Source organism: Loktanella agnita, assembly GCF_046640325.1.
GTDB lineage: Bacteria > Pseudomonadota > Alphaproteobacteria > Rhodobacterales > Rhodobacteraceae > Yoonia > Yoonia agnita.
This window is the reverse complement of record NZ_JBJMBF010000010.1, coordinates 1-57,671: the sequence shown is the minus strand read 5'-3', so window position 1 is coordinate 57,671 and position 57,671 is coordinate 1. Positions and strand designations below refer to the sequence as shown.

General features: G+C 57.7%; 52 protein-coding genes, 1 tRNA gene and 1 pseudogene (1 of these 54 running past the window's edge). 23 read left to right on the top strand and 31 right to left on the bottom strand.

Annotation, left to right across the window (positions count from 1 at the left end):
* From tssM to ACJ5NV_RS12600, 9 genes are all read right to left on the bottom strand, one after another.
* Window positions 1–1,693 carry the 5' end (the start) of a type VI secretion system membrane subunit TssM gene (tssM, locus tag ACJ5NV_RS12640; RefSeq protein WP_411644203.1) on the bottom strand. The gene continues 1,874 nt to the left of window position 1, outside the view, so 1,693 of the gene's 3,567 nt are visible here — the first part of the coding sequence; it begins with the start codon at window positions 1,691–1,693; the stop codon falls past the left edge of the window.
* A 23-nt stretch (window positions 1,694–1,716) separates the two neighbouring features.
* Window positions 1,717–3,318: a type IVB secretion system protein IcmH/DotU gene (icmH, locus tag ACJ5NV_RS12635; protein ID WP_411644201.1), complete on the bottom strand. Its 1,602-nt coding sequence runs from the start codon at window positions 3,316–3,318 to the stop codon at window positions 1,717–1,719.
* Window positions 3,318–4,649, bottom strand: a complete 1,332-nt coding sequence (tssK, locus tag ACJ5NV_RS12630) for a type VI secretion system baseplate subunit TssK (protein ID WP_411644199.1) — start codon at window positions 4,647–4,649, stop codon at window positions 3,318–3,320. Before tssK ends, icmH begins: the two co-directional genes overlap by 1 nt.
* A 104-nt stretch (window positions 4,650–4,753) precedes the next feature.
* Window positions 4,754–10,609 (bottom strand): beta strand repeat-containing protein, encoded by a 5,856-nt coding sequence (locus tag ACJ5NV_RS12625; protein ID WP_411644197.1) that lies wholly within the window; start codon window positions 10,607–10,609, stop codon window positions 4,754–4,756.
* 290 nt (window positions 10,610–10,899) lie between these two features.
* A complete protein-coding gene (dxs, locus tag ACJ5NV_RS12620) occupies window positions 10,900–12,816 on the bottom strand; it encodes a 1-deoxy-D-xylulose-5-phosphate synthase (protein ID WP_411644195.1) in 1,917 nt (638 codons plus the stop codon).
* Window positions 12,817–12,829: 13 nt separating this feature from the next.
* Window positions 12,830–13,747: a polyprenyl synthetase family protein gene (locus tag ACJ5NV_RS12615; protein WP_411644193.1), complete on the bottom strand. Its 918-nt coding sequence runs from the start codon at window positions 13,745–13,747 to the stop codon at window positions 12,830–12,832.
* Window positions 13,740–13,973 (bottom strand): exodeoxyribonuclease VII small subunit, encoded by a 234-nt coding sequence (locus tag ACJ5NV_RS12610; protein WP_411644191.1) that lies wholly within the window; start codon window positions 13,971–13,973, stop codon window positions 13,740–13,742. Before ACJ5NV_RS12610 ends, ACJ5NV_RS12615 begins: the two co-directional genes overlap by 8 nt.
* On the bottom strand, window positions 13,970–14,893 hold the full coding sequence (locus ACJ5NV_RS12605; RefSeq protein ID WP_411644189.1) for a histone deacetylase family protein: 924 nt from the start codon (window positions 14,891–14,893) through the stop codon (window positions 13,970–13,972). Before ACJ5NV_RS12605 ends, ACJ5NV_RS12610 begins: the two co-directional genes overlap by 4 nt.
* A gap of 146 nt (window positions 14,894–15,039) precedes the next feature.
* Window positions 15,040–15,429, bottom strand: a complete 390-nt coding sequence (locus ACJ5NV_RS12600; protein ID WP_411644187.1) for a hypothetical protein — start codon at window positions 15,427–15,429, stop codon at window positions 15,040–15,042.
* 47 nt (window positions 15,430–15,476) lie between these two features.
* Here ACJ5NV_RS12600 and ACJ5NV_RS12595 point away from each other — a divergent pair, with 47 nt between their 5' ends.
* Window positions 15,477–15,686 (top strand): hypothetical protein, encoded by a 210-nt coding sequence (locus tag ACJ5NV_RS12595; RefSeq protein ID WP_411644186.1) that lies wholly within the window; start codon window positions 15,477–15,479, stop codon window positions 15,684–15,686.
* Window positions 15,687–15,763: 77 nt separating this feature from the next.
* Here ACJ5NV_RS12595 and ACJ5NV_RS12590 read toward each other — a convergent pair whose 3' ends face one another.
* Both ACJ5NV_RS12590 and ACJ5NV_RS12585 read right to left on the bottom strand, forming a co-directional pair.
* Window positions 15,764–16,465 (bottom strand): response regulator, encoded by a 702-nt coding sequence (locus ACJ5NV_RS12590; protein ID WP_411644184.1) that lies wholly within the window; start codon window positions 16,463–16,465, stop codon window positions 15,764–15,766.
* Window positions 16,462–16,969, bottom strand: a pseudogene (locus ACJ5NV_RS12585) (MarR family winged helix-turn-helix transcriptional regulator). Before ACJ5NV_RS12585 ends, ACJ5NV_RS12590 begins: the two are co-directional and overlap by 4 nt.
* A gap of 147 nt (window positions 16,970–17,116) precedes the next feature.
* On the opposite strand from ACJ5NV_RS12585, the gene ACJ5NV_RS12580 reads away from it, so the two are divergent.
* Window positions 17,117–17,986, top strand: a complete 870-nt coding sequence (locus ACJ5NV_RS12580; RefSeq protein WP_411644362.1) for a branched-chain amino acid aminotransferase — start codon at window positions 17,117–17,119, stop codon at window positions 17,984–17,986.
* 54 nt (window positions 17,987–18,040) lie between these two features.
* Here ACJ5NV_RS12580 and ACJ5NV_RS12575 read toward each other — a convergent pair whose 3' ends face one another.
* Window positions 18,041–18,223, bottom strand: coding sequence for a hypothetical protein (locus tag ACJ5NV_RS12575; protein ID WP_411644182.1), 183 nt, complete (start codon window positions 18,221–18,223; stop codon window positions 18,041–18,043).
* 205 nt (window positions 18,224–18,428) lie between these two features.
* Here ACJ5NV_RS12575 and ACJ5NV_RS12570 point away from each other — a divergent pair, with 205 nt between their 5' ends.
* Window positions 18,429–19,061: a hypothetical protein gene (locus ACJ5NV_RS12570; protein WP_411644181.1), complete on the top strand. Its 633-nt coding sequence runs from the start codon at window positions 18,429–18,431 to the stop codon at window positions 19,059–19,061.
* On the opposite strand, the gene ACJ5NV_RS12565 is transcribed toward ACJ5NV_RS12570, so the two are convergent.
* On the bottom strand, window positions 19,058–19,978 hold the full coding sequence (locus ACJ5NV_RS12565) for a DMT family transporter (RefSeq protein ID WP_411644180.1): 921 nt from the start codon (window positions 19,976–19,978) through the stop codon (window positions 19,058–19,060). The genes ACJ5NV_RS12570 and ACJ5NV_RS12565 overlap by 4 nt on opposite strands.
* A gap of 115 nt (window positions 19,979–20,093) precedes the next feature.
* On the opposite strand from ACJ5NV_RS12565, the gene ACJ5NV_RS12560 reads away from it, so the two are divergent.
* Window positions 20,094–21,116, top strand: coding sequence for a fatty acid desaturase (locus tag ACJ5NV_RS12560; protein ID WP_411644179.1), 1,023 nt, complete (start codon window positions 20,094–20,096; stop codon window positions 21,114–21,116).
* On the opposite strand, the gene ACJ5NV_RS12555 is transcribed toward ACJ5NV_RS12560, so the two are convergent.
* The 5 genes from ACJ5NV_RS12555 to mtgA form a co-directional block, all read right to left on the bottom strand.
* On the bottom strand, window positions 21,084–22,067 hold the full coding sequence (locus ACJ5NV_RS12555; RefSeq protein ID WP_411644177.1) for a phosphatase domain-containing protein: 984 nt from the start codon (window positions 22,065–22,067) through the stop codon (window positions 21,084–21,086). The genes ACJ5NV_RS12560 and ACJ5NV_RS12555 overlap by 33 nt on opposite strands.
* Window positions 22,064–23,233 (bottom strand): PQQ-dependent sugar dehydrogenase, encoded by a 1,170-nt coding sequence (locus ACJ5NV_RS12550; protein WP_411644175.1) that lies wholly within the window; start codon window positions 23,231–23,233, stop codon window positions 22,064–22,066. Before ACJ5NV_RS12550 ends, ACJ5NV_RS12555 begins: the two co-directional genes overlap by 4 nt.
* Window positions 23,230–24,270 carry a tRNA epoxyqueuosine(34) reductase QueG gene (queG, locus tag ACJ5NV_RS12545; RefSeq protein ID WP_411644173.1) on the bottom strand — a complete coding sequence of 347 codons (1,041 nt, stop codon included), beginning with the start codon at window positions 24,268–24,270 and terminating at the stop codon, window positions 23,230–23,232. The genes ACJ5NV_RS12550 and queG overlap by 4 nt, the downstream gene beginning before the upstream one ends.
* 21 nt (window positions 24,271–24,291) lie before the next feature.
* Window positions 24,292–24,957, bottom strand: a complete 666-nt coding sequence (gene fzlA, locus ACJ5NV_RS12540) for an FtsZ-binding protein FzlA (RefSeq protein ID WP_411644171.1) — start codon at window positions 24,955–24,957, stop codon at window positions 24,292–24,294.
* A gap of 154 nt (window positions 24,958–25,111) precedes the next feature.
* A complete protein-coding gene (mtgA, locus tag ACJ5NV_RS12535) occupies window positions 25,112–25,729 on the bottom strand; it encodes a monofunctional biosynthetic peptidoglycan transglycosylase (RefSeq protein ID WP_411644169.1) in 618 nt (205 codons plus the stop codon).
* Between mtgA and ACJ5NV_RS12530 the strand changes: the two genes are divergently transcribed.
* From ACJ5NV_RS12530 to ACJ5NV_RS12520, 3 genes are all read left to right on the top strand, one after another.
* On the top strand, window positions 25,707–26,054 hold the full coding sequence (locus ACJ5NV_RS12530) for a hypothetical protein (protein ID WP_411644167.1): 348 nt from the start codon (window positions 25,707–25,709) through the stop codon (window positions 26,052–26,054). The genes mtgA and ACJ5NV_RS12530 overlap by 23 nt on opposite strands.
* A gap of 64 nt (window positions 26,055–26,118) precedes the next feature.
* Complete coding sequence (locus ACJ5NV_RS12525) at window positions 26,119–27,702, top strand: phosphate ABC transporter substrate-binding/OmpA family protein (protein WP_411644166.1); 1,584 nt, start codon at window positions 26,119–26,121, stop codon at window positions 27,700–27,702.
* Entirely contained in the window at window positions 27,699–28,622 is a 924-nt protein-coding gene (locus tag ACJ5NV_RS12520) for a type IV pili methyl-accepting chemotaxis transducer N-terminal domain-containing protein (protein ID WP_411644164.1), read from the top strand. The genes ACJ5NV_RS12525 and ACJ5NV_RS12520 overlap by 4 nt, the downstream gene beginning before the upstream one ends.
* 54 nt (window positions 28,623–28,676) lie before the next feature.
* Here the strand turns inward: ACJ5NV_RS12520 and gltB are convergent, their stop codons facing one another.
* The 4 genes from gltB to ACJ5NV_RS12500 form a co-directional block, all read right to left on the bottom strand.
* The gene (gltB, locus tag ACJ5NV_RS12515; RefSeq protein ID WP_411644162.1) at window positions 28,677–33,203 is read right to left on the bottom strand and encodes a glutamate synthase large subunit; all 4,527 of its coding nucleotides are present in this window, start codon (window positions 33,201–33,203) and stop codon (window positions 28,677–28,679) included.
* Window positions 33,190–33,900: a hypothetical protein gene (locus ACJ5NV_RS12510; protein WP_411644160.1), complete on the bottom strand. Its 711-nt coding sequence runs from the start codon at window positions 33,898–33,900 to the stop codon at window positions 33,190–33,192. The genes gltB and ACJ5NV_RS12510 overlap by 14 nt, the downstream gene beginning before the upstream one ends.
* Window positions 33,897–34,568 carry a hypothetical protein gene (locus tag ACJ5NV_RS12505; RefSeq protein WP_411644158.1) on the bottom strand — a complete coding sequence of 224 codons (672 nt, stop codon included), beginning with the start codon at window positions 34,566–34,568 and terminating at the stop codon, window positions 33,897–33,899. Before ACJ5NV_RS12505 ends, ACJ5NV_RS12510 begins: the two co-directional genes overlap by 4 nt.
* Before the next feature lie 98 nt (window positions 34,569–34,666).
* Window positions 34,667–36,094, bottom strand: a complete 1,428-nt coding sequence (locus ACJ5NV_RS12500; protein WP_411644156.1) for an NAD(P)-dependent oxidoreductase — start codon at window positions 36,092–36,094, stop codon at window positions 34,667–34,669.
* Window positions 36,095–36,313: 219 nt separating this feature from the next.
* Between ACJ5NV_RS12500 and ACJ5NV_RS12495 the strand changes: the two genes are divergently transcribed.
* Window positions 36,314–37,117 (top strand): undecaprenyl-diphosphate phosphatase, encoded by an 804-nt coding sequence (locus ACJ5NV_RS12495; RefSeq protein ID WP_411644154.1) that lies wholly within the window; start codon window positions 36,314–36,316, stop codon window positions 37,115–37,117.
* On the opposite strand, the gene ACJ5NV_RS12490 is transcribed toward ACJ5NV_RS12495, so the two are convergent.
* Window positions 37,114–38,097 (bottom strand): complex I NDUFA9 subunit family protein, encoded by a 984-nt coding sequence (locus ACJ5NV_RS12490; RefSeq protein WP_411644152.1) that lies wholly within the window; start codon window positions 38,095–38,097, stop codon window positions 37,114–37,116. The genes ACJ5NV_RS12495 and ACJ5NV_RS12490 overlap by 4 nt on opposite strands.
* Window positions 38,098–38,252: 155 nt before the next feature.
* Between ACJ5NV_RS12490 and ACJ5NV_RS12485 the strand changes: the two genes are divergently transcribed.
* Window positions 38,253–38,339: transfer RNA gene (locus ACJ5NV_RS12485), tRNA-Leu, on the top strand.
* A 69-nt stretch (window positions 38,340–38,408) separates the two neighbouring features.
* Here ACJ5NV_RS12485 and ACJ5NV_RS12480 read toward each other — a convergent pair.
* The 4 genes from ACJ5NV_RS12480 to ACJ5NV_RS12465 are packed head-to-tail and all read right to left on the bottom strand — an operon-like array spanning window position 38,409 to window position 42,170.
* Complete coding sequence (locus ACJ5NV_RS12480; protein ID WP_411644150.1) at window positions 38,409–39,206, bottom strand: heme ABC transporter ATP-binding protein; 798 nt, start codon at window positions 39,204–39,206, stop codon at window positions 38,409–38,411.
* Window positions 39,207–40,277 (bottom strand): FecCD family ABC transporter permease, encoded by a 1,071-nt coding sequence (locus ACJ5NV_RS12475; RefSeq protein WP_411644148.1) that lies wholly within the window; start codon window positions 40,275–40,277, stop codon window positions 39,207–39,209.
* Window positions 40,278–40,281: 4 nt separating this feature from the next.
* Complete coding sequence (locus tag ACJ5NV_RS12470) at window positions 40,282–41,121, bottom strand: heme/hemin ABC transporter substrate-binding protein (protein WP_411644146.1); 840 nt, start codon at window positions 41,119–41,121, stop codon at window positions 40,282–40,284.
* Window positions 41,121–42,170, bottom strand: coding sequence for a hemin-degrading factor (locus ACJ5NV_RS12465; protein ID WP_411644144.1), 1,050 nt, complete (start codon window positions 42,168–42,170; stop codon window positions 41,121–41,123). The genes ACJ5NV_RS12470 and ACJ5NV_RS12465 overlap by 1 nt, the downstream gene beginning before the upstream one ends.
* Window positions 42,171–42,399: 229 nt before the next feature.
* Here ACJ5NV_RS12465 and ACJ5NV_RS12460 point away from each other — a divergent pair, with 229 nt between their 5' ends.
* From ACJ5NV_RS12460 to lpxK, 12 genes are all read left to right on the top strand, one after another.
* Window positions 42,400–44,439 (top strand): TonB-dependent receptor domain-containing protein, encoded by a 2,040-nt coding sequence (locus ACJ5NV_RS12460; protein WP_411644143.1) that lies wholly within the window; start codon window positions 42,400–42,402, stop codon window positions 44,437–44,439.
* Window positions 44,439–44,864: a hypothetical protein gene (locus ACJ5NV_RS12455; RefSeq protein WP_411644141.1), complete on the top strand. Its 426-nt coding sequence runs from the start codon at window positions 44,439–44,441 to the stop codon at window positions 44,862–44,864. Before ACJ5NV_RS12460 ends, ACJ5NV_RS12455 begins: the two co-directional genes overlap by 1 nt.
* Window positions 44,864–45,499 (top strand): MotA/TolQ/ExbB proton channel family protein, encoded by a 636-nt coding sequence (locus ACJ5NV_RS12450; RefSeq protein WP_411644140.1) that lies wholly within the window; start codon window positions 44,864–44,866, stop codon window positions 45,497–45,499. The genes ACJ5NV_RS12455 and ACJ5NV_RS12450 overlap by 1 nt, the downstream gene beginning before the upstream one ends.
* 22 nt (window positions 45,500–45,521) lie before the next feature.
* Entirely contained in the window at window positions 45,522–45,860 is a 339-nt protein-coding gene (locus ACJ5NV_RS12445; protein ID WP_411644139.1) for a biopolymer transporter ExbD, read from the top strand.
* Window positions 45,857–46,243 carry an ExbD/TolR family protein gene (locus ACJ5NV_RS12440; RefSeq protein WP_411644138.1) on the top strand — a complete coding sequence of 129 codons (387 nt, stop codon included), beginning with the start codon at window positions 45,857–45,859 and terminating at the stop codon, window positions 46,241–46,243. Before ACJ5NV_RS12445 ends, ACJ5NV_RS12440 begins: the two co-directional genes overlap by 4 nt.
* Window positions 46,240–47,115 carry a cell envelope integrity protein TolA gene (locus ACJ5NV_RS12435; protein WP_411644136.1) on the top strand — a complete coding sequence of 292 codons (876 nt, stop codon included), beginning with the start codon at window positions 46,240–46,242 and terminating at the stop codon, window positions 47,113–47,115. Before ACJ5NV_RS12440 ends, ACJ5NV_RS12435 begins: the two co-directional genes overlap by 4 nt.
* A gap of 48 nt (window positions 47,116–47,163) precedes the next feature.
* Window positions 47,164–47,955 (top strand): siderophore-interacting protein, encoded by a 792-nt coding sequence (locus tag ACJ5NV_RS12430; protein ID WP_411644134.1) that lies wholly within the window; start codon window positions 47,164–47,166, stop codon window positions 47,953–47,955.
* Between the two features lie 223 nt (window positions 47,956–48,178).
* The gene (locus ACJ5NV_RS12425) at window positions 48,179–49,525 is read left to right on the top strand and encodes a TldD/PmbA family protein (RefSeq protein WP_411644133.1); all 1,347 of its coding nucleotides are present in this window, start codon (window positions 48,179–48,181) and stop codon (window positions 49,523–49,525) included.
* The gene (locus tag ACJ5NV_RS12420; RefSeq protein ID WP_411644131.1) at window positions 49,512–50,300 is read left to right on the top strand and encodes a 3'(2'),5'-bisphosphate nucleotidase CysQ; all 789 of its coding nucleotides are present in this window, start codon (window positions 49,512–49,514) and stop codon (window positions 50,298–50,300) included. The genes ACJ5NV_RS12425 and ACJ5NV_RS12420 overlap by 14 nt, the downstream gene beginning before the upstream one ends.
* A gap of 36 nt (window positions 50,301–50,336) precedes the next feature.
* On the top strand, window positions 50,337–50,582 hold the full coding sequence (locus ACJ5NV_RS12415) for a DUF4170 domain-containing protein (protein ID WP_411644130.1): 246 nt from the start codon (window positions 50,337–50,339) through the stop codon (window positions 50,580–50,582).
* Window positions 50,583–50,603: 21 nt separating this feature from the next.
* Complete coding sequence (locus tag ACJ5NV_RS12410) at window positions 50,604–51,800, top strand: 3-deoxy-D-manno-octulosonic acid transferase (protein WP_411644128.1); 1,197 nt, start codon at window positions 50,604–50,606, stop codon at window positions 51,798–51,800.
* Window positions 51,801–52,787, top strand: coding sequence for a tetraacyldisaccharide 4'-kinase (gene lpxK, locus ACJ5NV_RS12405; protein ID WP_411644126.1), 987 nt, complete (start codon window positions 51,801–51,803; stop codon window positions 52,785–52,787).
* Here the strand turns inward: lpxK and ACJ5NV_RS12400 are convergent.
* From ACJ5NV_RS12400 to ACJ5NV_RS12390, 3 genes are read right to left on the bottom strand one after another with little or no spacing between them, the layout of a single operon-like run.
* Window positions 52,784–53,908 carry a CaiB/BaiF CoA transferase family protein gene (locus tag ACJ5NV_RS12400; RefSeq protein WP_411644360.1) on the bottom strand — a complete coding sequence of 375 codons (1,125 nt, stop codon included), beginning with the start codon at window positions 53,906–53,908 and terminating at the stop codon, window positions 52,784–52,786. The two genes, lpxK and ACJ5NV_RS12400, sit on opposite strands and share 4 nt — an antisense overlap.
* The gene (locus tag ACJ5NV_RS12395) at window positions 53,905–54,570 is read right to left on the bottom strand and encodes a DsbA family protein (RefSeq protein ID WP_411644124.1); all 666 of its coding nucleotides are present in this window, start codon (window positions 54,568–54,570) and stop codon (window positions 53,905–53,907) included. Before ACJ5NV_RS12395 ends, ACJ5NV_RS12400 begins: the two co-directional genes overlap by 4 nt.
* 12 nt (window positions 54,571–54,582) lie before the next feature.
* Complete coding sequence (locus ACJ5NV_RS12390) at window positions 54,583–55,092, bottom strand: DUF721 domain-containing protein (protein WP_411644122.1); 510 nt, start codon at window positions 55,090–55,092, stop codon at window positions 54,583–54,585.
* A 68-nt stretch (window positions 55,093–55,160) separates the two neighbouring features.
* Here ACJ5NV_RS12390 and mutY point away from each other — a divergent pair, with 68 nt between their 5' ends.
* The gene (mutY, locus tag ACJ5NV_RS12385; RefSeq protein ID WP_411644120.1) at window positions 55,161–56,213 is read left to right on the top strand and encodes an A/G-specific adenine glycosylase; all 1,053 of its coding nucleotides are present in this window, start codon (window positions 55,161–55,163) and stop codon (window positions 56,211–56,213) included.
* 71 nt (window positions 56,214–56,284) lie between these two features.
* Window positions 56,285–57,427 carry an alkane 1-monooxygenase gene (locus ACJ5NV_RS12380; protein ID WP_411644119.1) on the top strand — a complete coding sequence of 381 codons (1,143 nt, stop codon included), beginning with the start codon at window positions 56,285–56,287 and terminating at the stop codon, window positions 57,425–57,427.
* Here ACJ5NV_RS12380 and ACJ5NV_RS12375 read toward each other — a convergent pair whose 3' ends face one another.
* Complete coding sequence (locus tag ACJ5NV_RS12375; protein ID WP_411644118.1) at window positions 57,428–57,580, bottom strand: hypothetical protein; 153 nt, start codon at window positions 57,578–57,580, stop codon at window positions 57,428–57,430.
* Window positions 57,581–57,671: the final 91 nt, after the last annotated feature.

Below are 57,671 nucleotides of genomic sequence, written 5' to 3'. Positions count from 1 at the left end.
AAATCTCTGACGGTTCACCATCGGCGCGCAATTGCGGCAGCCGGTTTTCAACATCCAAAATCAGACGCGGACGCAGCATGGTTTCCAGCGAATCTGCATAAGCATCAGTCGCCGATGCCTGAATGCGCCCCCGCTGACCCAAGCCAAATTTCTGCCAGCGTGTCGCCATCGCGTCATCGCCAAAACCGGCGGGCATCATCCGCATGCGCTGTAGATGGGGCAGGATCGGGGCAAGATCACGATCGTCGATCTCTGTCTTCGCAAGCTCGTCCTGCGCCTGAATTTCATAGGCACGCGCCTCTGTCTGGGCGGTCTGCACCAATGCGCGGTTCTGCCAAAAGCTGACGCCAAAAACGGTCAGCGCCGCCACCGTCGTCAGACCAATCACCGAGAGGCCAAAGGCACGTAGGATCTGCGTACGCCGCACGGCGCGCACATCGTGACTGACCCAATCACGTTCTTCAAAGATGACCTTTCGCAGCAGGTCGTATAGAAAAAAGCTCTTGCCCTGACCGGACATGAAAGCGGGAGCAAAGGCCCCAGCGGCCTGATCATTGCCCGCCATCGCCCCCAGCACCTGGTCAATCGGCGTGCCCTCTTGGGTGCCCGAGGTAAAATAGAACCCCCGCAGGATCGCGCTGGTCTTGTAGCGGGTCGGCTCAAACACGCGGCGCAGGAAGTCCGAAACATTGTCGCGCAACAGCGCCATTTGGCCGGGAAGGCCAAAGATGGCGATGCGGCTGATACCATCGGGCTCTTCGGTCAGCCGGTCGATGATTTCATCAGACAGGCGTGACACCAGCTTGTCGAATTCGTCGGGCACCTGTTCATGGGTCTGGGCCTTGCGGTCCTTGGTCTGAAAGGTCACGCCCCAGACACCTTTGCGCCGGTTTACGCTGAAACTGCTGAAATACTCGCGGAAACCTGAAATCAGGTCGCATTTTGTAAAAAGCACATAGACAGGAAAATCAATCCGCAGCTTTTCGTGCACCTCGGCCAGCCGGGCGCGCACGATCTCGGAATGGCGGGTCAGCTCTTCGGGCGTGGCTGTCATCATGTCTTCGATAGAAAACGCGAGAATGACACCATTGATCGGCTGGTTGGGCCGCGATTTCTTAAGCAATTCAAGGAAAGACTGCCAACTGCTTTCATCGGCGGTCTTGTCGCTGTCCTGCGTTGTATAGCGCCCCGCCGTGTCGATCAGGATCGCATCTTCGGCAAACCACCAATCGCAATAGCGTGTCCCGCCAAAACCCGACACCACACCAGCATCATCTGCATTGGACAGCGGGAATTCGATACCCGAATTGCGCAGCGCCGTTGTTTTCCCGGCACCGGGCGGGCCGATGATCACATACCAAGGCAAATCATAAAGATAAGAAGCACCGCCCGATTTTTTCAGCGTGACCAATGCGTCGTTCATACGCTCTGTCAGCACCGCACCGTCACCTTCGGGCTCTGCCGGGGTCAGTGCGTTTTCAAGCTCACGCGCCGCCGCGCGACGTTTGCGCCAACGCAGAATTTGCATGATCAGGATTGGGCCGATCACCAGCACAGTCAGCAGCGCCCGCAACCAGATCGTGGACAGCGGCGGCCAGCCGATCATTGGCAGACCAATCCAGATCCCCAGTACAAGACCGATCAGACCAAGGATCAGCAACGGCACTTTCATCCAGGGACGCCAACGCAACATCCGGAAAACTCTGGCAAAGATATTCAAAACGTGCCCTCCTGGGCCAGCAGGACTTCGACTCTGCGGTTCAGCGCGCGGCCTTCGGGGGTGGTATTGTCGCCAATCGGATCAGCCTCTCCCATGCCTTCGACGGTCAGCCGGTCGGCGGGGTTGACGCAATCGGGGTCATCATTGTTCAGCAAGACTTCGACCTGCTGTCCATCCGGCGTAGTGGCTGTAATCGTCTCTCTGACGCACTCCGGCCCTTGCAGCCCCGCGCGCAGGATCGTGGCCACCCCTTCGGCGCGCCTGACCGACAGCGCCTGGTTGTTGCTGGCCTGACCGACATCATCGGTATAGCCCAACACACGTACTGGCCCATCTTCGGCATTCAAGACGTTGATGATGATCCCCGCAACTTCGCGGAAGGCGGGCTTTACCTCGGCGCTGCCTGAATTGAACAACAGCGCATTCCCGACACGTATGAAAATATAATCGCCTTTTTCGCCCACCTCGACTGCGCCATTGGCGATCTGGTCAGACAACATGTCTTGGATGCGGTCCAACTGACTCGTATCAGGCGGAGGTGGCGTGAACGTCTGAATCGGAGCGGTGCGCAACAGCGTGATCCGGTCCACATTGGGATGCATTTCTACCAAGCTGGCCGACACTGCCTTGGCATCGCGGTTGATCAGGGTCGACAGAGTGACGAAAGTCCCCAACACTAATGCCGCAGCGACCCCGGCAAATACCCAGATCGGCACGCCGCCGAATTTTCGCCGCCCACCCAGCAGCACCGGCATCCAACTATGCGAGATATCTTCGTCCGGGCGCGGCTTCACCCGGCGCAGGGTTTCGTAAATGGCCGATCTGATGCGAGCCAGTTCAACCGCCCCGTTTGGCGCTGTCCGATATTGCCCTTCGAAACCAAGCGACAGACAGACAAGCATCAGCTCCAGCAGGTTGAACCGCTGGCCCGGGGCCTGCATCGCCTTTTCAGCCTCTTGAAAGAAACCAACCCCTGAATCGCGCCGCTGGAAAAAGCGGGCGACCATCGAATACTGAATCCACACGCCTCGGTCCGCGCCGGGCAAGTTCTGCACGATGTCATCAGCCGTACCGCAGAGCGCGTATTTCGCGACCTGTGCCTCATGCGGGTCAGCGCCGCGCCCGATGGCGTTCGGTTCAAACTGGTCCAGCTCGCGGGTGACATGTTCCATCAACGGCTGGGCCTGCATCTCGACCATGCCGGTGCGCAACCGGCCGAACAGGATCAGCAGGTTCGCCGCAGCAGCCAGCAGTGGATTCGCCGGACCGCCCTTGCCCAATCCTTTGGCGCGCAGGGCCTCTTGCAGGGAAATGCGGGGGGTCTGCAACGGGGCAGACGCGGGCGCGTTGCCGGGCAGATCAGGAAAGAACCCATCCGATTGCTGGTCCGGTCGCCCCATCCCCCCTGCCGGTGGCTGCTGAACAGCGCCGCCCAGCCAAGTGTTGCCTCCCTGCGGGGTCGGGCGCAGGACAGGATGCGGCTGCGACGGGGGCAGCGCCCCGCCAATCACAGTCCGATCATTATCCGCAGGCGGCTTGGGGCGCGCGCCCGGCAGCGGCACACCAAAGACTGTCTTGTCACTGTCATCATCGGACATCACGCTTTCTCCGGTATCGCCCAAAGCTCCAGCTTCAGCTCAGGCCAGTCGCCTGCGAAATGCATCCCGATGGCAGGTGCCATGGAAAATTCCTGCCAAAGCGGGGTCTTTTTATCCAACAGGAAGTAGACATTGCTCGACATCACTCTGATCTGCCGGGGCGGATTAGGCAAATGCACAAGACCGATGCCGGGCAAGTTGTTCTTGACGATCTCCGACATACGGGTGTTGGGGCCGACCTTGCACAGTTCAGGGAATTGTTGCTGCACTTGGGTCAGGGATTTGTTCGCCTCCACTTCGATGACGAAGGTCGCATCGCGGAACAGATTGCGGTCCTGCACCTCGGCCAGGAAAGAGTTCTGGCGGACTTGCCGCAGGTCCAGGCGGGTCGCCCGGCCCACATCACGGCTAAGCAGGCGCTGGATATCCTGCACCACCGGGGTAAACGTCGCCTTCAGATCACCATGGTCATAGGGTTTATATTCCCGCGCCATGCGTTCGCCATTGTCAAAGGTCGACAGCTCACCCGCCAAACCGATCAGCTTTTCATACAGCCGTTCAGGATGTACCGCCCGCCCATGTGTCAGATGCCGCAGAACCGTGATTTCACGGTTCAAAACCATCAGCATCAGATAATCCGTCGCCTGCATACCCCCACCAGCGGACGGGTCAGAAGCATAGCGGGCCAAGCTGCCCAGCTTCGCCTCCATCCAGCCAATCACGCGGCTCAGATAGCCTTCGATCACCGGATGAACGGTCAGAACCAGCGCCGGCGGGGGCACCGTATCATCCAGTGAAATCACCCCATCACGGACCTCATTGATCCGGGCAAGTCGCACGCATTGGTAACCGGGCTTGGCAGATTTACGGATATCCAGTTCCAACCGGGGTACCGCAGTTTCAATCTGATGCTCTACCCGCGTGGCAGAGGCATTGTCGGCCACCGCATCGGATGACAACAAATACCGGGTGGTCGCCGCATCGGGGCCAAGGCCCACGTCGCGTCCATTCTGGCTCAGGTCCGGCAGGGTCAGCCACAGATATAGCCCTTTGGCATCATCGGGAACTTCGACCGGGGCAGGCAATTCACCGGCATTCGGCGCATCAAAAGGCGTGCCATCGGGCATGATTCCCACGACTGTGCGCAGGCCCAGACGGCCCTGCTGCGCCATGTCGCGATCAATCGTCATTTCCACCAAACCCCAAGGATAGGGCGTGATTACATCGGTCCGGCTCTGGATCAGCTTTTCAAGATAGCGGTCGCTTTGCTGAAGATGTTGCGGCTGAAGAAAAAGCCCTTCTTTCCAAGCGACTTTGCTGAACCAAGACATGATAATCCAATCAATTTATTGCGCCACGGATGCTACAGACACCCCCACCGCGGCAAGTCTGGAACCTTGGCCCAACAGGGTCAAGGCAGGACTTCCGGTATACATCAGAACTGCACGCGCAGCTGTCCGGTCAAGCCCCAGCTTTCCAACTGGTCGCTATTGCGCAGATCACCGCGCAGACTTGCTGTCAGCTGCTTGGCCCCCAGCGGCGCATCAACCGGCAGAATCCGCAGGTAGTTCACACCGGCGCTGAACTCTGTATAGGTTTGCAGGTTTTCTGTCGTGATTTCGCGCAGGTCTTCTTCATCACTGTCGGCATCGTCAAAAATCGAAATCGGCGCGTCTGCAAGGTCGCGATAATAGGATACCGTACCGAACTGCGTCAGCGCAGAAACGTTGTCGCCACCGAACCGGGTGCGCGACAGCGTGCCCCCGACAAAGACAGTTTCAGAGGTGAAATCCTGCACATCTACCGTACTGCCGTCATCAAGGTAGATCGTGTCTGTCTCAACGCCCGTATAGGCAAAACCTGATGTCGGAACGAACGTGAAATCACTTCGCCCCAGCGGCATCGCATAGCTGACAGAACCGCTGAACGTCTGCGCAGTGCTCGCGAATTCGCTTTCCGTCAATCCGATCCCTGCCAGACCACCCAGGCCGATATTGCTGGCGGTAAAATCAGTCTGTTCAAACCGGTACTGCAAATCAACAGAGAAACCACCATTGGCACCGGTCAGGTACACACCCCCGTATTTCTGGTCAAAATCGGATTTCGTAACGCTGGACTGCACATCGGTCTGTTCGAAAGTAAGTGCGTCGCCCCCGCCACCACGGGACGAAAGTTCGAATACGGGCTGTTCGGTGGACCCTTGGTTGAGCCCCGCAATCCCCCCAAAGGAAATATCCCAACCATCAAAATAACCGTTGAAGCAGGCGATATCGCCGCCAGCCTGGAAACCGGCATAGGTGGCGGAAACCTCACCGCGATAGTCCAGATTTCCGCTCGCACTTGTCAGCTCACCACTGGAATCAGCTTCACCGCCAATTGCGCGCGTCCAGACCCCGGCACCGCATGGGTCCGGATCATCATAGGCCAGACCGCTGACAAAGGGGCTTGATGGTCGGTTAATCACAGAACCAATCAGCGACTGCGTCAACACCACTGAACCGGCGAGCCCACCGATGGCCGGGTTGATACTGCTACCAACGAACCAGTCGCCACCCTCCCCTTGGGACAGTTGATAAAGCACAGCTTCACCACCCGAGGGCAAATTCAACGCCGTAAGCTCCACAGTGTTCGCCTGCCCATCTTCCACATCGAAGACGAGAACGCCGCCAACAGGTTCAGCGCCGCTGCCAGTGACGTTAAATGCGAGTGTGAAATTACCCGTCGCCGCGCCGTTTGTAACTTGCACATAATCCGCTGCATTATCCGGATCCGTAAGCGCCAGATTGATATCCAGAACAAAGGTGCCCTCACCGCTAAGCCCGCCATCAATCGCAACCACATCGCCCAATTCAGAAGATGCCTCGGACACATTGACTGTCCCGTTGTTGACCAAGCCCCCGCCAAAATTCAGCTCGCCACTACCAAGCGTGATCACACCCGTGGTGGCGTTGGTCACCTCACCGGCCAATCGGCCATCGTCCGACACATCATCACCGAAGAACAGCAACGTGCCAGCGTTGGTCATAGCGTTCTCGATGCGTCCGTACAGCGCGATCTCACCACCACCTTCATTGGTGAAATTCTGCGCGTCGAGAATACCCGATCTCGCAATATTCATCATGCCGCCGTCAAGGTTGGTCAGCGAGCCAGTGGCGGTAGAGGTGAAAGTCTCAGGCAGGATGGAATCACTACCAACAGTGAACGTACCACTGTTTTGCACAGTGCCATTCGATAATGAGGAGAGCCCGCTCACACTGACATTACCCACATTCGCAAGCACGCTACCTGCGGCAACAGTGCCGCCATCAAGTGCGATGTTACCCGTTTCTTCGTTGCTGATTGTGCCAGAGACAGTGCCATTTACTGTCAACGTCGCACCGCCCGAATTCGTCAGTCCGGCCGCAGGCGTTATCCCGAAATTGGCCGTATCCCCCGACGCTACACTCATCTGAGCCGTTGAACCTGTATTGAGCGTCTGACCGACAATTGTGCCGTCCAGGTTTGCGGTACCACCATTATTGGTCAGCGTGCCATTGATCGTCCCAGCTGTGGCCGCTGCGGTTGCCAGATCAAAGACGCCATCGGCACCGTTGGTTACATCACCGGTCAAGGTCACGCCCGGATTGATCTCGGCATTGCCGTCATCATTACGGATATCGCCCGTGGCATTGCCGATGATCTGGATCTCGCCGCCGTCATTGTCGACACCATCGCTGAACATGCCGCCAGAAACCTGAAAGGTCCCGTCTTCGTTGACGGTGCCAGCCCCGGTGATTGAACCGGTACCTTCAAGCGATAATGTTCCGTCGTCAATCGTGAACCCATTCTGCATCTGGCCCAGATTGGTCACCTCGCCTGCACCGACAGTCACGGCGCCGGTGATCGTGCCGTTGTTTTCAATCGAAGCGTTCTCGGCACCACCATTGTCATTGTTGGTGGCGACACTGCCGTTCACGATCCCGTCTGTACCAATCGCGACAGTGCCGTCTCCGCTTGTCAGCGCGCCCGAGGTGATCGTGATCGCGCTCTCGACATTCGTGTTTCCGCCGGTCGCGAGAATGCCCTGACCAAATGTACCGCCATTCGCGGTGAGCGTTCCGCCCGCCACAAAGACAAGCCCGGTCACCGCGCTGTCAGCATTGGTGACAGCCGTCCCACCATTGAGATCAAGCGTCCCTCCGATCGTCCCATTGACGGTCGTGTCGCCGGAATGGGTGATCACATTCCCTGTCAGGGTCTGATCTGCATTCACAGTCACCGTACCACCGGTCGGGGCACCGCCGCCGAGCGTGCCGTTGATGACATTTCCCGCAGAGCTTGCTGTCACGTTAAATGCACCCGAACCGGTCACGACTGTATCACCGGACACCGAACCGCCGTTGGCGTTGAAAATACCGTCTTCCACCGCGACATTGCCCGTGATCGCACCGCTACTCGTGTTGTTCGAAAAAGTACCGCCTCTTACGACCACCGCATTGTCTGCACCAGTTCCGTCGATCGTTCCGTTATTCTGGAACGTCCCACCGTTGGCAAAGACCGCACCGTCGATCACCCCGTCATTCGTGGCTGCAACGGTCGAGGTCGCCTCCATCGTGACATTGCCGTCAAGATTGCCGATGTCCGTGATCGACAGGTTGGCAGTCTCATCGATACTGACGGCGCCCTCCACTTCGCCATCGATGTTGACGTTACCATCATCCGCGTCGATCCCCGCCCCGTCAAAATTACCTCCATTGGCCTGCAGGGTGCCGCCCGAAACAGTCGTTGTATCCTGAATGATGCTGCCGCCCGTGGTCGTCAGCGTGCCGTCAGCAATCACCACAGCGCTTGCATCTGCCCCGTTGCCAGTGATCGTGCCATCGGTGGTGACGTTGCCACCATTCACGAAAAGATCGCCATCCAGCTGACCGTTCGTCTGAATTTCGGCATTGCCGTCATCGTTGGTCAGATCGCCGTCCAGAACGCCGGTTCCGGTGATGGCCACCGTGCCGCCGTCATTCGTCACGTCGCCTGTGACCTCGCCGTCGATCTCCACGTCGCCATCGAGCGCTGCCGTGATCCCTGCGCCGAACTCACCGCTATTGGCAATCAGTTGACCGGTGCCGCTGACCGTGACCGCACCGGTTACGCCGCCCACCGGGTCACCCGGATCGGCTTCGTTCTGCGTGACGGTCCCGCCCGTGATGTTCAATGTCCCGTTGATCGTCCCGGCCGAGGTGATGGTCCCGCTGTTATTTTCCACGTCATCGGTCAGCGTATCGCCGGATTCGATCACGATATCCGATCCGTTATTGGTCAGATCGAGGGTCGTATCCTCTGAGATCAGAATATTGCCGCCATTGGCCAGCACATCATTGGTGAATGTACCGCCCGCGATATCCAGCGATCCGCCGTCCGAAACAGTGACCTGCCCGGTCACGGTACCAGCATTCGCCAGCGTGCCCGCGACCAGGTTCATACCGTCCGCATCGTTCAGCGTCGCATCCGCCCCGACATTCACCGTGCCGTTGCCCAGGTCGATATCATTGGTCAGCGTCGACGTGCCGTTGATATTCACCGTACCCTCGGTGACGGTGACAGGCGCGGCAATTGTGGTCGATTTGTTCACATCAAAAACGGTATCGACGCTCAGCATCGTGATGTCACCATCAAAGACACCGCCATCCGCGACCAGCGTGGCATCCCCGGTTAGCTCGATGTCGTCAGCGACGGTCCCCTGGTTGATCAGCGTGCCGCCGGACAGATCCACGGTACCACTCGTATCGACAAGCCTACCCTCGAAATCGACGGTTGTTGTCCCGCCGCTCTGTTCCAGATCGGTCGTCAGCGTGTAGGAGCCATTGATGTCGATGTCGCCGCCGGTCATTGTGATGATGCCGACAGTGGCCGAACCGTCGAGATTGAATGTCCCTGTACCGCTGATACTGACATTGCCACCGAAGCTGCCACCGCTGGCAGTCAGGGTGCCGCCGCTGACAGCGACGTCGCTAGTGACAGTACCTCCGCCATTGTTCTGCAACTCGCCCCCGCTGATCGTCACAACGCCGTCGGTGTCTGTCAGTGTACCCTTATCAGCAACGCGTGTTTCGCCACCTGTCTGGTTGAAATCTGCGGTCAGCGTGACACCATCCGTCTCGATCAGGACTTCACCGCCAGCATTTGTGACATTATCGGCTTGCGTGTCAGCTTTGACACCGAATGTCCCGTCATTGACAACGACATCTTCGAAGTCCCCGCCACGGCCAATCAGTGTCCCGCCCGTCGCTGGATCTGAGTCACCGTCGTCCAGCGTCACCGTGCCATTCATCGTGCCGAAGTTTTCCACTTCGCCGCCTGCGACGTTCAGCGTCGCATCCAGTTCTTGGCCGACCAAAATGTCGAGGTTCCCGCTCTCGATCCTCACCACATTCGCCTGAGTATCATTAGAGACGGCCATCGTGCCGCCATCCACCAGAATATCGGCAAAGCTGCCGCCACTGGCTGAAAGTTCTCCGTCGTTTACGGTCACCTGCCCGTTTACCGCGCTACCCTGATTGTTTACAAACTCGGCGCCTGAGCCACTGAGCGTTACAGTGCCTTCCACAGCGCCAGTATCAAAGCCGGGAGTATCACCATTCGTGAACTCACCGTCGGACAGGATCACATTGCCATCAACGGTGCCGACATTGTCGATACTGCCATTCGCGGTCATGCTCACATTGCCGCCGACCTCACCTCCATCATTGATATCCAGACTTCCATCCGAATTGGTGACCCGGATGGTATCCTCGCTCGCGGTGGACCCACTGATCTCTAGCGTGCCATCTTGAACGTCGTAAAAGCCTGCCACAGCCGTACCCTCATCGGTATTGGTCCCGCTCAAGACCAATGTGCCGCCGCCAACTACAGTAATAGTGCTCTTGTTCGAGATCCCTGCCGCAATCGTTGATGTTCCACCGGACACACTGATCTCAACATCCGGCCCATGCACCTCGATTTGGTTATTTGTGTCAGCACTGTCGATCGTGTAGCCATCCACATCGAACGTGATCGAACCCGGCGCGACATTTTCCTGCAGCGCAATCATACCGCCGCCGGCAGCACCAAAAGTGACGGTATCGCCATTGTTAAAACTGGTGTTGCTCCCGCCACCTGTCTGCCAGTTTTGGTTGGGGCCGCCTTCGGCCCAATCACCGTCGCCGCTTTGAATGCCAGTAGTTCCGGGATCACTATCCCAAGTCAGATCTTCGGCGCGGGCCGTGCCAAGCCCAAACACCATGACAATGCCGCAAGCGATCGCGGTTGTGCTCAATAGTGACGCGCGTCGTGAACCCGCTGCAAACGCTTGTATTGAATGCGACATTTCTTAATTTCCCAGCAAAACAACCTACAGCATTCCTTGCAGCATATTAACAATGCTTCAAGATATTCCGACGCGAACGGCCCTACTCAGGCGCAAAATCGCCATATCTGCTGAAACAATATTGCAACGTAAAATCAGCGCACTAACGTGCGCGCCGCGAGCCAGGCCGATTATGTGATCGGCCCCGCCCCGTTTTTTAACGCTTCCTTAACGAATTTTACGTGTAGAACTGGAACCGATCACGCGCTTTGCGCACCAATCTGCGCCACACCCAGCACCTCCAGCACCTTTGCCGTGATGTCCCCGGCATTCAGGCCGGCAACATCATACATCGCCTTTGGCGACGCCTGATCAATGAAAATATCGGGCAGAACCATCGACCGGAACTTCAAGCCATGGTCGAACACACCCTCATCGGCCAGCAATTGCGCCACATGGCTGCCAAAGCCGCCCACAGCGCCCTCTTCAACGCAGATCAGCGCCTCGTGTGTGGTCGCCAATTTCAGGATCAGATCGCGGTCCAGCGGCTTGGCAAAGCGTGCGTCAGCCACAGTGGGGGTGATCCCCTTGGCCGCAAGCGTTTCGCAGGCCTGCATCACCTCTTGCAGCCGCGTGCCAAAAGACAGGATCGCCACCTGCGCTCCTTCGCGGATCATGCGCCCCTTGCCGATTTCCAACGGCGCGGGGTTTTCGGGCATCTCGACGCCCACACCTTCACCACGTGGAAATCGAAAGGCAATCGGGCCGTCATCGTACGCTGCAGCGGTCGCGACCATGCGCACAAGCTCGGCCTCATCCGCCGCCGCCATCACCACGAAGCCAGGCAAATTGGCCAGATAGGCCACATCATAAGATCCCGCATGGGTCGCCCCATCCGCCCCGACCAAACCAGCACGGTCGATGGCAAAGCGCACAGGCAATCGCTGGATCGCTACATCATGCACAACCTGATCGTAACCGCGCTGTAGAAACGTTGAATAAAGCGCACAGAACGGGCGCAGTCCGCCTGCAGCCATCCCGGCACTGAATGTCACCGCGTGTTGTTCTGCGATTCCCACATCAAAACAGCGGCTGGCAAAACGGTCCATGAACCGGTTCAGCCCGGTCCCATCAGGCATCGCCGCCGTGACCGCGACAATCTTGGGATCATCTGCCGCCTGTGCGATTAGCGCCTCGGCGAACACCGACGTGTAAGAGGGTGCATTGCTGGGCGTCTTTTTCTGTTTGCCGGTGATCACGTCAAATTTGGCCGTGGCATGGCCCTTGTCGGTCGCCGCCTCTGCCGGGCCATAGCCCTTGCCTTTTTTGGTGATCGCATGGATCAGGATTGGCTCATCAGCGCGCGCCTTGACCGTGCGCAGCACCGCCAAAAGCTGGTCCATATCATGGCCATCAATCGGCCCCAGATAGGAAAAACCCAGTTCTTCAAACAAGGTACCGCCCACGGTCATATGTTTGAAAATATCCTTGGCGCGCTTCGCCCCCTCGCGAAAGGGTTCCGGCAGCAATGACACTGCTCCCTTGGCCGCCGCCTTGAATTCCTGAAACGGCGCACCCGCGTAAAGGCGCGACAAATAAGACGACATCGCGCCGGTGGGCGGCGCAATCGACATTTCATTGTCGTTCAGGATGACAATCAGCCGCTTACCCAAGTGGCCCGCATTATTCATCGCCTCATAGGCCATGCCAGCCGACATCGCGCCGTCACCGATTACCGCAATCGCGTCACCGCCCTGCCCGCCCAGATCGCGGGCGACAGCAAAGCCCAGCGCGGCAGAGATCGAAGTACTGGAATGGGCCGCGCCGAACGGGTCATAGGGACTCTCGGACCGCTTAGTGAACCCGCTTAACCCACCTTCGGTCCGCAGGGTGCGGATACGATCACGCCGCCCGGTCAGGATCTTATGCGGATAGCATTGATGCGAGACATCCCAGATAATCTTATCCTTAGGCGCGTCAAAAACCGCATGCAAGGCCACGGTCAGCTCAACCACACCCAAACCAGCCCCCAAATGTCCGCCGGTTTCAGAGACGGCTGAAATCGTCTCAGCGCGCAGCTCATCCGCAAGCTGGTGCAGCTCTGCGTCCGACATGGTTTTCATGTCATCAGGCGTATGAACGCGGTCTAAAACGGGTGTTGTGGGGTGGTCTGACATAGCGACCCTTCCTTCAATGCGTCCGCGCGATGACAAATCGGGCCGCTTCTTTCAATGTTTCTGCGTCGTCACCATAGACAGATAAGGCATCACACGCCTCTTGCACCAGTTCGCGCGCGCGGCTTTTCGCCCCATCAAGGCCCAGATGTGACACAAACGTCGCCTTGCCCGCCGCCGCATCCTTGCCCACGGCTTTGCCGACAGCTGCAGCGTCGCCTTCGACATCCAGAATGTCATCTGCAATCTGAAAAGCGAGGCCCAAACATTCGCCATAGATGTGTAGCTTGTTGATGTCCGCCTGCGCCATCTGGGCACCAGCCACCGCCGACCAGGTGATCAGCGCGCCGGTCTTTCCGGTCTGCAATGCAGTGATCTGATCCAGCGTCAGCGGGTCTGCTGCTGTCTCTGCCGCAATATCTGCGGCCTGCCCGCCGACCATGCCCCGCACACCAGCGGCATGGGCCAGTGACGCTGACAAGACCAGACGCGCTTCGGCAGGACAGCCTGTTTCAGCAATCAGCGCGAATGCAAGCGCCTGCAAGGCATCCCCCACCAGAACCGCCGTCGCCTCATCCCATTTCACATGCACGGTAGGCTGACCGCGCCGCAACGCATCATCGTCCATGCAAGGCAGATCATCATGGACCAAAGAATAGGCATGTAAGCATTCAATCGCCGCGGCGGCAGCACCGGCTTGCGCCACACCAAACCCATGCAATCTGGCCGTTTCCAGAACCAAGAACGCCCGCAGTGCCTTGCCGCCTAGGACAGCATATAGCATCGCTTCTGGTATTGGCCCGCTCAATCCGGCCAAAGCTGCTGCAACACGACCATGCGTGATCTCAACCGCCCCGTCCAATGCCGCTTGCAATGGCTTTCGGTCCGTATCAATCAGTTCCTTTACTGAAAACTGGGCCAACGGCTTAGGCATCCAGTGGCGCAGTCCCGGCAGGCTGACCGCCCTCACCCAACGTGATCTTGGCGACCTTTTCTTCGGCCTCCTTCAGCTTCGCCTCGCAACGGGCCTTTAGCGCGGCACCACGCTCATAAAGCGCAATACTTTCATCCAGCGCCACATCGCCGCGTTCGAGCTGGCCAACCACGGTTTCCAGCTCTTTGATCGCCTGTTCAAAGCTCATTTCATCAATGTCGCTCATCGGCCTCTTTCCTCCAAAACCTCGACATGGGCGGCAGCAGACTCGCCCAGCGCCTGCAGGTCATAGCCCCCTTCCAGCGCTGATACCACCCGGCCTGAACAGTGCTTTTCCGCCAGATCGCAGAGTTTTCCTGTCACCCAGCTAAAATCCTCTGTTGTCAGTTCCATACCCGCCAATGGATCAGCTTCATGTGCATCAAATCCGGCGGAGATCAGCAAAAGTTGCGGAGCAAACGCATCAACACGGGGCAGAACCTGCTGTTCCATGGCTGCGCGAAACCCTTGCGACCCGGTCCCGCCCAGCAAAGGCACATTCAGCACATTGCCAACCCCGGTTTCATGCGCCGCGCCCGTGCCCGGATAAAGCGGCGACTGATGGGTGGAACAAAACAGGATGCGGGCGTCATCCTCCACCAGATCCTGTGTGCCATTGCCGTGATGCACGTCGAAATCCACGATGGCGACGCGGGTCAGCCCGTGATGGTCCAGCGCATGTTTCGCAGCAATCGCCACATTGCCAAAAAGGCAAAACCCCATCGCCGTCTCACGCTCTGCATGGTGGCCCGGCGGGCGGGTCGCGACAAAGACATTGGCCGCCTCACCCGCCATAACCATATCAACAGCGCGCACCGCGCCACCCGCCGCACGATAGGCGGCTTGCAAGCTACCCACAGACATATGCGTATCCGCATCCAACGACCGCCAACCCGCCTCCGGGGCAGCATCGCGGATCGTGGCAATATAGGATTTCGGATGCACACGCAGAAGATCATCCTCAGCCGCCATCGGCGCCTTGACCCGCATTAGGTCAAACCCTTCCAGCGCGCCCAGAACAGCATCCAGCCGGGCCACCTGTTCAGGATGGCCGGGCGGCGTGACATGGTCGTAACAATCGTCGTGTGTGATCAATGCTGTTGTCATAAGACCAGAGAACCGATTTTGACGAAAGAGTACAACTGTCTTGTGAGATGAAGACTACGCATAGTCAAAGGTCAAACACTGATCACCATGGGTATGCAAGGCACATGGCGGCGGGGCGTGCTGGTTGCCCTGACAGCCTGTCAATTCTAATATGCCTTATGAAAGACGGCAGCTTTCACACTCAAACCAGACATGAACCTCTGCTCATCCGCGTGCTTGGATGGTACGCTCTCATCGGTTGTGTCATCTTTGCCGCGTCGATACTGACAGCCGATTTTGTCGTGCCGGATCATGACTGAATCGCCGATACGATCAGTGATCTTGGTGCCGGCCGGTACGAGTTTATCGTCGATATCGGCCTTTATGCGTTTTCGGCCTCGCTCATCGCGATCGCACTCCTGAGCTCCCATATCCACTTGGGTGGCTGGCGCTGGAGCGCAGGCACCATCGGGTTCGCGCTTCTTGGGCTGATTGTTTTTCTTGTGGGTGCCCGAAATGAATACGGCGACAATGACAGCGAAGGCATCGTGATCCACATCTACCTGTCTACGCACTAGGAGCATTGATTGCAGTTGTGCCTTGGATGATGGCCAAAGGCGCAAGCCAAGCGGGTCAGATGTATGCCAGGGCCCTTATCGGAACCTCGGTCGCCTGGACTTTATCTGCGCCGGTCTTCTTTTTTCTGCCCACGGGCATCGACGGTATTTACGAAAGGTATCTCGGCCTCATCGCGATTACCGCAGTCTTTGTGCTGGCCCGTTTCTTTATCAAACACGGACAAACGCTTGACTGAAACGACCATCGCCTGAAAATCACCCGAGTACGGCGGGACAGCAAGCACTGGTGACAGATCACTATCTACCTGTCTGCCTACTCCGGCGACAACATATAGCCCGCGCCCCGCACGGTTTGCAGGTAGCGCGGCTGCTTGGGGTCCACCTCAATTTTGCGCCTCAGGCGTGTAATCTGCACATCCACGGCGCGTTCCTGCGTTTGCCCGCCAGACCGGCTCAGCTCCTCAACCAGCCGGGTGCGGGTCACGGCCTCACCGGGGCAGCCCGAAAAGATGCGCATCAGCTGGCTTTCGGTTGCGGTCAGTCGGACCAGCTGATCGCCCTGCCACATTTCCCCCCGCTCGATGTCGTAGCGGACAGGGCCAAGGTTCAGCACCTTGGGCACCAGCGTTGTTGGCTCTGCCGCGGGGACCCGGCGCAGGATCGCGTTGATCCGCAGCAAAAGTTCCTTGGGTTCGAACGGCTTGGCCAGATAATCATCGGCCCCGGCCTCCAGCCCGCTGATCCGGTCATCGGTTTCACCCTTGGCCGTCAGCAGCATGATCGGCGTGCTTAGCGTCTTACGCAGATCACGGCAAAGCGCTAAACCATCCTCGCCCGGCATCATCACATCCAGCACAAGCAGATCAAATTCCAACCCCGATAACAGGCGGCGAGCATGGGCGGCGTCCCGGGCAGAGCTGACAAGAAACCCGTTGCGCACAAGAAACTTCTGCAACAACCCACGGATACGCTCATCATCATCAACAATCAGCAGGTGAACATCATCAACACTCATTCCGGTCTATCCTTCATGGCCTCGTAATGGTGGCGGGCCTCTTCATCCATCATCGCTTCCAGCACCTGCCGGAACCCCGCAACCGCAGAGGGGCCAGCAGCCCGATAGGCCGCCCGCATCCGGTCGCGCTGGGCGTCTGATAACGCACGTTCCAGCGCGGCACCTTCCTGGGTAAGATGTAAATGACGTTCACGTTTGTCCCGTTTACCAACAGTGCTGGCGCACCAAACCGTCTTCGACCAGTGTGCGCAAGACACGATTAAGCGATTGTTTTGTCACGCCGAGTATCGACAACAGATTGTTGACGGTCGTTCCGGGATTGCGTTGGATAAAATGGATGGCGCGATGATGCGCCCGGCCATATCCCTTTTGCGACAGAATACGATCCGGGTCGGCAGTAAAGCCGCGATAGGCAAAAAACATCGCCTCAATCCCCTTGCGCAGCTGTTCGTCTGTCAGGAACAGCAGACTTTGTCCCATCTGTGGCCGCAAGCCTTCGCTCATACAATTCTCCCTCGTACCTGAGGTCATAATACGTCAGCTTTGTTGACATTCCAAGAATCAACTGCTAGCGAAATGATGAAACTACGCAATTTTATGTCCGAAACAGACCTTCGGGTGTAATAATTGCAAATCCCGACGGAGGATATGATGTCAGGCGCATATGACGACAGAGACGGCAAAATCTGGATGGATGGGCAATTGGTGGACTGGCGCGCGGCCAATGTCCACATTCTGACCCACGCAATGCACTACGCCTCTTCTGTGTTCGAGGGCGAGCGTTGCTACAGCGGCAAAATCTTCAAATCACTGGAACACTCCGAACGGTTGATCAAATCCGGCCAGCTGATTGATTTCCAGATCCCCTTTACAGTGGACGAGATTGAGGCCGCCAAGATCGCCGCACTTGAAGCAAATGGGCTGACCGATGCTTATGTCCGCGCCGTTGCATGGCGCGGCGCTGGCGAAGATATGGGCGTTGCCTCAGCCCGCAACCCGGTTCATCTGGCGGTCGCCTGCTGGGAATGGGGCAATTACTACGGTGACGCCAAGATGAAGGGCGCCAAGCTGGACATCGCCAAATGGAAGCGGCCCAGCCCTGAAACCGCCCCGTCACAGGCCAAAGCCGCAGGGCTTTACATGATCGCCACCATGTCGAAACACGCGGCAGAGGCAAAGGGTTGCTCCGACGCGATGATGTTCGACTATCGCGGCTATGTAGCCGAAGCGACCGGCGCGAATATCTTTTTCGTCAAGGATGGAGAGGTGCACACCCCCAAAGCAGACGCCTTCCTGAACGGGCTGACCCGCCAAACAGTCATCGGCATGCTCGAAAAGCATCAGGTCAAAGTGCATGAACGTGTGATCATGCCGGACGAGCTGGAAAGTTTCGAACAGTGCTGGCTGACCGGCACCGCCGCCGAAGTCACTCCCGTCGGACAGATCGGCGATTATAATTTTGAAGTGGGCACGATGACGCGCGACATTTCGGAAGAATACGAAAAACTGGTCCGCACCTGACCTGACAAAAAGGGGCAGCGTCTGCTGCCCCGATTGCCTGCGATCCGGCCGATTTCAGACCGTGCTGCGCATAATCCGCAGATAGTTCATCACACGATGCGCCGGAATGGCCCGACGGCGACGGCGTTGCAACAACAGGCTGCTGGCGCTCGGCTGCCCCCTGCGTTCAATCATCACCGCATGACGAAACAATGCGTTTGACCTCTTTTTCGGTCGGTCCAGAATATGTCTTTTCATCTCTCACACCTCCGATCTGATACCTCATTCTAACACAGACCCCACAGATTCGCGCAAGGAAAGCCACGTTTAAAAACGCGCCCGCAATAATGAAATTTATCACAAATTTTACCCTACACCAGAAAACCCATCACCTGCCGCAATTGGGCCTCAGTTCCGCCAGCATCGCCCGCCAAAAGGTTCCAAATAATGGAACTGAGAGCCCATGTCCCTGCATCGCCCCTCATATATACCTGACACCGGCAGCATTGCGTTACGTGAAAACGCCGAAGCGACGTTGAAACAGATCCTGAAAACGGCCCCACAGGATCTGTGGCTCGATACAATCCGGCGGATCAGCGGCCCGCAACACGCTGATCTTGTTGTCTGGATGCTCAACCAGGTTGAATGTGACTTTGCCGTGGCGGTGCATGCGTTCTATCGCAGCAACCCCGGCCAGCATCTAAACAGCCCCCAGCCCCTGCCCTTGCAGCCCGATGCGACAGATATCTTTGCGCTGACCCTGCTCAACTGGGACAAAGGATATTACCGCAGCCATCAGCTTCAGGTAGAGGCCTGCGATGCCCCACCCCGGATGATCCGACAGGTCCGGCAAAAGGCAATGGCACACCCGCGTGGCTCACTGCCCTTCAAGCTGCCGCCACGTTTCCTTGCACCGGAGGGCGGGCAAATACTGCAACTGCCGTCTCATGGCTCACCCGATACGGCGGATCAGCTCTGGCAGCTTTATACAAGCCTTGGGCTTCAGGTGGCGCCCCGCAATTCCCAGCCACGGCGCCCGGTTTCCACCGCGCGCAAGCTTCTGGATCGGGTCAGCTTCCGCCGCGCGCGCCGCTAGCCGCCGACATTGCCTGTCGCTTTGCGTTGCTGTGCGCGTTGCAACCCCAGTTTCCGCTCGCGCCAAATAATCAGCACCCCGGCAGAGATCACGATCCCCGCCCCAAACAGCATGGTCCCGGTCGGCACCTCGTCAAAGATGAAATAGCCGATTCCAAGCGCCATGATCATGGACGTATAATCAAACGGTGCCACCAGCGATGCATCGGCGTAGCGATAGCTGGAGGTCAGGAAAATCTGCCCCATCCCGCCCAGCAGGCCCGCCACAATCAACAGCGCGACCATCTGCCATGACGGCGAAACCCAGCCCCAAGGCAGTGTCAGCAGCGACAACACCGCTGAGGTGACGCTGAACCAGAACACAATCGCGGCAGTGCCCTCTGTCGCGACAAGTTTACGCACGAAAACCTGCGCCAAAGCGGCCATGACGGCCCCCATAAACACAACCACCGCCCCCAGCGTTTCATTCACATTCAACGATGCATCGACTGACAGGCGGGGCGACAATACGATCAGCACGCCAATCATGCCCAGCGCAACCGCGCTCAAACGAAAGGCGCGGACCTCTTCGTTTAGGAACATTGCCGCGAAAACGACAACAAGCAGCGGTGCGGCATAGCCAATAGCGGTGACTTCAGGTAAGGGCAACAGGCCAAGCCCGGTGAAACCCAGCCCCATCGCCGTCGTACCGACGAGACCACGCCAGAAATGACCCATCGGATTGCTTGTTTTCCAGCCATACGCCAGCTCGCCCCGAATTGCCAACCAACCAAGGATAATCGGCAGCGCAAAGAAAGACCGAAAAAACACCGCCTGGCCGGGCGGAACCTCTGCTGATGCGGCTTTGATCAGGCTCGCCATGACCATGAACATGGCGACCGAAATGACCTTGAACAATATTCCGCGCAACGGCTGCATCACGATCCCCTTTTAGGGCACCCTATGCCCCGACCGCACCACAAAGAAGCCCTTTTTGCAAAATATGTCAGGGCATTAACAGAACGAAAACCAACGACAGGCTACGACGAACAACATGCATGATGATACGCAAGAGCAAACAAATATGGCCCCGCGCGACTGGGTGCAGATTCTCGCAAAATACCGCGAGCCCAGCACGCTGCGCAGCAGTTTCGAACTGGCCATCAGCCTGATCCCTTTCGTTATTCTTTGGGTGCTGGCCTGCTGGGTCGCCCAATACAGCTACCTCGGCGCATTTTTGCTGTCAGCCTTAAACGGGCTCTTCCTGCTGCGATTGTTCTGTATCCAGCATGATTGCGGCCACGGCTCTTTCTTTGGTAACCGCAATGTCAGTGACTGGATCGGGCGGGCGCTGGGGGTTGTTACGCTGACCCCTTATGATGTCTGGCGGCGCACCCATTCGATCCATCACAGCCATGCGGGCGATCTAGATCATCGGGGCATCGGTGATGTCATGACTTTGACGGTCGAAGAATATCACCAGCGCACCACCTTCGGGCGGCTGCTTTACCGCGCCTATCGGCATCCGCTGGTCATGTTCGGCCTTGGCCCCACCTATCTGTTCATTTTGCAAAACCGGGTACCAACGGGGCTGATGAATCAGTCGAAATACTGGGTCAGCGCAATGGGAACGAATGCGGCCATCCTCGCCATTTTGGGCATTATCGTCTGGTTCGGCGGATTTCAGGCGCTGTTCCTTGTTTTCCTGCCCACAACGCTGATCGCAGCCTCCATCGGGGTTTGGCTGTTCTATGTCCAGCACCAGTTCGAAACCACACACTGGAACCCAAAGGAAGACTGGCAACTGCACGAGGCGGCTTTGCATGGCAGTTCGCACTATGATCTGCCCCCGATCCTGCGCTGGTTCACCGCAAATATTGGCATCCACCACGTGCATCACCTGTACAGCCGGATCCCATTCTATCGGCTGACAGAGGTGCTGCGCGACCATAACGAACTGGTCGATATCGGCCGCATGACCATGCTGCAAAGCTTCAAATGCGCCAGTCTCGACCTTTGGGATGAAAAAACGCGTCGGTTGGTGTCATTCGCTACGGCGCGCCGCGTCCCTCGATAAGGCAGCACTGTAATCCGGCCCTACATCCACCGGAATGCCCAGCGCGCGGATCGCGTCGATATCGGCCTGATCCGCCGCATCCACCCCATCAGCCGTCGCGCGCAGGATCACCTGCTGCACCCGGCCCGGATGGCGGTGTGCCGCTGACAGGTAAATCCCCGCGTCATGCTGGCCTGTATCGCCGATCAGCACGAAAGGCAGCTCTGGCAGCGCACTCATCAGCACATCAATGGATGCACCCTTATGATCGCCATGGGTGCCTGTGATAAACTGCGTCTCACTGATCCCGTAATCACGCAAAAACATCGGCCCGCGCGGCAGAGCGTTGCGGTCAAAGACATCCGTCAGCATCCCGTGGAAATTCCACGGGGACGAACTGACATAGTGCACCGGATTGCGCCCATCCTCTGACAGTTTTGCCATCAGCGCCACCGCATCAGGAAACACCACCCGCGTCGCCGCATTGCCCGTCAGCGAATTCCAAAGGTTCCGGGTCAGCGCATAGGCCCCGGTATGCATCATCGTATCATCAATATCCGACACCACGGCAAAGTGCGCATCTGTCCGCGCCACCATGACCGGGCAGGCGACAGAAATCTCACCAACATGTACGGTGATTTCACGCCAACCCTCTTGATCGTCACGGGGCAACAGCAGGGTGAAATACCCTTCTTCATCAGTCTGTGCGGTGACATCGCCCGCTGACACCGTCACATCGCCGACCTCAGCCGTCAGAAACAGCCGCAGCGTCTGGCGCACATTGCACCAGCGGTTGCGGCCACCATAGGCCGGTTTATCGCGCAGCTTGGCCAGTACCCGGCCACGCACCACCAGATGCTCTGGCGTGGCGTAACCGATATAAGGCACAATCGCGCCAGCCTGACGCACAGCACGCCCGCGCCCCAACTGCCTTTCGATCCAAACGCCTATGCGGGCAAGCCAAAGCTTCACCCCGGCGTCACCCGCAACACGGACCCACGACCGGAATCAATCAGGATCAGGACAGAGCCATCCTCAAGAACCTCAACATCCCGCACACGGCCCACATCGGTCAGAATGCGTTCCTCACCAACCACGCGGCCATTCTCCAGCCGCAACCGGACCAGCGCACCGGGGTTCAGGGAACCGATCAACAGATCCCCCTGCCAATCCGCATAAGATCCGTCGTAAAACATCATTCCGCCCGGTGCGATCACCGGGTCCCAATAATAAACCGGCTCTTCGAATTCCGGAGCACGGGCTTGTCCAGACCCCAGGTCAGAGCCGCTATAGTTGATGCCATAGCTGACCACGGGCCAACCGTAATTCGCGCCCGGCTGTGGGCGGTTCAGCTCATCCCCGCCACGGGGGCCATGTTCAATGGTCCAAAGAGTGCCATCCGGCCCGATAGCCGCCCCCTGCATGTTGCGATGACCCAGCGACCAAACCTGATCATTCCCGGCGCGACCCACAAACGGATTGTCCGCTGGCAGGGTACCATCCGCATTCACCCGGATCACCTTGCCATGGGTGGTCTCGATATCTTGCACCAACGTGCCGCGATCCCCAGCACCACGATCCCCGGTCGTGACCCATACCGTGCCGTCAGACATCGGAACCACACGGCTGCCAAAATGCTGCCCCTTACCCGACGGATTATCCTGCACGAAAATATCCTGCACATCGCTGATCTGACCATCCGCGCCCAACGTACCGCGCGCCGCCGCTGTCACGGCACCACCGTTCACAGGCTTGGCATAGGTCCAGAATATCAGGCGACTATTTGCAAAATCAGGCGATACCGCCACGTCCAACAAACCACCCTGACCAAGCTCTGCAATCTCAGGCAGGCCCTGCAACGGCGCGCTGACACTGCCATCCGCATTGATCAGCCGCATCCGGCCCGGCCTTTCAGTGACAAGAAACTGACCACCTGGCAAAGCTGCAATGCCCCATGGGTTTTCCAAACCTTCGGCAAAGGTTTCCACCGTGACCGGCGTCTCTGGCAAGGCGGGTGCACGGGCCTGTTCAGGAAAAGCGGGCGTGAAATCAGCATTGGCGCTGCCCTGCTGGACCTGCGCCCAAGCATAGACCCCACCGGCAAGTAAAACACAGGCTGCAGTTAGAATACGGATCATGGTGATACCTCCTTCAGCACTATGGTAGCCCAACGCGCCGCGTCGGCCACCGTTTCATCCGGATCATCAACCAAAGGGGCCAAAGCAGGCAACAGCGATGGGTCACCGGAATTACCAATCGCATAGGCCACATTGCGCACGAAACGGTCGCGGCCGATCCGCTTGATCGGCGATCCGGAAAACCGGGCACGAAACCCTGCATCGTCCAAGGTCGCCAATTCGGCCAGCGGCGGCGACAGCAGATCATCCCGCGCGGCATAGCGGGCATCGCGCCCCTCGCGGGCAAACTTGTTCCACGGGCAGACCGCAAGGCAATCATCACAGCCATAAATCCGATTCCCCAGCTTGGCGCGCAATTCCGGCTCCACCGGTCCTTTATGCTCGATCGTCAGATAGGAAATGCAGCGCCGAGCATCCAGCCGGTAGGGGGCGGGAAAAGCGTCAGTCGGGCAAATATCCAGACAAGCCGTGCAAGAGCCGCAATGGCTGACCTCCGGCGTATCGGGGGTGAGCGCTACCGTGGTGAAAATCGCCCCCAGAAAGAACCAGGACCCCAAATCGCGACCCAGCAAATTGGTATGTTTACCCTGCCAGCCCAGGCCCGCCGCCTGACCCAGCGGCTTTTCCATCACCGGGGCGGTATCTACGAAAACCTTGATTTCCGCCCCCGACACCTGCTCGATCAACCAGCGGCCTACACGTTTCAGGCGTTTCTTGACCACATCGTGATAATCACGGTTCTGCGCATAAACACTGATCGCCGCACGGTCTGGCTGTTCCAGCACCGCCAACGGATCATGTTCCGGCGTATAAGGTTCAGCCAGCATGATGACCGAGCGGGCGGCGGGCCAAAGCACATCCGGCGCGCCACGCCACTGCATCCGCTCTGCCATCCAGCCCATCTGACCATGCATCCCCTGATCGACAAAACTGGCCAGTCGCCCTGGCAGCTCCGGCACGGCGTCAGGGCGACAGATACCCAGCTTGGCAAAGCCGGCCTCTTGCGCAAAGGCTGTCAGATCGTCTTTCAGTGTCATTCTGGCAGCGGGGCGGGCCCGCTAGAAATCAAGATCGGCATAATGGGCACCGGGCTGGAACCCGGGCACCTCATCCGCAAGGATCGACCGAAAGGCCGGGCGGGATTTGATCTTGGCGTACCAATCCTTGACCACCTCATGCCGGTTCCAGTCCACGTCGCTGGTGTAATCAAGACAGGACAGCTGCGCGGCAGCGGCGAAATCCGCCATTGTCATCTCATTGCCCGCCAGCCAGCGGCGCTGATCCAGCAGGAAAGCCATGTAATCAAGGTGATATTTGATCGCTTTCGCACCTGCCTTCACATTCGTGCTGTCAGGATATCCGGTGCCCATCACCTTGCGAAACACACGCTCGCCGATCAGCTTGCTGGTCACCTCGTGATAGAACTTGTCATCAAACCAGCCCACGATCCGGCGGGCCTCATAGCGGGCCTCGGCGTTCTTGGGGAATAGCGGCGGGGTCGGATGGGTTTCATCCAGATACTCGCAAATCGCGGTGCTGTCAGACAGGGTACGGCTGCCCATTTTCAACACAGGCACCTTGCCCGCTGGATTGCGGCGCAGGAAATCGGCATCCTTTTCCCAATAGCGCTCTTCGACCAGCCCGACCTCAATCTTCTTTTCGCCAAGACACAGGCGGACTTTGCGGGAAAACGGTGACAAAGGGTAATGATACAGGGTGTTCATCAAAAGCTCATGCGTTTGGATGGCCCTTCAATGCCGCATGCAGGGCGTGGGATCAATGGGGCGCCCGACAATGGGCAAAGCTTCGCCCGGCGGCAGGGGACAATTTTTTGCGAAAAAATTGGCTGCAAAGCCTCGGCGAGGATTTGCCCCCGCACTACCGCTGAAAACAATCAGCCCGCCCGTCCGCGTCAATCGTCTGCGCCCCGCTGATAATCTGCGTCGCACGGTTGCGGGTATAAGTGCTGGGGTTCGACGCTGATCGGTTCTTGGGCGACGGCAGGATCGCCGCCAGCCGGGCAGCCTGAGTCGCGCTCAAATCAGCAGCATCCACACCAAAATAATGATGCGCAGCAGCCTGCACACCAAACACGCCCTCGTCAAACTCAGCCACGTTCAGATAGACTTCAAGAATACGCCGCTTGCTCCAGACCGCCTCGGCCAGCGGCGTCCATAGCGCCTCGACCGCTTTGCGCAGCCAGCTGCGGCCGTGCCACAGATACACATTTTTCACCGTCTGCTGCGAAATGGTAGAGGCACCACCGCGTCCGCGGTCTACCGCATCACGGATCGCATTCACGTCCAGCCCCCAATGCAGGCAGAAATTAGCGTCCTCTGCGGCCACCACAGACCGGGCCATGACCGGGGCGATCCGTTCCATCGGAACCCAATCCTGCGCGATATCGCCCAGACGGCGGCTTTCCGAGAACATATAGTGGTTGGTCGGCGGGTTGATTACGGTGAACAGCAAGGTGGACAACAGCACAAAGCCCATCACCGCAAAAATCGCCAGCCAGACACAACGACGAACAAAAGCCGCAATTCGGTCAAACAGGCGCGGCTTCTTGTTTGCAGGCTTCTTCCTGCGCGCGGCGGTCCGCTTTGCGGGCTTTTTTTTTGCCGGTCGTTTCCGAGGTGCGGTCTGCTCTGCCATGCGCCACATAAGCCACGCAACAAAGCACACGGTCAAGCCGGATAAGCGCGGGCGGCAATCGGTTGCGCAACATAAGTTAATATTTGGTGAATTTAGCCTCACTCGCGACACAATCGTTTTAGATTGTCAAAAAATGCGCCCAGACAGAGGTTTTGGGCAAATCTAACAGCCGCAATTTCACGAGTTCGGCCTGGTAAAAAGTGATCAACATGCTCGGGGAGGATATGTTGTTGAAACGTAAACATTTACACAAACCTAAGACCCTATACGGGACCGTCGCGCTGCTGGGCGCAATGGTGCTCGGTGGGATGGCGTCAGCCGATATCGTGCGACTAAAATCCGTCGATGGTACCATCAACCTCGAAGGAGAATTGATCAGCTTTTCAGATGATTATTATCTAATGCAAACGCCGCTGGGCGATTTGCGGGTCTCATCCAGCCGCGTCTCTTGCGAAGGACCGGGGTGTCCTTCAATCGGACAGGTCGAAGCCGATGTCTTTATTGGTGGCGCTGATACCGTCGCAACAGGGCTCATGCCGCTGCTCCTGGCAGGGTTTGCCACCCACACGGACGCCGAGGCGCAGACACAAAGCACGCAGAATTCCGGTGAAATCGCCACGACGCTCGTCGGTGGACGCGGATTTGGCGATACCATCGGCACCTATATGGTCAATTCCGGCACGTCCGCAGACGCTTTCAACGGGCTGCGCGACGGCAGCCTTCAGGTTGGGCTGTCATCCCGCCGGATCACAAATGAAGAAACCCGGATGCTTGCAGCCGCAGGCGCGGGCAACATGGTTGATCCGGATCAGGAACATATCGTGGCGATTGACGGGCTTGTGCTGGTCGTGAACCCGTCCAATCCGGTTGACGCACTGTCGATCCAGGATGTCGCAGACATTTACACGGGTCGGATCACCAATTGGTCGCAACTTGGCGGCAGCAACATGCCAATCGAGGTGGTGACACAACAGGACAGCGGTACAAACGCAGTGTTCGAGGTCGGCATATTCGGTGATAGCGCGGCACCCATCACATCCAATAGTGTCTCTACCAGCGACAACATCGCAGCGTCGATCTATGTCAACGATAATCCCGGCGCGATTGCTTATGTCGGCTTTGCCTTCAAACGCGGGCAAAAACCGCTGACGCTGATCAGTGAATGCGGGATCGGGACAACGCCTGACGCGTTTTCCATCAAGACCGAAGAATACTCACTCTTCCGCAGGCTCTATATGTATACCAGTGCCAATAACACAGACCCGCTGGTCGAAGATTTGGTCGACTACGCCACATCCTCTGCCGCTGGTAACGTCATTCTGCGCTCCGGCTTTATCGGACTGGATGTTGAAAAAGTGGCACAGGGCGCAAATGGACCACGCGCGCAACGCATCCGCAATTCGGGTCAAAGTAACCTCGAAAACCGGATCGTGGATTCCATGCTGGGCAATATGGCCACGATGGACCGCCTGTCCCCCACCTTCCGCTTTGCCACCGGCTCGGTCCAGCTTGACCCCCGCGGCGAACGGGATCTGGAACGGCTGGTTGATTATCTGCAAACCGTACCCAACGGGACAGAGATCACATTTGTCGGTTTTGCAGACAGCGTCGGCGCCTTTAGTTCAAACCTTGCACTGTCAGAGGGCCGTGCAGACCGGATACGCAGCGCGCTCTTGAACCGGGGCGGAAGTGCATTGTCCAATGTCACAATCCGTTCAACCGGCTACAGTGAAATTGCGCCTGCCGCATGTAATACAAGCGAACAAGGCCGCAGAATCAACCGCCGGGTCGAGACATGGGTGAGGCTGCCATGAGAATTTTAACAGCAAAAAAGACCCACACCCGTCTGCGGCACGCGCTTTGCATGTTTGCGGTCGTCGCGACAACCGGCAGCACAGCCATCGCCCAAGGGACATCCCAATCAGCGGGCGTCTATCTGGCCGGTGCGGAACGGATCGTTGTGGGCGACGATATCCGCTCGCTCAGCCAACAAATTGCGGTGGCTGCGTGCCTGCATGACGCTAATGTCGATGCCAATACCTATGGCACCGTCATGACGCAATCCATGGCGGAATATGACGCGCTCATGGACGCGCTGATAAACGGCAATCCGGCAGTCGGCATTGACGTCGCAGAAGACGACCGCAAAATCCTAGCAGCACTGCGCGGTCTGTCCTTGCAGTGGGATCGCTTCAACGCTGCGGTGGACGCAAAGCTGGCGGGATCGACCGAAGGCTCAGGACCCGATTTCGTGTCGCGTCAGAATCTGAACGTCATGCACTCCAGCAAATACCTGATCAGCGAACTGATCAGCCGCTACAGCATCCCCCCCGCGCTTTTGCAAAGCGATGCGTTCACATTGAACATCGCCACGCGGCAGCGCAGCCTTGCCATGCAGATCGCCAAGGAAGCTTGCGGCGTGATCACCGGCAACCGGACACTGGGGAACCAGAACCGTCTGGAAAACGCAATGACTCGGTTTGATTTGTCCCTGACCGCCCTTGTGAACGGCTTTCCAGCCGCAGGGGTTTCTCCGGCCCCGACACCGGAAATCCGGTCTGACCTGACGGACATCATGGCGACATGGACAACAGCCAAAACCCAGCTTGGCACGGTCTCAGGGCCCGGCGATGCGGCCACTGCGGCCCGCATTTACGAACAGATGCGCGACATTTCAGGGCAGTTGGACAACCTGATCCCGCTCTATGTCACTGCAAGTAAATCCGGCATCTAAAACGCCATACGTCAAGACAAACAAAAAAGGGGCCGTCCAACGGCCCCTTTTTATTTATTCCGCAGGGATCGCCTGCTCTTCCACGCTCAGCGGATGGGTCAGATTGATCAGCATCTCTTTCGGGCAAACCTGAAGGAAATGACCCTTTTCCAAATCCCAATGCTGCAAGAGATCGGCGGCCTTGCGGCTGCCCGTCTCGGCCAGATGGCGTTCGATCAGGCCCTTCAACTGGTCATGCCAATGATCAACTGTCACAGGGCAAGTCACCAACGTCTCCATATTCATCAGCAAGGCAGACTCGCCCTTGGGATCATAAAGATACGCCATGCCGCCGGTCATACCAGCACCAAAATTCGCGCCGATCTCGCCCAGAATCACAGCCACGCCGCCAGTCATATATTCGCAGCCATTCGTGCCGCAGCCTTCGACCACGACCTTTGCGCCGGAATTGCGGACAGCAAAGCGTTCACCCGCGCGCCCGGCAGCAAACAGATACCCATCCGTCGCACCATACAGCACAGTGTTGCCGATGATTGTATTTTCAGACGCAATCAGCGGGCTCACCATAGGCGGGCGCACAACAATCGTACCGCCGGACAATCCCTTGCCAACATAGTCATTGGCATCACCCGACACTTCCAGCTTCAGCCCCGGTGCCGCAAAAGCCCCCAGCGACTGCCCGGCAGAGCCGCGCAGCTTCACCGTCAAGTGATCCGGCTGCAAATCATTCCGCATCCCGAAATTCTGCACGATATGGCTACTGGTGCGCGTGCCGATGGTCCGCAGCGTGTTCTGCACTGCATAATCCAGCTGCATCTTTTCGCCATCGTTCAAGAAGCGCGCCGCATCCTGCACGATCTGAGCATCCAGTGTGTCATCCACAGCATTGCGGGGGCGGTTGCGATCATAGGTGATCTTATGCGCGCCATCCACGGTGATCAGAAGCGGGTTCAGATCCAGATCATCCAGATGCGCCGACCCACGGGACACCTGCGTCAGCAAATCGGCACGACCGATCACATCATCCAGCGACCGCGCACCAATGCTGGCCAAAATCTCGCGAACCTCAGTGGCGTAGAAGGTGATCAGGTTGACCACCTTATCGGCATTGCCAGTGAACTTGTCGCGCAGCGCATCGTCCTGCGTACACACGCCCACAGGGCAGGTGTTCGACTGGCACTGGCGGACCATGATACAACCCATCGCGATCAGGGCGGCAGTGCCGATCCCATATTCCTCGGCGCCCATCATCGCAGCCATGACAATGTCACGACCCGTGCGCAATCCGCCATCGGTGCGCAAGGTAATCCGCTCGCGCAGATGGTTCATCGCCAGCACCTGATGCGCTTCGGTCAGCCCCATTTCCCACGGCAAACCCGCATATTTGATCGACGTACCGGGTGACGCACCTGTGCCGCCATTATGGCCGGAAATCAGGATCACATCCGCCTTGGCCTTGGCCACACCAGCAGCAATCGTGCCAACTCCGGACGATGCCACCAGCTTTACCGTCACCTTACAGCGCGGGTTGATCTGCTTGAGATCATAGATCAGCTGCGCCAGATCCTCGATTGAATAGATATCGTGGTGCGGCGGCGGTGAAATCAGGGTCACACCTTTGGTCGAATGGCGCAGCTTTGCGATCAGGTCAGTGACCTTCATGCCGGGCAACTGGCCACCCTCACCGGGCTTGGCACCCTGTGCAACCTTGATCTCCAGCTCTTCACAAGCCAGCAGATATTCAGCCGTCACACCAAACCGGCCCGAGGCCACCTGTTTGATCTTAGCCGACGCATTATCGCCATTGGGTTCCGGCGTGAAATCATCAGGGCTTTCGCCACCTTCACCGGAATCCGACTTTGCACCAATCCGGTTCATCGCAATCGACAAGGTCCTGTGCGCTTCGGGCGACAGCGCCCCAAGCGACATGCCCGGCGTGACAAAGCGTTTGCGGATCGCAGTGATGCTTTCCACCTCTTCAATCGGCACAGCCGTGCCCAAAGGCTTGATCGCCAGCAGATCGCGCAGATGGATTGGCGGGTTCGACTGCATGGATTTGGAATATTGCTGCCACAGCGCATAAGACGCCTTGTTACAGGCAGCCTGTAGCATATGCATCGTCTGCGCTTCCCAGGCGTGCTTTTCACCTGACCGGCGGGCCTTGTAAAAACCACCGATGGGCAGCACATCAGACGCGCCTTTCCACCCACGGGCATGGACTTCTTCAACCTTGGTCTGAATGCCGGTTGTGCCGATACCCGAAATCCGGCTGTGCATGCCGGGGAAATATTCGGCAACCATCGCACGGCTCAGGCCTACGGCCTCGAAATTCAATCCGCCGCGATACGATGACAGAACCGAAATCCCCATCTTGGACATGATTTTCAACAAACCCGCATCAATCGCCGCGCGATAGCGGCGCATTGCATCGGTCAGATTGCCGTCGATCAAACCACGACGCAGACGGTCAGCGATGGAATCCTGCGCCAGATAGGCGTTCACCGTCGTCGCGCCACAGCCGATCAATACCGCAAAATAATGCGGATCAATACATTCAGCCGACCGGACATTTATCGAACAGAAAGTCCGCAAGCCCTTGGATGTCAGGCCAAAATGCACGGCGCTTGTTGCCAAAATCATCGGCATCGGCACGCGGCTCTCGGACTGATGTTCATCCGTCAGCACAAGGTGACCCGCACCAGACCGCACCGCATCTTCGGCCTCGTCCCGGATGCGCTGCAACCCGTCGCGCAACGCACCGCGCTCCGGCGCAAAGGTACAGTCGATAAAGGCGACCTTTTCACCAAACTGGCGTACCATTGCGTCAAATTCGGCATTGGCCACAAACGGGCTTTGCAGCACCAGAATCTCAGTCTGCGACGAATCCTCGTCCAGTACGTTCTTGAGGTTCCCAAACCGCGTTTTCAACGACATCACCCGGCTTTCGCGCAGGCTGTCGATGGGCGGGTTGGTCACCTGGCTAAAGTTCTGGCGAAAGAAATGCGACAGCGGGCGATAGGCTTTGGACAGCACCGCCGAGGGCGTGTCATCACCCATCGACGCGATCATTTCCTTACCGTCCTCGGCCATCGGGGCCAGAACCTGTTCCAGTTCCTCAATCGAATAGCCCGCAGCGACCTGCCGCTTGCGCAGCTCTGCGCCTTCGAACAGCGACTCTTCCGGGATGTCGCGCAGCGACGCATTCAGATCGACAACCTTGCCCACCCAATCGCCAAATGGCTGCGATGCGGCCAGTTGATCCTTGATCTCGGTATCGTGGAACAGCTTGCCTTCTTTCATGTCCACGGCAATCATCTGCCCCGGACCCAGCGCGCCCTTTTCGACCACGCTCGCTTCGTCGATCGGCACCATGCCCACTTCGGACCCGGCCACCAGCAGGCCATCCCCCGTCACAACATAGCGCAAGGGGCGCAGTCCGTTCCGGTCCAGCCCGCCGCAAACCCAGCGACCATCCGTCATGGCAAGGGCCGCAGGGCCATCCCACGGTTCCATCACCGCATTGCAATAGCCATACATGTCCTGCCAGGCCTTTGGCATCTCGACGGCCTGCTTGGACCAGGCTTCGGGGACCATCATCGTTTTGGCCATCGGCGCGTTGCGGCCCGCACGGACCAGCACCTCGAACACGGAATCAAGCGCAGATGAATCCGACGCGCCCGCCGGGATGATCGGCTTGATATCCTCGGCCTTTTCACCAAACGCAGAGGACGCCATGCGGATTTCATGGCTTTTCATCCAGTTCACATTGCCTTTCAGCGTGTTGATCTCGCCGTTATGGGCCAACATACGGAACGGCTGGGCCAGCGCCCATTGGGGAAACGTATTGGTTGAATAACGCTGGTGATAGATCGCAAAGGCGCTTTCAAAGCGGGCATCCATCAGATCAGGATAGAACTCGGCCACCTGCTCGGCCAGCATCATACCCTTGTAAATCACCGACCGGCAGGACAGCGAACAGATATACATGTCAGGGATCAGGGCGGCGGCCTTCTCGATCCGGCGACGGATGATGTAAAGCTCGCGCTCAAACTTCTCTTCATCAATATCCTTGTCGCAGCGGATCAGGATCTGCTCGATCTCGGGGCGGGTGGCATTGGCCTTTTCGCCTAGACATTCATTGTTCACCGGCACATGGCGCCAGCCATAGATATAGTGACCCATGCGCAGCACTTCGGCTTCGACAATCGTGCGGCAGCGCTCCTGCGCACCAAAATCAGTGCGGGGCAGGAACACCTGACCCACCGCAATCATCTTATCGCCATCAGGCTCGTGACCTGTGCGACGGATCTGATCCGCGAAAAAGGCGACAGGGATCTGCACATGAATACCGGCACCGTCGCCGGTCTTGCCATCGGCATCAACAGCACCGCGGTGCCAGATCGCCTTAAGCGCACCGATGCCCTTTTCAACCACACCACGGGTCGGCGTGCCATCAATCGCCACGACAAGACCAACGCCACAAGAGGCATGCTCATCGTCATCGCGATACAACGTATTCTCGGCCATCCACTTGCGCTTGGCTTCCTCAGCCGCGACCCAGGCTTGGTCAAATGTGGTCATGGGGTGTCTCCTCAGAATAGGGGGCCGCAGAAATGGCCAGGCCGCAGCCATATTTGGGCTGTGCGCTCAGAAAGCCCGGCTCACCGGGAAAGATGAACTCCACCGGGCGGTCGTCCTTTTCGAACGTATCTTCTGCCGTGGTGACAGTGCCGGTGCCGGACAGGAAGGTGCGCCAGTTGCGGCTGATGAATTCATTGCCCTGACTGGTCCAGATTTCATTTCCCGCCGCATCATAGGCGGTGATGTCATAGCTGGTTTCATCCAGCGTCACCCCGTCAATCGTCACCTGACGACCGGTCAGCGTATCGCGACCAACAAAGCGGGTCTCACCGAACATATCCGACATGGTGCGGAAATCGTATGCATCTTCGCCGGTTTCGATCAACTCTGACAGCGACGCAGGCTCCACCGGGTTGCTTTCCAGCTGTTCGGAATGACCAGTCAGCGCATGAAAACTGGCAATCCACTGGGTTTCATTGTCGATCTGGCCCGCATAGGTGAGTCCGCGTTCATCCAGACTGACGCGGCGCTGATGACCTTCGGGATCACCGGCGCAGGTGAAATGGTGCTCCACCTGACAGCTGGTGCCTTGTACGGTCACAAATGCGTCGCAGCCCGCAGGCAGGCCGAACGTCTCCGGGCGCTCCTGCGCCACAGCGGGAACAGCAAGCAATATCAGGGCCGCGACATACTTCATGGGCGGTATCCCACATCCAATTCGTTGCATTCATAAACAGGGCGATCGGAGAAGAAGCCCGGCTCGCCCGGATAGATGAATTCCACAGGGGACATGTCGATCACATCGTCAGGGGATGCAGCGTCCCAGCTTTGGCCAAAGAAGAACAGGCGCAGTTCCTCGCTGACATATTGGCGGCCTTCACCGGCGTCGATCTCGTTACCATCCTGATCAATCGTACGGCCCGCATACTCGGTGACATGAAGGGACACGCCGTCGATCACTTCGGTCTCGCCGGTCAGCATGTCATAGCCGACATTGCGTTCTGTCCCGCTGGGGGTCTCCAACGTGAAATCCCATGTATCAAGCTGCGTTTCGAACAGCTCTGTCAGCGACGCAGGATCAGGGGCAGGTGTCTGCAAGGCCTCATTGCCTGTGACCTTAAAGGATTCGACCCACTGGAATTCATCATCAACCCGTTGCACGCTGAACACGCCGCCTTGGCTGATCAGTGCGATCCACTGATCCCCTGCGGGGGCAGCCTCGCAGCTCCAGACATTGACCATGACACAGCCTTTTTGCTGCACGGTCAGTGTGCCTGTGCAGCCTTCAGGGGGCGAAAACGTCTGCTGCGCCGCCAGCGGGGCAGCAAAGAACAGGCAGGACGCAGCGACAGTAGTCTTAAGCATTTGTTTACCTTCCAGGTCAGCACAGGTGACCTATCTAAAACGGGTGGTCCGATCAGCAGTCCGATGAAAGTCCGACGCCTTTCCGATCACCTCAGAGTTCACTCTGCGGCCACCTCGACCGCCTGCCCAAGATAGTCCAGAATTGCGGTCGCTGCATCCCGGCCGTCACGAATGGCCCACACAACCAGTGACGCACCGCGAACGATGTCGCCTGCTGCGTAAACACCCTCCAAACTGGTGGCACCAGTGCCAAAATCGGCCCTGATCGTGCCCCAGCGGGTCACTTCAAGCTCCTCAACGCCCCAAAGTGTCGGCAAATCTTCAGGCTCAAAACCCAGCGCCTTGATCACAAGATCGGCATCTTCGATGTAATCCGCCCCTTCGATCAGCTCCGGCGCCTGACGGCCCGTCACATCCGGCGCGCCAAGACGCATCTTTTGCACCTTCACACCGGCAACCGGATCGCTGGAAAATCCATCCGGCGCAGACAGCCAAACAAATTCCACGCCTTCTTCTTCGGCGTTCTGCACTTCGCGCTGCGAACCGGGCATATTGGTACGATCACGGCGGTACAGACATTTGACACTTTCAGCACCCTGACGGATCGCCGTGCGGACACAGTCCATCGCCGTGTCACCACCGCCGATCACGACGACACGCTTGCCTGCGGCGTCCAATTCGCCGCTGTCAAATTCCGGCACATCATCGCCAAAGCTTTGGCGGTTGCTGACCGTCAGATAATCAATCGCCTTGACGATCCCGCCTGCATTCGCGCCGGGCAAATCCCTTGATTTATAGACACCTGTGGCGATCAGCACCGCATCATGCTTGCCCCGGATCGCATCAAAAGACAGATCCTCGCCCACATTGCAGTTCATCACAAATTGGACGCCGCCATCCTCAAGCTGCGCCATACGTTTCATGACCACATCTTTTTCCAGCTTAAAGCCGGGGATGCCATAGGTCAGCAGCCCGCCACCGCGGTCATAACGATCATAGACCGTGACCTGTACACCCTGACGGCGCAGCATGTCGGCCGCCGCCAGACCGCCGGGGCCAGCCCCGATGATGCCCACGCTTTCGCTCCGCTCCATATGCGGGCGGATCGGCTTGACCCAGCCCTGTTCAAACGCGGTGTCGGTGACGTATTTTTCAACCGACCCGATGGTGACAGTGCCATGGCCAGACTGCTCGATCACACAATTGCCTTCACACAGGCGGTCCTGCGGGCAAATGCGGCCGCAGATTTCAGGAAAAGTGTTCGTGGCCTGACTGATCTCATAGGCCTCTTCCAGACGACCTTCTGCCGTCAGGCGCAGCCAATCGGGGATATTGTTGTGCAGTGGACAATGGGTCTGGCAATAAGGCACGCCACACTGGCTACAGCGGCTGGCTTGCTCTGCCGCCTTCTCACGGGCGTACTCTGCATAAATCTCGTCAAAATCCTGCTTGCGTAGATTGGGCGGACGCTTCTCAGGCATGTCGCGACCAACCGTGGTAAACTTGAGCATCTTTTGGCCAGACATGAGGCATTCTCCCGAATGAGTAAGGAATTTGCCTTTTAGACCGCCTCCACACAAATGAAAAGGCAGCAGTGCTGACCTATATGCAAGAAAGTCACATCGCCAACAGGGTCAAATCTGAATTTTACGTATAAATTAGGTCCGATAATTGACCTATTTTCGCTCTTTCACCTATTTTCTAACGCTTTAGGTTAATCGAGTCGAATCAAAAGGGCGAACGCGATGACCACCTTCAACCTGCTTCTGATCGCCTTGATTCAAGGAATTACAGAATTCCTACCCGTCTCCTCCTCCGGTCACCTCATCCTGCTGCCATCGCTCAGCGGGCTCGCCGACCAAGGCCAGATCATCGACGTCGCCGCACATCTGGGCACACTTTGCGCCGTGATCCTTTATTTCTGGGCCGATGTACGATTGGCGCTTTTCGGAACACTCCGCCTGCTCCGCGGTAAGATCGACACACAAGGCGCATCTCTCGCAGTCTGCCTTTTGATCGCAACAATCCCTGTCGTCCTGTTCGGGCTATTTTTGAAAGTCACCGGGCTCAGCGAAGCCATGCGCGGCATCGCAATCATCGGCTGGGCGATGATCATTTTCGGGATTGTTCTGTACTGGGCTGATCAATCAGGGCCACTGGAAAAAACCGCCGAAAACTGGACACTGAAAGACGCCTTTCAAATGGGGCTCTGGCAAGCCATCGCGCTGATCCCCGGCACATCACGCTCCGGCATCACGATCACCGCCGCAAGGTCCTTGGGCTACAATCGGACCGACGCGGCGAAACTCTCCATGCTGATGTCCATCCCAACGATCATCGCCTCTGCCGCGCTACTCAGCCTTGATGTGGTTGGCGCTGCAGACGCCGGTGCATTGCGTGATATCGCCATCGTCATGGCAATGTCCTTCGCCGCTGCCCTACTGGCGCTGACACTGATGATGCGGCTCCTGCGCGAGGTCAGCTACACACCCTATGTGGTCTACCGGCTGATACTGGGCGTGATCCTGCTCTGGATCGCCTACACTTAGGTATTCTTGAGGTTTTTCGCCGATTCCTTGATCGCGTCATACTGACCCGACGGGCGAAAACGCCACAGATAATCCGGCAGCACAGCCTCCATCGAGGTGGGGCGCAGACCCAACGCCGCAAACCCGTCGGCACCTTCGGCGACCACATTATCCACAGTCAGGTTCAGCACCTGATCTTTGGTGATCATCGGCTTCACGATCCCCAGCGACATCACGCGGATCGCGCCAAATACCGAAGCCATGATTTTCGCCATCCAGAACGGAATATTCACCACCAAACGCCGACGACGCACGATCTGCAACATCTCTTGTATCAGCTCACGGAACGTATGCGTATCCGGCCCGCCAAGTTCATAAACGCCACCCGGCGCCTCACCCAGAACGCCCTTGACCGCTGCCGCAGCCACGTCATCCACATAAACCGGCTGGAACCGCGTATCGGCCCCTACAACCGGCAGAACCGGCCCCATACGGGACATCCCGGCAAAGCGGTTAAAGAATTCATCCTCCGGCCCGAAAATGATCGACGGACGCAAAATAACGGCACCGGGCATATGATCCAACACACCAGCCTCACCAGCGGCCTTTGTCTTGGCATAGGCACTTTGCGATTCCGCATCAGCACCAATGGCCGAGACATGCACCATTCGCGTCACACCCTTTTCAGCCGCGATCCGTGCAACCCGGGCAGCCCCTTCGGTCTGCACAGCATCAAAAGTGTTCTTACCCACCTCGTCCAGCACACCCACGCAGTTCACCACTGCATCAGCGCCTTCGGTCACAGAAGCAACGCTATTATCGTCACGGATATTGCAAAAAACCGGTTCCACCTGACCGACCACACCATATGGCCGTACAAACATCGCCTCATTCGGATTACGGGTCGCCACCCGGACACGCCAGCCTTCCTTGGCCATACGACGCGCAATATAACGGCCGACAAAACCGGAGCCGCCGAAGATCGTGACGAGTTTGGACATAGCGTGGCCTCTTGAATTTGCAGCTCAGGTCTACCCGCCCCACACCCGCCAGACAAGGCGCAATCCCACGGATTTCAAGACACTTGCACATTTCCCCCAGAATCGCGTTGACAGCCTCGGCAAGCAGGCTTACATCCCGCCCTCACCAGATCTGTGCCCAGATGGCGGAATTGGTAGACGCGCCAGCTTCAGGTGCTGGTGTCTGTATGGACGTGGAGGTTCGAGTCCTCTTCTGGGCACCAATTATTCCGAATAATAGATACTCAACCGCGCTGTAAGTATTTATTTTTAGGCTTTTTGCGCTTTGCGCATCACTCGCACGCGACGCCAAACTCCATCGCAGATTGCGGTAAGAGAAAACCCCTGCAAGATTCTGGCACGTGGTTCGTTTTCAAGTGACACCCGTATGCTTGTGACAAGATATTGTCGATCAAGATGTCATGTGGTGCACCAGCCTTGATGATCCTACCCTTGGCGATCATGGCAACTTGATCTGCGATCATCGAAGTCAGGTTTAAGTCGTGCATCACAGCGATCACGCCACCACCCCGGTTGGCATAGTCACGCAAGCATCGCATCACGATGAGTTGGTGCCCAATATCCAGACTTGCGACGGGTTCATCAAGAAGCAACCAACGTGGTTGCCCGTCGCTTTGCGGGTCCCAAACCTGACATAGTACGCGCGCGAGATGCGCACGTTGTTGTTCACCGCCGGACAAATCAAGAAAGGCGCGGTTGCCGTAGCCAGAAAGCCCGACAGTCGAAAGCGCTTTCGCAATCAGATCATTGTTTTCGCCATGCTCGCCTGCAAATAAACCAAGCCTCAAAATTTCGTTTACTGTAAAGGGAAACGCCAGCGTCGCGACTTGCGGCAGCACCCCTCGGATGGCGGCAAGTTCCCACGGTCGATAGTCTTCAATGCGCTGTCCATTTATCGTGATTTCGCCTGAATAGCTGAGCTCTTGTGTCAGCGCTTTGATCAATGTCGATTTTCCGGACCCGTTAGGACCGACGATTGCCGTGACTTGCCCCGCGAGGGCTGTGAAATCGATCCCTTGCAGGATGTCTTTACCATTCAGGGTGACCGCGATGTCATGTGCTTTGATCATCTAAACACCTGTCAGGCCGCGACGGCGCAGCAAAATCCAAAGGAAGACGGGTGCGCCGAGCACAGCCGTCACAATCCCAATCGGAAGCTCCGACGGTGCAATGATCAATCGGCTTATTATGTCCGCCCCAAGCAGTAACGATGCCCCAAGCAGTGCGGCATTGGGTAGTAACGTCTCATGGTCTGGGCCTGTCGCGAGGCGTAAGAGATGCGGCACAACGATGCCGATAAACCCGATCCCCCCTGATACGGCGACCGCGGCGCCGGTTGCCGCTGCAACGCACAAAATAGCCCGGCTTTTCATGGCTTGGACGTCAATGCCAAGGTGCGCTGCTGTTGCCTCACCCAAGGCAAGCCCATTCAGGCCGCGACCGAGCCAGAAGGATGCGATGACGGCGATGCCTATGATAGGCACGGCCGCTAACACTTTGGTCCACGTTGATCCCGCCAGCGACCCCAGCCCCCAGAAGGTCAGGTCGCGCAATTGTTGGTCATTCGCCATATAGACCAAAATGCCTGACACGGCCCCGGCCAAAGCCCCCAGCGCGATGCCCGCCAATAGCATCGTCGCGACAGAGGTATGTCCGCCGCGTGTTGACACCTTGTAAAGCAGGATCGTCGACACCCAACCACCTAAGAACGCGGCCAGCGAGATAAGGTAGCTTCCCATCGCATCGCGCAGTGCCAGAGGAAGAACCCCGCCCAAAACAATTGCAATGATCGCCCCAAGCCCTGCGCCTGCGCCAACGCCAACAAGCCCTGGATCGGCAAGCGGATTGCGAAACAACCCCTGCATTACCGCTCCGGATACCGCCAAAGACGCGCCGACAGCAATGCCCAACACCAATCGTGGCAGGCGAATATCAAACAGCACAACCTGTTCCATCGTTGTCAATGGCACGCCGGTCACAAGTTTCAGCATTGCGCCCCAAAGCGAGGTCCCCGTCGGCCCGGTTGCGAGGCTCGTGATGCACATGCACGCCAGCAAAACCGCAAGCCAGACTGTAAACCGGCGCGCCAAAACCTTTCGATCCTGACTGGGCGCATCGGGTATCTCTGCAAGGGCTACCATCTGATCAGCCCCCGTAGAGGGCGGCGTTCAGGTCAAGAATAGCATCGGCCGTGCGTGGACCAAACCCAAGCAGATACGCTCCGTCCATCCGTACCACCGCATCGTTTTGTGCCGCAGGTGTCCCGGCCAGTGCTGGCATCGCGAACAGTACTTCATTGGCAGCACCATGATCGTCAGTACGGTCCATCATCAAGATGACATCGGGCGCAGCGGCGCTGATCGCCTCGTCGCTCAACGGCTTGTAGCCTTCAAATTCGGTGATCACGTTCATGGCCCCTGCCATAGTGATGATCCCATGTGCAGCCGTGTTCTGACCCGATGCCATGATCCGCCCCCCTTGTGTGCTCAGGATAAAGAGCACGCGTTTGGGGGTGTCACCTGCTTGATTTTGCGCGGTTTTTTCTGCAACCTGCAGTTTGGCATCCAGATCTTGCACCAGCGTTTGCGCCACTTCGGACACATCCAGCGCGTCACCGACAGCGCGAACTTTGGCAATGATACCAGCCCGCGAGTATTCATCAGGCACTGTGATAAAGGGAATATTGGCACTTTCCAGCACAGCAATTGTTTCCGGCGGCCCGGCACCCTCTTCTGAGATAATAAGGCCCGGTGATACAGCAAGCACCCCTTCGGGCGACAGTGCCCGCATATAGCCAACATCAGGTAGTGCTGCTGCTGCGACGGGAAAACCCGAGGTCGAGTCGCGGGCGATAAGGCGATCGCCTTCACCCAATGCGTAAATGATTTCCGTGACTGATCCCCCGATGGATAAAACGTTTTTCGCACCGTCTGCGCATAGGGCGGTTGGCAGCAAGACAGCTGCCAAGAGGGAGAACATGCGCATTACATGGTCTCCATTTCAGTCAAGCTTGGCAAGGACGCAATCACTTTCGCCCATGCCGGGCGGCTGTCTTGGCCTTCTTTGCCAACGGCAAAGATCTGGGTGATCAATGCACCATGTGCATCGAACGCCTCAATTGATACTGCGGGACCGCGTTGCGTGGGTTTTTCCACGGCCCAGACTTCAGCAATATGATCTGTCCGCAGGTGCAGGTTAAATCCGGGGTCCATGATGTTTTGCCATGGTCCCATTGGCTTCAACGTCTTGATCGGACCGGAATGGATTTGAATACATCCCTTGTTTCCGGTGAAGATCATTGGTGCGATGTCCGTGCCAGCAATCGCTTGCAGCGCATCATCTAGTGCGGTGACGGCAAGCGCGCGCACGAAAGGTTCACCCGCGATACGGTAGGCGCCAAGCCGGTTCATCTTTAACTTTGATGTCAAACGCATGAACTGATGGGTGTCAGTCATGGCTTTCCATTCCTTGCGCAAGATATCCACCTTAGCAATATCAGCTTTCGGCGTTTCGGGGGGCACGCGCGGCGATACCGCAACAGTCTGGCCCTGATCATCACTGCGCAGGCGATCAGCGATCTTGCCCCAGACTTTAAAGCCATCTTCGTTTCGCAGATAAATCTTATGCACCGCGTCGCCAGCGGCATCGAAGATCTGGATGCTCCGACGCACAGCTTCGTCCGTCTGCTTTTCAACCATAAACGCATGTTGCCAGTGCGACGGGAAAATACGCAGATCAATGTCAGGCGTCAGCACCATAGAGGCATGCGCCCCAGAATGGTAATTGTCGTAGACACCGATCTTTTCGTTTACGCAGCTTTCGTTGCGGGTCAGCGCCATCACTTCGCCCAATTCCTGCGCCGCGGCCATAATGCCATCTGGATGCGCATCGATTCGTGTGACCGTATCGCCAACGTGCGCTGCAACCAAGGCGGCCTCACTGATCCCCAGTTTCGCCGCAAGGTCGCGCTCGCGCGTCTTTGGGTTGTCGGCACATTGCGCCTTTATTTCGTCGGGATGAATGCCTTGTGACATAAGGGCAGCCTTTCGTTTCTTAACATCAAAAAGAAATGGCTGGGCGGGAATGCAATGGCCTGGCTGTTTCCTGCGAACCGAGCGCACAGGATAGTAGTTGACAGTTTTAATAGGGATTAATAGCAACTGGCGCAATGGTGCAACATCAAACCTGCACCTATCAACAATTTTCGCGTCGCCAGCCCTTAGCAAGCTTTCGCATCTGCCAGCTTATGAGAGGATTATCAAAGTGGCCACGTCGAGAGCACGCGCGCGTTTGCGCAATACCGCCAGCATCATTGCCTATGTCGTATTGGCGCAGACAGCGACCGCGCAAGAAGCCGAATTCCTGGGCACGGTCCAATTAGGTGACAGCAAGCGTGATGTCCAAACCGATACAGCGACACCGATCACTGTTGTTGATCAAGACGAAATCAATGACCGGCAAGCTGACACAATCGCGGAACTGATCGATTCCGTTCCGGGCGTCAGCCTTGTTAACGGCAGCACACCGCAGGGGTCAGGCATCAACATTCGTGGCTACGGTGCGAATAGCGTATACGGCACCGACCAAAAGGTTGCAGTTATCGTTGACGGTGCGTCTGTCGGCTCAGAAGAACTGTACCGTATTGGTACGCAGCTTTTCACTGACCCTGCGCTATTTCGGTCTGTTGAAGTGATCCGGGGCACTGTCGGCAGCTTTGCATATGGGTCGGGCATTGTCGGAGGTCTCGTTCAGTTGGAAACTGTGGATGCATCCGATTTCACAAATGGCGAAGTGGGCTTTAATGTCCGGCAAACATTGCAATTCTCATCGAATGGCGATGGCATCGCCAGTTCCACCATTCTTGCGTGGCAACCAACCGAGAACCTTGAATTTCTGGCAAACTTAACGACGCGTGAACAAGACGACCAAATCGATGGGGCCGGCGACACGATTGGCGCGAGCGCCTTTGATCTGCCAACTGGCCTTATCAAAGGCCGTTACAGCTTTGGCCAGAACAGTGATCAATCACTCACGTTTTCATACAACACGACAGTGACCGACGAAAACGATGTGCCGTACGATACGTTTGACACGACAGGCGGTACTTTTGGCAACGTTGATCGCGAAACGCAATCGGATACGGCCAGCCTACAGTATGCCTACGCCCCGATTGGTAACGATCTGGTCGATTTGACCGTCACATTGTCCTATGCAAGCGACCAGATTGATCAAGAATACGTTGATGGTAGCTCCACATGTGAAGCTGATCCTGCATTATGCCCGTCTCCGTTCCCGGACGGGGGCTTTCTCACGGTGAATGCAGATCACAAATATGAAACTACAAAACTGAACGTATCCAATACCAGCCTTTTCGACACAGGCAGCGTCAACCACAGCCTGCTGGCCGGGGTGGAACTGATCCGAAAAGAACGTCTGGATGCGAATTCAGCTCCGGGTGGCACCGATAACCGTATCGCCGTTTTCGTCGTTGATGAAATGGAGATCGGTGATTCCTTGTCGATTACCCCAGCCCTACGCTACGAAACATCCAGTATCGAAGGATCAACAGCTTCAAATGATCGGTCATTTGAAAACGATGCTTTGATGGGCGGGCTGTCGGTGCGATATGCATTCGGCGACGGCTTTGCAGTTTTCGGAAGTGCGGCTTACACCGAAAGCCTCCCGATTATCGATGATCTCGACTCGACAGAATTAATGGAGCAGAGCGAAAAATCCACAACCTACGAAATCGGTGGCTCCTACAACCAGATTGACGTGTTCGCATCCGGTGATGAACTGTCTTTCAAAACCAACATTTACCAAACGACGACCGATGACATCACGTCTTACACTGTAGAGGGCCAAAGAGGTGTTATTCCGGATCGCGTTGAAACCGAAGGTGTCGAAATCGAAGGGTCTTATACGTTGGAAAGCGGATATTACATGGATGCCAACGCCAACTTCGTCGAAGGGACCGAATTCCGTAAAGATGGCACCACGGCAGATTGGCGTAACGTCCCAGCTAATAGTATCGGCCTGACATTGGGGCGCAAATTTGGCCGCGAACTCGACCTGAGTTGGGAAATCATTGCTGACGCGGAAATCAAGCGAAACGATGAAACAACAGATGCATTCGCCGTTCACAACGTCCGGGCAACCTACATTCCGCAGTCTGGCATTTTAACGGATACCGAAATTCGTCTCGGCATCGAAAACCTTGCAGATCTGGATTATACATCCTCTCTGGCGACCCGCCCGGCACCCGGTCGGAATGTCAAACTGACAGTGTCGCGGACCTTCTGATGTTTGGCATCAAAAAACTTCAGACCTCAGTTCTGCTTGCTTGCGTCGCGACATCTGTCGCGGCGCAAGAGGACACAGTTGATCCCAAACTGATCGTTGAGCTTAACACAGCCGAGACAATGGACACGGCCTGCCGTCTCTCTTTCATGGTCACGAACGAACACCCCCAGGACATTGAAGCAGTCGTCTTTGAAACGGTGCTTTTCAACGTGGACGGGTCGGTCAATCAATTGACCCTTTTCGACTTTGGGGCATTGCCCAGCAACCGCCCCCGGATCCGGCAATTTGATGTGCCGGGTTTGGGATGTGATGGATTGGGCCGCTTGCTTATCAACGGCGCGGTCACGTGCGAAGCCCCAGACGCGGGTCTTTGCATCAATACGTTGGACCTGCGAACACGCACACAGATTGAGGTGCTGGGTTGATGTGGGATAGACTGATCGCGCCACTACACAACATCATCGAAACCGGTGGGCCCGTTGTGGCCACGTTGCTCGTGGCCTCGGTGATTTCTGTGGCCGTGATCCTGTATAAAGTTTGGCAGTTTCGCGCGGCGGGGGTGGGACGGCATCGCGATGTCATGCTGGCCCTGTCAGAATGGGACAGGGGCATAGATAAAGGCATCCATGAACAATTGCGCGCAAGTAAAAGCTATCTTGCACCCGTCTTGATATCAGGCATCGACGTCTCTGAATCCGACACAAACGTCGTGGCGGCACGGCTAGACGCGGACATAGAGGTTCGTTTTCTGCTCTTGGAACGCGGGTTTCGGTTTTTGGACAACATTGCCCAGCTTGCCCCGTTGCTGGGGTTATTCGGGACCGTACTTGGCATGATCTCAGCGTTTCAGGCCTTGCAACAAGCTGGCGATCAGGTCGACCCATCCATCCTCGCAGGTGGCATTTGGGTGGCTTTGCTGACAACGGCTGTTGGCTTGGCCGTTGCGATGCCGACGTCGGTGATCCTGTCGTGGCTGGAACAACGTATCGACGCAGACCGCGTAATCGCAGAAAAGGCGATCCGCACATTGTTGTCACCTGCGGTGCGTCATGCGCGTTAAACGCAAGAGACGGCGACTATCGATGACCTCACTCATTGATGTCATCTTCTTGCTCTTGCTGTTTTTCATGCTGTCTTCGACATTCTCGAAATTCGCAGAAGTCCCTTTGCCAATCGGCACCGCGGGTAACGCAGAACCGACAACCCAGCCCCCATTATTCCTACGGGTCACGCAGGACGCTGTTACCTTGAATGGCGACGACGTGACGCTTGAGAGCTTACGCAGCGCACCCGCCCTGCAAACCGAAGTTCAATTGCTCATCGCGTTGACCCTGGATGTATCATCGCAACGGCTCACGGATGTGCTTGTCGCCCTGCGTGGCCTGCCGGATGTCTCTGTGAACGTCTTGGTGCCGTCATGAAAACCCACCGCGTCAAAACACAAAAAGAGCCGACGATAGCCTTGATCAACGTCGTGTTCTTGATGCTGATCTTCTTCTTGATTGCAGGAACCGTGGCGCCCCAACTGGATCCGGATCTGGCGCTGGTGAATACCGCTGATCTTGACCTGTCTGCCCCACCAGACGGGCTTGTTGTGTTTCCTGACGGCGCTCTTTCGGCAAATGGGCAAGCCGTTAGTGATGTGACGGCCTATCTTGCCGGGCGCAACGTGGATCAACGCGCAACCGTTCGGGTGATCCCGGACGAAAATCTCCCAGCGAAAACTTTGCTTGAGATTGCTGCCGCATTGCGTGCCGCCGATGTTGAAAGCGTTGTGATTGCAACAGAAAGGGCCGCGCAATGATAGCATCATCCCGGCCTGTGTTCATTGCTTGTGCGGCATGTGCTCTGGGTTTGCACATCGCTGGGGGGGCGGTCATTTTCCAATCGGAACCAGTCGCAATCGCTGCAAGCGGTGCGGCGGTTGAGGTCAAACAGGGGAACGCCTTTGCGGATCTCGCGACCGGCGTGATCAAGGGCGTGATAACGACTGAAACGACAGCGACCGTGCAACCAATCGCGTCAGAAGCACCGCCAGTGGCGCAACCGACCGAAAGGGCGCAGACACCGGCAATATCAACCATACCGGCAGTGCAATCAGGCCCGACCGCTGTGGTTGCGGCCGCATCAACGGTATCACCCACGGAATCAATCGCCCCAGCGCCTGCACCGACTGAAATGATCACAGCAACAGTGCTTGATCCCGGCAGGGTTCTCACCTCACAGCGTCCAGCGCGCCGGCCTGAGGGGCTTGCACCAAAGCCCGCAATTGCTGAGGCAGCCCCTGCGCCGCGGGGCAATGCGACACAGAACGCCAGTGCAGGGGCCGCATCCAATACAGCACCGCAAGCCACCGCAACAACCAGCGGTTCCAATGCACAAAACGCAAAGCCTGCGCAAACGGCGGCTAATTCGCAAGCCGCGACAAACTATCCCGGCCAAGTCATGCGCCGTATTTCACGGGTCCGCAAACCCAATACCAATGCGCGCGGGGCCGTCATGGTTTCGTTCAGCATCACAACCGGTGGTAGCCTTTCGGCGGTTTCTGTGGCGCAAAGCTCTGGCAACGCGCAACTTGATCAAATGGCCGTGCAAGTCGTGCAGCGCGCGGCCCCTTTCCCAACGCCTCCGACTGGGGCGCAAACACGTTTCAGCGTCGAAATCACCGGGCAGTAGAATAGGCTGCATCCAGATCAGACGCCCCACAACATCGAAAGCCTGACAATGACAAAACAGCCCAAGAAGACGCCCCTTATGCTGACCGTTGTGGCAGCTTGGCATCTGACGCCGAACATGATCCGGGTGACACTCACGGCACCGGAAATTGCGGCGATGAACCCAGATTGCCATGGGGCCAATTGCAAATTGTTCTTGCCGGGCATGGATCAAAACCGACAAGCATTTGCAGCACAGCTCGCAGAAGGGCCACGCCCTGCAGTCCGAACATATACCATCCGCCAGATGCGGCAGAATGCTTGCGAGATGGACATTGATTTTGTCGACCATGGTGATGCGGGGCCTGCCTCTGCCTGGGCGCGTCGCGCTGCACCCGGAGCATTCTGCGGTTTCGCAGGACCGGGACCCGTCAAGGTAAAATCATTTTACGCTGACGACTATCTTGTCATAGCGGATATGTCGGCCATTCCCGTTGCCGCTGCAACATTGGAGGCCATGCCGGACGATGCCATCGGAACGGCCATTTTTCAGATCAATCATGCGGACGACAAACAGAATTTCCGTATTCCAGAAGGAATGGTCTGCCACTGGATCACAACGCCGGATCCACAGATCGCGCAAGATCACATCATGGATCTGGTGACATCGATGGCGTCGACAGACAGTTGCACACAGACGTGCATCGCGGGCGAAAGCAGTCTGATCAAAGCCCTACGTCATGAGTTACTGATCACCCGCGCCATGCCCAAAGAGGATTGTTATATTTCCGGCTATTGGAAAGTCGGCACGATCGAAGACGACCACCAGAAAATGAAGCGCGCAGAGGCTGCCGCCGGATGAGGTAGAGGGTCAAAGCAACCATTGGGGGATTGTGCAGTGAAGGTTTGCTTTAAGCTGATTTTGCGGAAAAACAACGTGTTTCAGTCGCAGAACCTGGCATCCACAGTAGCGCTTTTCATTTGAGTAACTCAAAAATGCCATACGCAAGTGAATGATGGCCGGCTCAGACAGGCTTGCGGCCTACGGCAGTGCACACTAGGTCATGGGCAACAAAGGATGGCCCATGACTGATACCCTTTCTGACTTTGCCCAGCAGCTTTTGGATGTCGCCCGTCGCACCGGGGCGGATGCTGCTGATGCGATTGCTGTGGATGGCACGTCGATTTCCATTAGTGTTCGTGATGGCGCGCTGGAGCAGGCGGATCGGTCTGAAGGCGTGGATGTGGGCCTGCGTGTGTTTGTTCGTCAACGGCAGGCTTGTGTGTCTTCATCTGACACCAAACCTGAAACCTTTGTGCAGATGGCCGAACGGGCTGTGGCGATGGCGCGCGAAGCCCCTGAAGACCCCCATGCCGGTCTCGCCGATCCATCGCAGCTGACCCGGGATACAGACTGCGCTGCGCTTGATATCTACGACCCGGCGAATGAACCCGACCCGGCGATGTTGCAAGAAGAGGCGATCCGGGCTGAGGCTGCTGCCTTGCGCAACGCAGATGTCACACAGGTCCAGTCCGCCGCGTCCAGTTACAGTCGTCGCCGCATTCATATGGCTGCAAGCAACGGGTTTTCGGCGGGTTACGCCCGAACCGAACGGGGTCTTTCCTGTGTTGCAATCAGCGGAACCGGCACGGGCATGGAGCGGGATTATGACTATGATAGCCGCGTCTACCAATCCGACCTGCGTGATGCCGAAGAAATTGGCATGGTCGCTGCCGCCCGCGCTGTGGAGCGGATGGGCGCGCGCAAGCCAAAGACTGGTGCCTATCCGGTTCTGTTCGATGAACGCGTTGCCAGTTCCCTGATCGGTAGCCTGCTACAGGCGGTGAACGGCACGATGATCGCACGCGGTTCGAGTTGGTTGCGCGATGCTATCGGCCAACAGGTTCTGCCAAAGGGGCTGTCCTTGGTCGAGGATCCGCATAGGCCGCGCACCCCCAGCGCAAGGCGTTTTGATGCCGAAGGATTGGCAACGGCCAAACGGGCCATCGTTGATGACGGGATGCTCATCGGCTGGACACTCGACCTTGCGACCGGACGCAAGCTGGGCATGGATAGCACTGCGAATGCAGCCCGCGGCACCAGCGCCCCCCCATCGCCTGCCTTGACCAATGTCGCGCTGACACAAGGTGGCCAAAGCCGTGACGATCTGATCAAACAGATGGGCACCGGGCTATTGGTGACGTCGATGATCGGATCCACGATCAACCCGAACACAGGCGACTATTCTCGCGGTGCGGCAGGGTTCTGGGTGGAAAACGGCGAAATCACCTATCCGGTTAATGAATGCACTGTGGCGGGTAATTTGCGCGACATGCTCATGTCGATCATCCCGGCCAATGATGCGCGTTTGCACCTGTCCCGCGTGGTTCCGTCGCTGCTCGTCGAGGGGCTGACACTTGCCGGAAACTGATCTCGACCTGCTGGTCCGCGCCGCACGGGACGCGGGCGACATCGCGACCCGCTATTTCAAGAACGCCCCCGGCGTCACGAATAAACCGGACGGCGGCGGACCGGTGACAGAGGCTGATCTGGCGGTCAACGCGATGCTGGAAAGCAGCCTGCAGGCCGCGCGGCCTGATTATGGCTGGCTGTCCGAGGAAACCGAAGACGGGGCGGCGCGCCTGAGTACAAACCGACAATTCGTGATTGACCCGATCGATGGCACCCGCGCCTTTATCGAAGGGAACCGGGACTGGGCGCATTCACTGGCGATTGTGGAAAATGGGCGGGTCATTGCGGCGGCAGTGTATCTGCCGATCCGCGATCTGATGTTCAGCGCAGAAATCGGGGGTGGCGCGCATGTGAATGATCAGCCCGCGCGCGTCACCGCTTCGGCATTGCAAGGCGCAACGGTTTTGGGAACAAGGCCCAATTTTGCAGACGATCATTGGCGGGGCGGCGCACCCCCGATCAAACGCGCTTTTCGATCATCGCTCGCGTATCGTTTATGTCTGGTGGCGCAGGGGCGGTTCGACGGGATGATCACCCTGCGGGACAGTTGGGAATGGGACATTGCCGCAGGTGCCCTGATCGCGGCAGAGGCCGGTGCCATCGTCACTGATGCGAACAAACGGCCGCTTTTGTTTAACAACGCACATCCGCAGCTTCCCGGCGTTATCGCCGCCGGACCAGAATTGCATGCAGGACTTGCGGATCGTCTTGAGCCGCCGCGCGCAAAACCCTAGGGTGCGAACAGGAAATCACTCAACAAAGGTATTGGTATGACTCAGCGGCTGCATCTCGTCTTTGGCGGCGAACTTGTCGATCCGACCAAGAATGCGTTCAAAAATGTCGATGACATCGACATCGTGGGCATGTTCCCGAACTACGAAAGCGCCTTTGACGCGTGGAAAAGCGCGGCACAGCGCACGGTGGACAATGCCCATATGCGTTATTTCATTGCGCATATTCACCGGCTGCGGGACGAAGAAACCGAAGCCTCCCCAACCGAGGAACTGGGCAACTAAGCGCCCTGCGGACCCACGAAGATGGCACGTTCCCTGACCATTGCCGCCTATCTGGCCGGGCTTGGCGCAAACGAGCGCCCGGTCGGATCAATGGCACAGCCGGACAGACCTCCGGGTGTTGTGATTTGGGCGCGTTGCAGCCATCCTGACCAATTGACGGCAATCAGAACATTGGGTCGGAAGGTCTCGGAAGATGGCGATCCGATCCATATCATCGCCACGCTACGTGATCGGCACAAGGTCCCCAATGCCAAGGCGCTGCCTGAACCGGTAGGCAAGGACGGCATTCGTTCGTTCATCGACCACTGGAAACCAGCGATGACGATCTGGGTGCGCGGCGATCTGGACACGATCCTGCTGCAAGAGCTGCACGCCGCCAATATGCACTGCATTCTTGTCGACGCGAATGGCGAGGGGCTGGAGGCGATCGCAGGCGGTTGGGTCCCCGGCGCGATGCGCTCGCTCTTGTCACAATTCGAAGCCGTCCTGGCGCTGGATGGCAACGCGGCAGACAGGCTGGTCCGCGCCGGCGCACCGCAGGATGTCGTGCTGGTGATGGGCGCGATGGAAGATTGTGAACCCGCGCTGCCCTGCGACGATACGGAACGACAGGAATTCACCGATGCCATCGGCACGCGGCCGGTCTGGCTGGCGGCGGCGGCACAGTTGAATGACAGCAAGGATATTGCCCGCGCCCATCGCAAGGCCAGCCACCGGACCCATCGGCTACTTCTTGTCATTGTGCCTGCCAACCCCGATGAGGCAATCGAATTCGCCCGTCGCATGCGGGCAGAAGGGTTCCACGTCAAGCGCCGCTCACGCGAAGAGCAGCCTAACGAACCCACGCAGGTTTATATCATCGACACGGAAGAAGAACTGGGGCTTTGGTACCGGGTGGCCCCCATCACTTATCTGGGCGGCACGCTGCATGGCGGCGGTTGCCGGGATCCGTTTGAGGCAACATCGCTGGGGTCAGCCGTTCTTTATGGGCCACAGGTTGCGCCCTATCAACGCCATGCAGCACGGTTGAACGCTGCCGGGGCCTCGCGTCTGCTGCGGTCTGGCAATGACCTCGGGCCGGCGGTGGAATATCTGCTTTCAGCGGATAAGACAGCCGAATTGGCCCATGCGGGTTGGGATGTGACCTCGCGCGGGGCGGATGTGACCAACCGTATCGCCGCCTATCTGCAAAGCCGGCTGGAAGAGCTGGGCCACTAGATGCGCGCCCCTGATTTCTGGTTCACCCAACCTGCGCGGCCCGCATTTTTGGCGCGGCTACTCCAGCCGCTTGGGGCGCTTTACGCGGCTGCGACCGCACGGCGTTTAAAAACTGGCACGCCTTATCAAGCATCGGTGCCCGTGATCTGCATCGGCAATCTGAACGCAGGCGGCACCGGCAAGACGCCGACCACCATCGCGCTGATCGAGCGGCTCAAGGCGCGCGGGCGCAATCCGCATGTGGTATCGCGCGGCTATGGCGGTACGCTGACGGGTCCGGTGCAGGTGGATGAACGCACGCATAAGGCCGCGCAAACCGGTGACGAACCCCTTCTGCTTGCGGCCTTCGCCCCAACTTGGGTGGCACGGGACCGGGCCGCCGGTGTGCAACAGGCCGCAGAGGCGGGCGCAGATGTGATCTTGCTGGATGACGGGTTTCAGAACCCAAGTGTGGCCAAGGATCTGTCGATCATCGTGGTGGATGCCATGCGCGGTTTTGGCAACGGTCGGGTGATTCCGGCGGGACCGCTGCGCGAGCCTGTTCAGGTTGGGCTGGCCCGTGCCGATCTTGTCCTGTCCATCGGGCCGCCCGCCGCGCAGGATACATTCGCGCAAAACTGGACCTTCACAATCCCGCATCTGACAGCCCATCTGGCCCCGCTGCCCACCGGGATGCCGTGGCGCGATCTGCGGCTGCTGGCTTTTGCAGGGATCGGGCACCCGGAAAAGTTCTTTCTGACCCTGCGCGACATGGGGGCCGACATTGTGCGGGCCGAATCGCTGTCAGATCACCAGCCGTTGACCCAGGCGCTGATGAAACGGCTGGAGATCGAGGCACAGACCCGCCGTGCCCAGCTTGTCACGACAGAAAAAGATGCCGTCCGGCTGCCTGACAGTTTTCGGATGAAGGTGCTGACCTTACCGGTCCGGTTGCAGTTACTGGACTGGGCCCCGCTTGATGCGGTGCTGGATCGGCTCAAGCTTTAACCCAGCAAGTCCTGATCTTTGCCCAACCGGGGCGACGGGCGGTCAGGCGTCACATCTGCATCCGAAAACCGGATCGGCAGGCGCACCGATGGCACGCCATCCAGATCAACCTGCAAACCGCGATGCACCACCTGCGGATCGGCAAAGGTTTCCGCCAGATCGTTGATCGGACCGGCTGGCACACCATGCGCGTCACATGCGGCCAACAGTTCTGCCTTTGTATGTTTACCTGTTTCGGCCATTAACAAACGCACCAGATCCGCACGGTTCTTCAACCTTGCGGGGTTGGTCGCATAGGCCGGATCATCGGCAAACTCTGGCACATTCAGCAGACTGCAAAATTGGCGAAACTGCCCGTCATTGCCGCAGGCGATGATCACATGCCCATCGGCGCAGTCAAATACCTGATAGGGAACGATATTCGGATGTGCGTTGCCCATCCGTTGCGGAGCATTACCCGTGGCGAGATAGTTCATCGCCTGATTGGCCATGACAGCCGTGGCCACATCCATCAGCGCCATATCAATATGCTGGCCGGTACCGGTGGTGTGGCGCTGCTGGACAGCCGCCAGAATGGCCGTGCTTGTATAGATGCCGGTAAAGATATCCACGACAGCCACGCCCACTTTTTGCGGCTGGCTGTCCGGCTCTCCGGTGACTGACATCAGACCTGACATGCCCTGAATGATATAATCGTAGCCCGCGCGACCGGCATAAGGGCCATCCTGCCCGAACCCCGTGATAGAGCAATAAATCAAACGCGGGTTGAGCGTCGAAAGACTGGTGTAATCCAACCCGTATTTGGCAAGCCCGCCGACTTTGAAATTCTCGATCAGGATATCCGCATCAGCGACCAGATCGCGGACCTGGCGCTGCCCTTCGGGCGTGCGAAAATCAATGACGACCGAGCGTTTGCCATGATTGCAGCAGTGGAAATAGGCCGCACTTTCTGCGCCGTCGTGTGCCACGAAAGGGGGACCCCATTGGCGGGTCTCATCCCCTTGCGGGGATTCGACCTTGATCACCTCGGCCCCCAGATCGGCAAGGGTCTGACCGGCAAACGGGCCCGCAAGGACCCGCGCCAGTTCCACAACTTTCAGCCCAGAGAGGGGCTTCATCAGCTCAGCTTTTCATCCAGAACGCTGGCGAATTCGTCATATGCCATATTCGAATATTTCTCGCCGTTGATCATGAAGCTTGGGGTAGAGTTGACCCCGTCCTGCGCAGCATTGTCCTGATACCAGGTATAAAGCGCCTCGGCCTTCGCGGCATCGCTCAGGCAGGCGTCCAGATCGGCATCGCTCAACCCGGCGGTTTTACCCATGGTGCGCAGCGCGTCGATCACCCCTGCCGGGTCACCACTGGCCAGCCATTCACGCTGCTTTTCATAAAGCAGACCGGCGAAACCGAAAAAGAACTCAGGCGTTTCCGCGCAGCGCGCAATCATAGATGCCCAAAGACCGGGACGATCAAAATACACCTCACGATACACAAAGCGGATTTTGTTTGTGTCGATGTAATTGGCCTTCAGCGATTGATACGCGTTGGCATGAAACGACGCGCAATGCGGGCAGGTGAACGACGCATATTCAATCACTTCAACCGCAGCGTCAGGGTTGCCCTGCACCATATCGGTAATCTGGGGCAATGTGCCTTCGGCGGCCTGGGCATTTGCTGCACCGGGCAATAGCGGATTGGGCGCATCGGGACGCGAGATCATCCAGCCTGCGCCAAGGGCCACCAGCGCACCGCCACCTGCGGTCAAAAGAGTTCTGCGTTTCATATTTACCTCTGCTCAGGGTTTTCGTTTGGATAGGACATTTGCACCCAGCGCCGCAAGCGCCTGACGCAAGTCTGTGTTCTGCACGTTTTCAGATAGGCTTTTCGCTTCTGACTGCACGGCGGGGTCAATGATCTTGGCGGCTTTCGGTGCCGCTGCAAAAGCAACCCGCCCGTCTGCAAATCCGGTGGGCGCCGTCTGGGTGATCCGCACCCGTGCAATCGCGCGATAGCCATAGCAGGCATTCACCTTGTCGCGGATCTGTTCTTTCTGCATTTCCAGCATCGGGGCCTGTGCGCCGGTGGTCAGCAGGCTCAGCGTCGCGCCCATGCCGCCTTTGCCATAGCTTACGTTGACCGGCGTCGCAATCTGCGCTGTCGCTTCGCCCACCACCTCGGCCCAATGGGTCAACAGGCGGGTCACAGCAAAGCCCCGCTCTTCGCTGGCCTTGCGGATGCGCGACTGGACCAAAGTGGCCGCCCGGGAAAATCCGCGGGTTGTATTGGGATGCCGTGGCTGTTTCATATCTATGCTCTAGTCTATGCCACCTGATGCGCCAAGTCAGGGGATCAGAAATGAAGGGTAAATAAAGATTGCGTGACCTCAGTGCAGAGCTTTTGGCCTGGTATGACATTCATGCGCGTAGCATGCCGTGGCGGGTGGGTCCGGCTGATCGCAAGGCAGGCGTGCTGCCTGATCCTTATGCCGTCTGGATGTCAGAGGTCATGTTGCAGCAGACGACCGTCGCCGCCGTGCGCGATTATCATCGCAAGTTCATGGGGCTTTGGCCGACAGTCGGCGCGTTGGCGGCGGCAGATGACGCGCAGGTGATGGCGGCCTGGGCCGGCCTGGGCTACTACGCCCGCGCGCGCAACCTGCTGAAATGCGCCCGTGCCGTGGTTTCCGATCACGGCGGCGTTTTTCCCGGCGATTACGAGACGTTGCTGACGCTGCCAGGTGTCGGGCCCTATACCGCTGCCGCGATTGCAGCCATCGCTTTTGACCAGCCTGAAACCGTGGTGGATGGCAATGTGGAACGGGTCATGGCGCGGCTTTATGACATTCATGTCCCGCTGCCCGGATCGAAACCGCTGCTGACCGATAGGGCGCGGGACCTGACCCCTTTGGCGCGACCGGGCGATTACGCGCAGGCGGTCATGGACCTTGGGGCGACAATCTGCACACCGCGCAGTCCCGCCTGTGGCATTTGCCCGTGGCGAGGCCCTTGTGCGGCGCGTGCGGCAGGAACGGTGGCGGAGTTACCTAAAAAGATACCTAAGAAAAAAACGCCGACGCGGTACGGGATCGCCTATGTTGTCCGGCGCAGTGATGGGGCGTGGCTGTTGGAAACACGGCCCGACAGCGGGCTCTTGGGCGGTATGCTGGGTTGGCCGGGGTCGGAATGGTCGGATGATCCCCCCCCTGCCCCACCCCTTACTGCCGAGTGGACCGCGCTGAATGACGAAGCACGGCACACATTCACCCATTTTCACCTGCGACTAAAGATTATGACCGCAACGGTTCCCACAGACGCAAAGCCGGATCGGGGGCAGTTCCTATCGCAACATGATTTCAGCCCCGCCGCCCTGCCCACAGCGATGCGCAAGGTCTATGATCTGGCCGCTGCGACGCTACGCCATGGTTGAGCCGTGACGACGCTGGGCTTAACCTTTTCGAATGACCTGACAGCGCAAGCTCAGAATTCGAAAGGACGGTTATGAGAGCGACACCCGATGCACCCCGGATCGACCGTTTGGCGGCCGCGCTGCCCTTTTGGATGTCCTTGGGGCTGGTCCCGCTGGCGATCTTCATAGCGATGCAGGGGTGCTGGTATATTCTGCTCTTGCCAGCTTCGACCTGGTATTTGTTTTCAGGGCTGGATTTCGTCACCGGGCTGAACACGAAAAACCCAGACCCCGAAACACCTGAAAATCAGTTGTACTGGTACCGTCTGATCACGCTTTTATGGGTGCCCGTCCAACTGGTCACGATTTTCGGATTGATGATCTATGTCGGCCAGACGGATCATTTGACCGGGGTCGAACAATGGGGGCTGTTCGCAGGGCTGGGCATTTTGTCTGGCACAATCGGGATTACCTATGCGCATGAATTGATGCATCAAAAGCCACGGATCGAACGCTGGATGGCCGATATCCTCATGTGTTCCGTACTTTACGGTCATTTCCGGTCAGAGCATTTGCTGGTGCACCATCGCTATGTCGGCACCCCCCGCGACCCGGTAACAGCGCGCTATGGGGAAAGCTTTTGGCGCTTCTTTCCGCGCGTTCTGGTGCAATGCTTGGTGTCGGCGTTCAATGCCGAAAAGACGATGCTGGCACGCAAGGGGCTGCCTTGGACACACCTGTCCAATCCGTTCTGGCGGTACTGGGCGCTGGAGGGCGGGTTTGTCCTGATTGCGGCGCTGATCGGCGGCTGGTGGGGTGTGTTTTTGTTTGCCACGCAGGCCTTTTGGGCCGTGTTCCAGCTGGAACTAGTCAATTACGTCGAACATTATGCGCTGACACGCAAACATCTGGGCGATGGGAAATACGAACACGTCATGCCGCGCCATTCTTGGAACGCAGCGCAAAAAGCATCGAACTGGCTGCTGATCAACCTGCAACGCCATTCGGACCATCACTACAAGCCAGCCCGCCGGTTTCCACTGCTGCAAACCTATACAGAGGATGAAGCCCCGCAACTGCCCTATGGCTATCCGCTGATGACCATGGCCGCGCTGTCGCCCAGACTCTGGCGGCGTGTGATGCACCCACGGGTAAAGGCGTGGCGGAATATGTATTACCCCGAAATCACCGATTGGTCCGCCTATAAGTCCGGCAGCAACCCATTGCCGCGCTGATCACGCAATCCGATCCGGCAACCCTTTGCCATTATTCCACCAGCGATTGGGATTGTCGCTTTTTGGATTATAGGCGGCGCGGCTGGCCCAATCCTCTCTGACAAAGATGACAGGTTCCTCGTAATGATGGGCGTCGATGATCGCGTTCATCACCAGCGATAGCGCTTTTAGAGCGTGTCGCGGGCTTTCAGATTCAGGATTCCCAGATCACGTATGATGTGATTCCCTATGCTTGGCGCAGATA

Excerpts from the sequence above, each read along its gene's own strand:
- ACJ5NV_RS12590 (WP_411644184.1), bottom strand. The coding sequence starts at position 16,465 with ATGAGTGTTGATGATGTTCACCTGCTGATTGTTGATGATGATGAGCGT.
- ACJ5NV_RS12450 (WP_411644140.1), top strand. The coding sequence starts at position 44,864 with ATGTGGGATAGACTGATCGCGCCACTACACAACATCATCGAAACCGGT.
- ACJ5NV_RS12480 (WP_411644150.1), bottom strand. The coding sequence starts at position 39,206 with ATGATCAAAGCACATGACATCGCGGTCACCCTGAATGGTAAAGACATC.
- ACJ5NV_RS12495 (WP_411644154.1), top strand. The coding sequence starts at position 36,314 with ATGACCACCTTCAACCTGCTTCTGATCGCCTTGATTCAAGGAATTACA.
- ACJ5NV_RS12605 (WP_411644189.1), bottom strand. The coding sequence starts at position 14,893 with ATGACAACAGCATTGATCACACACGACGATTGTTACGACCATGTCACG.
- ACJ5NV_RS12575 (WP_411644182.1), bottom strand. The coding sequence starts at position 18,223 with ATGAAAAGACATATTCTGGACCGACCGAAAAAGAGGTCAAACGCATTG.
- ACJ5NV_RS12615 (WP_411644193.1), bottom strand. The coding sequence starts at position 13,747 with ATGCCTAAGCCGTTGGCCCAGTTTTCAGTAAAGGAACTGATTGATACG.
- ACJ5NV_RS12550 (WP_411644175.1), bottom strand. The coding sequence starts at position 23,233 with ATGATCCGTATTCTAACTGCAGCCTGTGTTTTACTTGCCGGTGGGGTC.
- ACJ5NV_RS12410 (WP_411644128.1), top strand. The coding sequence starts at position 50,604 with ATGGCACGTTCCCTGACCATTGCCGCCTATCTGGCCGGGCTTGGCGCA.
- lpxK (WP_411644126.1), top strand. The coding sequence starts at position 51,801 with ATGCGCGCCCCTGATTTCTGGTTCACCCAACCTGCGCGGCCCGCATTT.
- ACJ5NV_RS12445 (WP_411644139.1), top strand. The coding sequence starts at position 45,522 with ATGACCTCACTCATTGATGTCATCTTCTTGCTCTTGCTGTTTTTCATG.
- ACJ5NV_RS12595 (WP_411644186.1), top strand. The coding sequence starts at position 15,477 with ATGATGGCCAAAGGCGCAAGCCAAGCGGGTCAGATGTATGCCAGGGCC.
- ACJ5NV_RS12455 (WP_411644141.1), top strand. The coding sequence starts at position 44,439 with ATGTTTGGCATCAAAAAACTTCAGACCTCAGTTCTGCTTGCTTGCGTC.
- mtgA (WP_411644169.1), bottom strand. The coding sequence starts at position 25,729 with ATGGGCTTTGTGCTGTTGTCCACCTTGCTGTTCACCGTAATCAACCCG.
- ACJ5NV_RS12505 (WP_411644158.1), bottom strand. The coding sequence starts at position 34,568 with ATGCTTAAGACTACTGTCGCTGCGTCCTGCCTGTTCTTTGCTGCCCCG.
- ACJ5NV_RS12510 (WP_411644160.1), bottom strand. The coding sequence starts at position 33,900 with ATGAAGTATGTCGCGGCCCTGATATTGCTTGCTGTTCCCGCTGTGGCG.
- tssK (WP_411644199.1), bottom strand. The coding sequence starts at position 4,649 with ATGTCTTGGTTCAGCAAAGTCGCTTGGAAAGAAGGGCTTTTTCTTCAG.
- ACJ5NV_RS12565 (WP_411644180.1), bottom strand. The coding sequence starts at position 19,978 with ATGCAGCCGTTGCGCGGAATATTGTTCAAGGTCATTTCGGTCGCCATG.
- ACJ5NV_RS12570 (WP_411644181.1), top strand. The coding sequence starts at position 18,429 with ATGTCCCTGCATCGCCCCTCATATATACCTGACACCGGCAGCATTGCG.
- ACJ5NV_RS12425 (WP_411644133.1), top strand. The coding sequence starts at position 48,179 with ATGACTGATACCCTTTCTGACTTTGCCCAGCAGCTTTTGGATGTCGCC.
- ACJ5NV_RS12520 (WP_411644164.1), top strand. The coding sequence starts at position 27,699 with ATGAGAATTTTAACAGCAAAAAAGACCCACACCCGTCTGCGGCACGCG.
- gltB (WP_411644162.1), bottom strand. The coding sequence starts at position 33,203 with ATGACCACATTTGACCAAGCCTGGGTCGCGGCTGAGGAAGCCAAGCGC.
- fzlA (WP_411644171.1), bottom strand. The coding sequence starts at position 24,957 with ATGAACACCCTGTATCATTACCCTTTGTCACCGTTTTCCCGCAAAGTC.
- icmH (WP_411644201.1), bottom strand. The coding sequence starts at position 3,318 with ATGTCCGATGATGACAGTGACAAGACAGTCTTTGGTGTGCCGCTGCCG.
- queG (WP_411644173.1), bottom strand. The coding sequence starts at position 24,270 with ATGACACTGAAAGACGATCTGACAGCCTTTGCGCAAGAGGCCGGCTTT.
- ACJ5NV_RS12390 (WP_411644122.1), bottom strand. The coding sequence starts at position 55,092 with ATGAAACAGCCACGGCATCCCAATACAACCCGCGGATTTTCCCGGGCG.
- ACJ5NV_RS12580 (WP_411644362.1), top strand. The coding sequence starts at position 17,117 with ATGTCAGGCGCATATGACGACAGAGACGGCAAAATCTGGATGGATGGG.
- ACJ5NV_RS12380 (WP_411644119.1), top strand. The coding sequence starts at position 56,285 with ATGAGAGCGACACCCGATGCACCCCGGATCGACCGTTTGGCGGCCGCG.
- ACJ5NV_RS12610 (WP_411644191.1), bottom strand. The coding sequence starts at position 13,973 with ATGAGCGACATTGATGAAATGAGCTTTGAACAGGCGATCAAAGAGCTG.
- ACJ5NV_RS12440 (WP_411644138.1), top strand. The coding sequence starts at position 45,857 with ATGAAAACCCACCGCGTCAAAACACAAAAAGAGCCGACGATAGCCTTG.
- ACJ5NV_RS12490 (WP_411644152.1), bottom strand. The coding sequence starts at position 38,097 with ATGTCCAAACTCGTCACGATCTTCGGCGGCTCCGGTTTTGTCGGCCGT.
- ACJ5NV_RS12465 (WP_411644144.1), bottom strand. The coding sequence starts at position 42,170 with ATGTCACAAGGCATTCATCCCGACGAAATAAAGGCGCAATGTGCCGAC.
- ACJ5NV_RS12435 (WP_411644136.1), top strand. The coding sequence starts at position 46,240 with ATGATAGCATCATCCCGGCCTGTGTTCATTGCTTGTGCGGCATGTGCT.
- ACJ5NV_RS12415 (WP_411644130.1), top strand. The coding sequence starts at position 50,337 with ATGACTCAGCGGCTGCATCTCGTCTTTGGCGGCGAACTTGTCGATCCG.
- dxs (WP_411644195.1), bottom strand. The coding sequence starts at position 12,816 with ATGTCAGACCACCCCACAACACCCGTTTTAGACCGCGTTCATACGCCT.
- ACJ5NV_RS12475 (WP_411644148.1), bottom strand. The coding sequence starts at position 40,277 with ATGGTAGCCCTTGCAGAGATACCCGATGCGCCCAGTCAGGATCGAAAG.
- ACJ5NV_RS12430 (WP_411644134.1), top strand. The coding sequence starts at position 47,164 with ATGACAAAACAGCCCAAGAAGACGCCCCTTATGCTGACCGTTGTGGCA.
- ACJ5NV_RS12470 (WP_411644146.1), bottom strand. The coding sequence starts at position 41,121 with ATGCGCATGTTCTCCCTCTTGGCAGCTGTCTTGCTGCCAACCGCCCTA.
- ACJ5NV_RS12560 (WP_411644179.1), top strand. The coding sequence starts at position 20,094 with ATGCATGATGATACGCAAGAGCAAACAAATATGGCCCCGCGCGACTGG.
- ACJ5NV_RS12395 (WP_411644124.1), bottom strand. The coding sequence starts at position 54,570 with ATGAAACGCAGAACTCTTTTGACCGCAGGTGGCGGTGCGCTGGTGGCC.
- ACJ5NV_RS12500 (WP_411644156.1), bottom strand. The coding sequence starts at position 36,094 with ATGTCTGGCCAAAAGATGCTCAAGTTTACCACGGTTGGTCGCGACATG.